This window comes from Methylocystis sp. (genome assembly GCF_051061285.1).
Taxonomy (GTDB): domain Bacteria; phylum Pseudomonadota; class Alphaproteobacteria; order Rhizobiales; family Beijerinckiaceae; genus Methylocystis.
In genome coordinates, this window is sequence record NZ_JBPFEA010000040.1 from 112111 (window position 1) to 166522 (window position 54412).

Here is a 54412-nt window from a genome sequence, read left to right on the forward strand (position 1 = left end):
GCTGCGCGACATGGCGGCGCTGATGCGCGCGCCTGTCGAAGACGCGCCAGCCCGGCTTGCGGCTCTTCTCGACGAGCGCAAGCGGCTTGAACGCGAACTCGCGGACGCCAAGCGCAAGCTGGCGATGGGCGGCGGCGCTGGCGACGGCGCCGACGAGAGGCCGCGGGACGTCGGCGGCGTCAAGCTCCTGGCGCGCGCGGTCGAAGGCATCGAGGCCAAGGATTTGAAGTCGATGGTCGACGACGCCAAGAAGGCGATCGGCTCGGGTGTCGTCGCGATCGCCAGCGCCTCGCCCGACGGCAAGGCCGGCATCGTCGTCGGCGTCACCGACGATCTCACCGAGAAATACAGCGCCGTGGATTTCGTGCGCGTCGCGAGCGTCAAGCTCGGCGGCAAGGGCGGCGGCGGCCGGCCGGATCTTGCGCAGGCGGGCGGCCCCAACGCCGCCGCCATTGATCAGGCGCTCGCCTCCGTGGAGGACGCGTTGCGCGGAAAAGCGGGCGCGCCATGAACGAGCCGGACCGGCGGCGCGGTCTGGCTTTGTTGCGGCGGCGCGTCCACGTCGTCCTGGACGGCGGCAGCCACGACCGGATCGCGCGCGTCGTCCATCGCGGGCTGATTGGGCTCGTTCTGCTGTCGGTGGTTTCGGTGATTTTCGAATCGGTGCCGGAATATAGCGACCGCTATGAGGACATCTTCAACGTCATTGAATATGTCGCCGTCGCCGCCTTCACGCTCGAATATGTCTTGCGCGTCTGGTGCGCGCCCGAACATGCGCTCTATGCGCGCCGCTCGGCGACGGCGGCGCGGCTCGCCTTCATCGCATCAGGCTGGGCGCTGATCGACCTCGCCGCCTTTCTGCCCTTCTATCTTTCGTTCTACTTCTCGGCGGATCTGCGCGTCTTTTTGATGCTGCGCCTACTGCGATTCTTCAAATTCGCGCGCTATTCTCCCGGCATCCGCACCTTGCTCGCGGTGATCGAAGCCGAGCGCAAGGCGCTGCTCGCCTGGCTGATCATTCTTTTTGGCGCGGTGCTGTTCTTTTCGACCGCGATGCATATCGCCGAACATGAGGCGCAGCCCGAAAAATTCGGCACGATTCCCGACGCCATGTGGTGGGCGATCGAAACGGTGACGACCGTCGGCTATGGCGAAGTCATTCCGCTCACGCTGGCGGGCAAGCTCATCGCCTCCTTCGCCATGGTGACGGGCTTTCTGCTGCTGGGCCTGCCGGTCGGCATTCTCGCCACCGCCTTCGCCGAAGAGATCCACCGCCGCGAATTCGTCGTCACCTGGACGATGGTCGCCAGCGTGCCGCTGTTTCGCGGCCTCGACGCGGCCGGAATCGCCGAAATCATGCGCTATCTTCGGGCGCAGTCCCTTCCTCGTGGCGCATTGATCGTGCGCAAGGGCGATCCCGCCCATTCGATGTATTTCATCGCCGAGGGCGAGGTTGAAGTCGAGCTGGCGCATGCAAACGTCGCGCTCGGCGAAGGGCAGTTCTTCGGCGAGATCGCCGTGCTGCGCAAAACGTTACGCACCGCCGACGTGCGGGCGACCGCGCCGACGAAACTCCTCATTCTCGACGCCTATGATCTGCAGACGCTGACCAAGCGCAATCCCGAAATCGGAGACGCGATACGCGAGGTCGCCCAGTCGCGATCGGGATTGGCGCCCGTCGAGCGGCACGGCGACATCATCGAAGCCGAGCTCGAAGAACCGGCGGAGTCGGAAGATGCGGACGAGGCATAGATCACGCTGCGTTTGAGCGGTTCCGCGTGAGAGCGCCGCGTGGATGCCCGCGACGAGCGCGGGCATGACGTGGAAAGGCTCGGCAAATGCTGCAGCGAGGATGTGTGGCTTTCCCTGCGCGGTCTGATCAGCCGCCGATCGCCGCGCGCAGCTCCTGCAATTGCGCGAGCTTGTCGGACGCGGCGAGACGCGCTTCGTCAGACTTGGCGTCGGAGATGTCTTCACGCGCGTTCCGGATGTCGGCGTCGACCTTGGCGGCGTCGATTTCGGAAAGAGGAATCGCCTGTTCGGCGAGAATGGTGAAGCCGGACGCGTTGACGTCGGCGAATCCCCCACGCACGAAAAGCTTCTCAACCTTGCCTTCGCCGCCGGAAACGGTCACCACGCCGGCCTTCAGCGTGGTCATGACCGGCGCATGGTCCTTGAGCACGGTGAACTGGCCGTCGGCGCCAGGGGCGACGACCGACTCGACTTCGCCGGAGAAGAGATGCTTCTCGGGAGAGACGAGTTCGAAGTGGAATGCAGCCATGATGTTCTCCGACGGCGCTTTGCGTCCAGCCCGTCATGGCCAGGGTGACCCCGGCCATCCACGAAAACTGATCAGCGTCATGGCCGGAGCACGTCCGGCCATGACGCTTTGTAAAAGTTACGCCGCTTCCTTGGCGAGCTTCGCGGCCTTTTCGACCGCTTCTTCGATCGAGCCAACCATATAGAAAGCCGCCTCCGGCAGATGGTCGTATTCGCCTTCGACGAGTCCCTTGAAGCCTTTGATCGTGTCGGCGAGCGACACGAGCTTGCCGGGCGAACCGGTAAACACTTCCGCGACATGGAAGGGCTGCGACAGGAAGCGCTCGATCTTACGGGCGCGGGCGACGACGAGCTTGTCCTCCTCGGAAAGTTCGTCCATGCCGAGAATGGCGATGATGTCCTGCAGCGACTTATAGCGCTGCAGCGTCGACTGCACCTTGCGCGCGACATCGTAATGCTCCTCGCCGACGATCGCCGGCGACAGCATGCGCGAGGTCGAGTCGAGCGGATCGACCGCCGGATAAATGCCCTTCTCGGCGATCGAGCGCGACAGCACGGTCGTTGCGTCCAAATGGGCGAAGGAGGTGGCGGGCGCCGGATCGGTCAGATCGTCGGCCGGCACGTAAATCGCCTGCACCGAGGTGATCGAGCCCTTGGTCGTCGTGGTGATGCGCTCCTGCAGCGCGCCCATGTCGGTCGCGAGCGTCGGCTGATAGCCCACCGCGGAGGGGATGCGGCCCAGGAGCGCCGAGACTTCCGAACCCGCCTGGGTGAAGCGGAAGATGTTGTCGACGAAGAACAGCACGTCCATGCCGCGGTCGCGGAAATCTTCGGCGACGGTGAGGCCCGACAGCGCCACGCGCATGCGCGCGCCCGGCGGCTCGTTCATCTGACCGTAGACCAGCGCGCATTTCGAGCCTTCGCCGCCGCCCTTCTTGTTGACGCCGCCCTCGATCATCTCGTGATAGAGGTCGTTGCCTTCGCGGGTGCGCTCGCCGACGCCGGCGAAGACGGAATAGCCGCCATGCGCCTTGGCGATGTTGTTGATGAGCTCCATGATCAGCACGGTCTTGCCGACGCCCGCGCCGCCGAACAGGCCGATCTTGCCGCCCTTGGCGTAAGGCGCGAGCAGATCGACGACCTTAATGCCGGTCTCGAGAATCTGCGCTTCCGTCGCCTGCTCGGCGTAGGAAGGCGCCGGCTGGTGAATGGCGCGGCGCGATTTCGTGAGCATCGGGCCCGCCTCATCGACCGGCTCGCCGATGACGTTGATGATGCGGCCAAGCGTCTCGTCGCCGACCGGAACCGAAATCGGCGCGCCGGTGTCGGTGACTTCCTGACCGCGCACCAGGCCTTCGGACGAATCCATGGCGATGGTGCGAACGGAGTTTTCGCCCAAATGCTGCGCGACTTCGAGAACGAGGCGATTGCCTTGGTTCGTCGTCTCGAGGGCGTTCAGAATCTCAGGCAATTGCCCGTCGAACTGCACGTCGACGACGGCGCCGATGACTTGGGTGATGCGCCCGCTGGGCTTATTGGCGGCCATGTTTCGTCCTCGTCCTAAAATGCCTCAGAGCGCCTCGGCGCCCGAGATGATTTCGATGAGCTCCTTGGTGATCATCGCCTGACGCGACCTGTTGTAGATCGTCGTCTGCTTCTTGATCATGTCGCCGGCGTTACGCGTCGCATTGTCCATCGCGCTCATGCGGGCGCCTTGTTCGGAGGCGGCGTTCTCGAGCAGCGCGCGAAACACCTGCACGGAGATGTTGCGCGGCAGCAGCGTCGAGAGAATTTCGTCCTGTCCCGGCTCATATTCGTAAGACGCCTGCGGACCTTCGACGGGCGGCGCGTTTTCGTTCGAGGGAATTTGCGCCGGGATGAGCTGCTGCGCGGTCGGAATTTGAGCGATCACCGATTTGAAGCGCGAGAAGAACAGCGTCGCGACATCGAAGTCCCCCTCTTCGAACATGCGGATGATCTTCTTGCCGATCTCGTCGGCGTTGTCGAAGCCGATCTGCTTGACGCCGCGCAGCTCGATGACCTCGATGATGTTGCGCTCATACTGGCGGCGAAGCTGCTCGAAACCCTTCTTGCCGACGCAGAGGATCTTGACGGTCTTGCCCTGATCCTGAAGCCGCGCGATGTGCTCCCGGGCGAGACGCACGATGGAGGAATTGAAGGCGCCGCAAAGGCCGCGCTCGGCGGTGGCGACGACGAGGAGATGCGTCTCGTCCTTGCCATTGCCGGCCAAGAGCGGAGGTCCGCCTGCCGTCACGCTGGAAGCGAGGTTGGCCAGCACCGACTCCATGCGCTCGGCATAGGGACGCGCCGCCTCCGCCGCCGACTGGGCGCGGCGCAATTTCGCGGCGGCGACCATCTGCATGGCTTTGGTGATCTTCTGCGTCGCCTTGACGGAGGAGATGCGGTTTCGAAGATCCTTTAGCGAGGGCATATCGTTTTGCCTGTCTCGTTTTTCCAACGCCCGTTATGGCCGGGACAAGCCCGGCCATGGCGATACGCTCGTTACGCGAAGCTCTTCGCGAAGCTCTCGACGACGCTCTTGAGTTTCGCCGCGGTCTCGTCGGTGAGATCCTTCGTCGTGCGGATGCTCTCGAGAATGTCGCTGTGCTGCGAGCGCAGCAGAGCGAGCAAGCCGTCTTCGAACGCGCGCACGCGATTGACCGGCAGCGGATCGAGATAGCCGTTGACGCCGGCGTAGATCACGCAGGTCTGCTCTTCCATCTTCAAGGGCGAGAACTGCGGCTGCTTCAAGAGTTCGGTGAGGCGGGCGCCGCGATTCAAGAGGCGCTGCGTCACCGCGTCGAGGTCCGAGCCGAACTGGGCGAAGGCGGCCATTTCGCGATACTGCGCGAGTTCGCCCTTGATCTTGCCGGCGACCTTCTTGGTCGCCTTGGTCTGCGCCGACGAGCCGACGCGCGACACCGAAAGGCCGACGTTCACCGCGGGACGAATGCCCTGGTAGAAGAGATCGGTCTCCAGGAAGATCTGGCCGTCGGTGATCGAGATGACGTTCGTCGGAATATAGGCCGACACGTCGTTCGCCTGCGTCTCGATGACCGGCAGCGCGGTGAGCGACCCGGCGCCGCGATCGTCGGAAAGCTTGGCGGCGCGCTCGAGCAGGCGCGAATGCAGATAGAAGACGTCGCCCGGATAGGCTTCGCGTCCCGGCGGGCGGCGCAGCAGCAGCGACATCTGGCGGTAGGCGACGGCCTGCTTGGACAGATCGTCATAGATGATGACGGCGTGCATCCCGTTGTCGCGGAAATATTCGCCCATCGCGCAGCCGGAGAAGGGCGCGAGGAACTGCATCGGCGCCGGATCGGAGGCCGTCGCGGCGACGATGATCGAATAGTCGAGCGCGCCGCGCTCTTCGAGCACCTTGACGAATTGCGCCACGGTGGAGCGCTTCTGGCCGATGGCGACATAGACGCAGTAGAGCTTCGCCTTCTCGTCGTCGCCGTCGTTCAGCGATTTCTGATTGAGGATCGTGTCGAGCGCGATGGCGGTCTTGCCGGTCTGGCGGTCGCCGATGATCAGTTCGCGCTGGCCGCGGCCGATCGGGATCAGCGCGTCGACGGCCTTCAGGCCCGTCGCCATCGGCTCATGCACGGATTTGCGCGGAATGATGCCCGGCGCCTTGACGTCGACGCGCGAGCGCTGCGTCGCCTTGATCGGGCCCTTGCCGTCGATCGGATTGCCGAGCGCGTCGACGACGCGGCCCAGGAGCTCCTTGCCGACCGGAACCTCGACGATGGCGCCGGTGCGCTTGACCGTCTGGCCTTCCTTGATGTGGCGGTCGTCGCCGAAAATCACGATGCCGACATTGTCGGTTTCGAGATTGAGCGCCATGCCCTTGGTGCCGTCCTGGAATTCGACGGTCTCGCCGGCCTGCACATTGTCGAGTCCGTAGACGCGCGCGATGCCGTCGCCGACGGACAGAACCTGGCCGACCTCGGTGACCTCGGCCTCGGCGCCAAAGTTGGCGATTTCCTTCTTGAGGATCGCGGAAATTTCTGCGGCGCGGATATCCATCAGCCGACCTCTTTCATGCGTGTGCGGATTGAGTTGAGCTTGGTGCGCACGGAGGCGTCGACCATGCGTGAACCGATTTTGACGATCAGACCGCCGATGATCGACGGATCCGTCGTCACCTTGAGATCGATGATCTTGCCGCCGGTGACGCCGGCGAGCGTCTGGCGCAGCGCGGCTTCATGATCCGGCTTCAGCGGCGCCGCGATCGTCACGTCGGCGCGCACCAGGCCCTTCGCCTTGTCGTGCAGGCGGCGATAGGCGGCGATCATGTCGGAGATGACGAAGAGACGTCGCTTGGCGGCGACGAGACGGATGAAATTGGCGGCGATGCCGGAGATCTGGCCCTTGTTGAGAACGGGCTCGAGGGCGTCGAGCTGCTCCTTGGCGGAGAACACCGGGCTTTTGACCATGCGCTTGAGATCGGCGCTGCCATCCAGCAGAGTCTTGAATCGATCGAGCGCCGCGGCGACGTCATTGGCGGCGTGGTTTTCCGTCGCCAAATCATAGAGTGCGGAGGCGTAGCGACCCGCAACGCCTGATAAGGAATCCCCGTCTTGAGCCACTTGGTTCGCTCGTCAATCTACGCCGTTTGGAGACGCCGCTCGCAGTGCAAGTTGCACGGTCGCGACGATTAAGCGGTTAGCCTCAAACGACGGATGCTGTAGGAAAAGGAACGAGGGCCGCTGCGCCCCAGCTCCAAGGCGAGCGTCCCCTAACACAGGCATTTTGGGGGCGCAACCCTGTCACATTGCCGCGATTTTTGGCGCCGGCCCAAAACCCGGCCAAGCAACAGCTACGAGGGAGACATAATTCATGACCAGAGCGGTCGTCGGAATAATCGGCGGGTCAGGCGTTTATGATCTACCGGGGCTCGCCAACCTCCGCCGCGAGCGGGTCACGACGCCCTGGGGCGAGCCTTCCGACGAACTCTGCTTCGGCGAGCTGGGCGCGACCCAGGCGGTCTTTTTGCCGCGGCACGGGCGCGGCCATCGGCTCTCGCCCTCGACGATCAACTACCGCGCCAATATCGACGCGATGAAGCGCGCCGGCGTCACCGATCTGATTTCGGTCTCCGCCTGTGGCTCATTCAAATCCGAGCTTTTTCCGGGTCTCTTCGTGCTGATCGATCAATTCGTCGATCGCACCTTCACGCGGCAATCCTCTTTTTTTGGCGACGGCTGCGTCGCGCATGTGTCGATGGCGCATCCGATCGCGCCGCTGCTGTCGGCGCGCATCGGCGCGGCGGCGAAGGCCGAGGGCGTCGATCATGTCGCCGGCGGAACTTACGTCTGCATGGAAGGCCCGCAGTTTTCGTCCTACGCCGAATCGCTCACCTACAAAGCCGCCGGCTATGACGTGATCGGCATGACGGCGATGCCCGAAGCCAAGCTCGCGCGCGAAGCCGAAATCTCCTACGCCACCGTCGCCATGGTGACCGATTTCGATTGCTGGCACCCCGAGCACGACAATGTCGACATCGCTTCGGTGATCGCGGTCGTTCAGAAGAATTCGGCGACGGTCGCGCGATTACTGGCGCGCGTTTTGACCGAATTCCCGAGCGAACACGAGACCTGCCCGATCGGCTCCGACCGCGCGCTCGACAGCGCCATTGTCACCGCCCCCGACGCACGCGATCCGGAACTGTTGAAGAAGCTCGATGCGGTGATGGGAAGGGTGAATGGGGGCTGAGGGACGACGCACGGTCGGCCACGAGGCTCGCCCACGAACGGGGCGAGAGGCTGCGCAGCGCTGGCCAAAGCCAACGCGGCAAGCTGATCTTGCGACCAGCTTTCGCCAGCCTGCCCAGTCAGTTGTAGGTTAGGAGCGATGCCCTGTGCACCCACCTCCTCAAACCCCTCGCTCCCTCCCTTCCGTGAGCGGGCGCCTTGGCTCGGCGGCGATCTGCAGACGTTGCGCAACATTATCGTCGGCGGACCGCCAGAGCTTCCCGGCGGCGAGCGGCTGCTGCTCGCCATGCCGGACGGCGACCGTCTTGCGGCGCGGCTCGATCGACCGGCGATGGATAGCGGCGCGCCGCTCATCGTTCTGACGCATGGGCTCGCCGGCTCCGAATCCAGCCGGCATGGAATCGCCACGGCGCGCTATCTCGTGAGCCAAGGCTGGCCGGTGCTGCGCCTCAATCTGCGCGGCGCCGCGCCGTCGCGCGCCACTTCCGGCGGACGCTACCACGCCGGCAAGACCGAGGATTTGGTCGCGGCGCTGCGTGGCCTTCCGGCGGAACTCGTGAGTCGCGGCATTGTGCTCATCGGCAATTCGCTCGGCGGCAATCTCGTGCTGAAATTCATGGGCGAGGGCGGCCATGGGCTGCCGGTTCTCGCCGCCGTCGCCGTGTCGACGCCGATCGACCTCGCAGCGTCCTGCGCCCTGCTGATGGCGCCGCGCAATTTCGTCTATCATCGCTACATGCTCAATGAGATGAAACGCGAGGCGCTGGCGCCGAGCGCCGCGCTCACCGCCGCGGAGCGCGCCGCGATCGCCGGCGCCCGCAATCTTTACGAATTCGATGATCGCTTCGTCGCGCCGCATTTCGGCTATCGGGGGGCGCAGGACTATTACGAATCCAACGCCGCGAAGAATTTCCTCGTCGGCGCGAGGCTGCCGACGCTGATCCTGCACGCGCTCGACGACCCCTGGGTTCCGGCGGAGAGTTATGCGGCGATCGACTGGTCGAAACTGCCGATGATCGAGACGGCGCTGACGCAGGGCGGGGGACACATGGGTTTCCATGGCGTCGGCAGCCTGACGCCCTGGCATGATCGCGCCACGGCGCAGTGGCTGACGCAAAAGGGTCTGGGCCCGCAACGCATGTTCGGGACGAAGTGAGGCCGCAGTGATGAATGCACGCCAGACGATGGTGTTCGGCGACAATGCCGACGACTATCGCGCCTTCCGCCCGCATTATCCCGACGCGCTATTCGCGTGGCTCGCGAGCGTTGCGACGCAGGATCGGCTCGCCTGGGATTGCGGCGCGGGGAGCGGGCAGGCGGCGCTCGGACTTTCGCGCCATTTCACACGCGTGCTCGCGACCGATCCGGATCCCCGGCAGCTGGCGCTCGCGCCAAAAGAGGCCAATATCGACTATCGTCTGGCGCGCGCGGAAGACGATCTCGGCCTGCGCGCGGAGGTCGATCTCATCGCCTGCGCCTGTTCGATCCACTGGTTCGACCTGCCGAATTTTTACGCAAACGCGCGGCGCGCCTTGCGCCCCGAGGGGATCATCGCGGCATGGACCTATGACTGGCCGCGAACGCATGTCGAGCCGCTCGACGCGATCCTGCGCAGGCTCAAAGACGATATTCTCGGCCCCTTCTGGGCGGAGAACTCGGCGCTCTATTTCGAGCGCTACAAGACCTTGCCGTTTCCGTTCAAGGAGATCGACTGCCCGCCGTTTCAGACGCCGGTTGCGCGATCGAAAAGCGATCTCGTGAGCTTTCTCAAGACCTGGTCCGCGGTCGAGAAATACAGACTGCGTTATGGCAGCGATCCGCTGGCGCTCGTCGATCGGGAGTTGGAGGAGGCCTGGAGCGCGCATCCGCCGGATCTGCCGCTGTGCGTCCCGCTCTACATGCGCTGCGGCGTCAACACGGCGTGAACTTAAGAATTGGCGGGGAACGACGCGCGCCTATTCTATGTGTCGCCGGCGGCGTTCCCTAATTTTGCCTGCTTTATGGTGACGATAACGAAGAGTCGTCGCGTTGAGCCCATGCCGTATTTTCCCAAGGGAATCGTTCAGCACAGGACAGCAACATGCTTGAGGCTGGCAAAATCTATAAAGTCACGACGCTTGTGAATTGCGAAGGCGCCTGGGACGAAGAGATCGATCTGTGGACCGTCACAGCGGTCGACGGCACCTGCGCCAAGCTCAGCAATGAGAGTCGCGAAAGCCGGATCGTCGACACGGCGTCCTGGAATTTCGTCAAAGCCGAAGCGGTCGAATAGGTTTCTGAGCGGCTGTCGGGGGACGGTGTCGTCCCCGCGACGAGGCATCGCGCGCTGCGCGAGCGCCGGAGCGCCGCTATTTGCACTTCATCAGCCGGACGTCCTTCGTTAAGCCGGAATCGCTGCACAAGCCGAAATGCCTGTCGGCGTCGTCGTTGTTCGGACAGCCGCCGCCGGATTGTTTGTCGTAAGCGGCGAAATAATAACTGTCGAAGTTCTGCTGGCGCGTTTTCCACGTGCTGAAATAATCAATTTCCGACTCGATGTTCATGTCCTTCATGCCGGCGTTGTTTCCGCAGCTCGGCCAGCCTTCCTCGGTGACGATGATCGGCTTCGCGGTTTTGCTCGCCAAGTTGGTGACGGTGGCCTGAATGTCGTTTGCGACGCTCCTGCCGTTGACCTTCTCGGGCGAGCCGCCCCAGAACGGATAGATATTCGCGCCGATGACGGGAACGTTCTGCAACACTTTTTGAGGATCGCTGGCGACGAGGCGAATCCAATCCGGCGCGCGTTGCGCCGTCGTCACCACCACCTTGTTGTTGGTCCGATTCCTGAGCGTGGTCATGTCGGTCACGATTCGCTGCTGCATCGCCGGTTGCGGATTGCCTTGCCAATCGAACATGTCTTCATTGCCGACGACGAAAGCGACGATCGTGCCGGGAAAACGGAAATTAGCGTCGACGGCGGCGCTAATCTGCGCCTGCGTCCAGTCCGGGTGATCGGGAAATTCGAAAACACCGAGCATCAGGCGCATGTTTCTCGCCGTCGCCAGCTCAGCGATGCTCACGCAGTTTTGCCCGTTGATCGTGCAATAGGTCGAGTAGAATGTCTTGACGCGCGAAAAGCCCAGCGTCCTGATCTGGGTGAGATCATCGCCGACGACCCTCTTCATCGTCGCGACGTCATTTGCCTTCTGCGCCGCCACGTAAGCGCCGCTGTGCGCAGGATCGTAATTGACGCCGTTCTCGGCGGCGTAGGCGTTGGACGACGCGAAGATAGACGCCACGAGGGCGCCGTGAATCCAAGACTTCATAAATTCCCTCCCAAGATCACTTTGAAAAGAAGAGCGAACTTAACTTCATTCGAGGTTTTTGAAACGTAAGAGTCGTGACAATCCAACTTTTCAACTAGAATTTTGTAGCGCTTCTGCGGATTGAACTCGCCCGATGCGGGTCAGTGGCTCGGCGGCGTCAGCCGCGCTATGAAGGAGCGAGTCGGCGTCGACGCCGCGCGCATCGGGAGGCGGGGATGTATAAGAAAATTCTGGTGGCGGTGGAGATCGGCGAGGACGAGGTCACGCAGCTCGCGCTCGACGCGGCGGTGGCGCTCGCAAAAGTGGAGCATGAGGCTGAGCTTCGGCTCGTCAATGTTCAGCCGCTCGTTCCGGTGGCCTTCATCGACTACATTCCGCCCAATTTCGACGAGGAGATGCGCGAGGCGACCGAAAAGGACCTCGCAGTGTTGCGTGGCAAGGTCGCCTATCCGGCGGAGCGCGTGTCTTCGATCGTGCGCTTCGGCGCCGTCTACCCGGAAGTGCTCGCCGAGGCCGAGGAATGGGGCGCCGACCTTGTCGTGGTCGGTTCGCATCGCCCGACGATGGCGACCTATCTGCTCGGCTCCAACGCCAAGACCATCGTGCGCCACGCCAAATGTTCGGTGCTTGTCGTGCGCAAATAGGCCACGGTGACAGGCGCCGGGCGCGCGGCTAGACTTCGATGATGCTCCGATTCGCGGCTGTAGCGATTACGATTTGCCTCTTGCTCGCCGCCGGCGCCGCCGCCGCGAAAGCGCCTGTCGACGCCCAACTGCTGAAGCGCGGGCGGGCGATCGCGCAAGCAAATTGCGGCCGCTGCCATGCGGTCGGCCCGCGCGGCCAGAGCGCCAATCCCAAGTCGCCGCCGTTTCGCGATCTCGCGCGAAAATATCCGCTGCACAATCTCGAAGAGGCGCTCGCCGAGGGCATCGTCGTCGGCCATGAGGGCGTCGAGATGCCGCAGTTTCGGCTCAGCGCCATGCAAATCGAAGCGCTGCTCGCCTATCTCGAATCCATCCAGAGATAGCGCCTGCGCGACCGCTGGCGCGGAACGAATCACGATGGTTGATCTCCCGATCGACAGGCTCTACGCGGGGCGCCCGCGCGAGATCGCCCCAGGCCGCAAAAGCGCGATCCGCAAGGCGCCGCTGGCGCCGCCCTGGCGCATCGAGGCGGAAGGGCTTGTTGGCGATCGTCAGGCGGATCGGCGCCATCACGGCGGCGCCGAGAAAGCGCTGCACCACTATCCGCGCGAGCATTACGACGCTTGGCGCGCGGATTTGCCGGAACTTGCGAGCGAATTCGTTGCGCCCGCCTTTGGCGAGAACATTTCGACGAGCGGGCTCACCGAAGTTGAGGTCTGCGTCGGCGACGTCTTCGCGCTTGGCGGCGCGCGCCTGCAGGTGAGCCAGGGACGACAGCCCTGCCTGACCCTCAATTTTCGCTTCGGCCGGCGCGACATGGCGCGGCGCACGCAGGAGACGATGCGCTGCGGCTGGTACTACCGCGTTCTCGAAACGGGCGCGGCGCAGCCCGGTGACGATCTGCGGCTTATCGAGCGGCCGCGCACCGATTGGCCGCTCGCCCGGCTTTTCGCCTTGCTCTACGTGCGGCCGCGCGCTTTCGATGAACTCACTGAGATGGCTGCGCTGCCGGAGCTGGCGGAAAGCTGGCGGGCGCTCGCGCGCAGGCGACTCGAAAGCCGCAAGGTGGAAGACTGGGGCCGGCGGCTAGGAGAATAAGCGCGCAGGAGCTTTGGTGACAAAGTCATTTGCGCCCGGCGGCGCCATACGCGACGTTGACGCTGCGGCCTACGACCATGCTGGGCGCTGCACAACCTTGTAGGCAAGCGATGAAAGACTTGGACAGGAAGCAACACCCCGCGGTGCGTCGAATACTGGATCGGATGGATCCGATCGGCTACCTGCTCACCGAACTCTTCCACCTTCTGGGACTGTTCGCGATTGGCGGCGCAACGGTCTGGGCGGCGGCGAAAGCATTTCTCGAAATGGCGACGAAGGGCCACGCTTCGATCGAAGATTTGTTGCTGCTCTTTATCTATCTCGAAATCGGCTCGATGGTCGGCATCTATTTCCGCACCAACCACATGCCGGTGCGCTTCCTCCTCTATGTCGGCATCACGGCGCTCACCCGCCACATGATCGGCTATGTGCAGACGGAATCGCTCCCGGACATCGGCATACTGATCCTCGCGGGCGCGACGCTCATTCTCTCGCTCGCCGTCCTAACGATTCGCTACGCCTCGGCGCGATTTTCCTCCAAAACGTCGGACGGCGTGGACGGCTGAACGCGCCGGCGGGCGCGCTCCCGCCGTAGCGGCGGAAGCGCGGGAGACGGCGCGTCAGTTCTTCATCTTGGAGAGCGCATCGGCGCAATCCGGCGAGACTTCCGCCTTATGCGCCTGAAAACAGGCGAGGACCCGCCCGCCGCCGGGCATGACGCCGCTGCACAACCTCGAATAATCGGCCTTGCATCTTACCTTCACGTCGTCGGGAATATCGTTTCCCGCCATGGCCTGCACGGGCGCCACGCTGGCGAAGAGGGCGATCAGCAACAGGCTTAGGGAATGGCGCATATTGATTTCCTGGGTTGGGGTTTTTGGGCGAAGGCGAACGGCCGGGAGTGGGATTGTGACCCGCCTGCCGCGATCAGGGCAAGAGGGCGGCGAGGAGGGAGGGCGGTGCGCCGAGCGGGGGCTGATCCGCAGCGCTTCAAATCGCCGCGCTCTGCCCTTTGCTGCCACGGCTTTGCGAGACAGGCCGCTCTGGTCTAAGAGAAAATGGCAAAATAGCCGAGGAAAGAATGTCCGCGATACCGAACTTTGCATCGATCCCCTTTGCGCCGGTCGCGCCTAAGCAGGAGGCGAAGCCCCGCCGCTGGCTGACGCCGGAAGGAATCGAGGTGAAGAACGCCTATGGCCCGCAGGATATCGAGGGCCTCGCCTTCGTCGACGGCTATCCGGGCGTCGCGCCTTACGTGCGTGGACCCTATCCGACGATGTATGTCGCCCAGCCCTGGACGATCCGCCAATATGCGGGTTTCTCCACCGCCGAGGACTCGAACGCCTTCTACCGGCGCAACCTCGCCGCCGGACAGAAGGGCCTCTCCGTCGCCTTCGATCTCGCCACCCATCGCGGCTATGATTCCGACCATCCGCGCGTGATGGGCGACGTCGGCATGGCGGGCGTCGCGATCGACTCGATCTATGACATGCGCACGCTGTTCGACGGCATTCCGCTCGATCAGATGTCGGTGTCGATGACCATGAACGGCGCGGTGCTGCCCATTCTCGCGCTCTTCATCGTCGCGGCGGAAGAGCAGGGCGTGCCCGCCGAAAAGCTGACCGGCACGATCCAGAACGACATTCTCAAAGAATTCATGGTGCGCAACACCTACATCTACCCGCCCGACCCTTCGATGCGCATCGTGTCGGATATTTTCGCTTATACCTCCAAGCATATGCCGAAGTTCAACTCGATCTCGATCTCCGGCTATCACATGCAGGAGGCCGGCGCCTCGGCCGATCTCGAATTGGGCTACACGCTCGCCGACGGCGTCGAATATGTGCGCGCCGGCGTCGCGGCGGGACTCGACATCGACGCCTTCGCGCCGCGTCTTTCCTTCTTCTTCGCCATCGGCATGAATTTCTTCATGGAGGTCGCGAAGCTGCGCGCCGCGCGCCTGCTCTGGGCGCGGCTGATGAAGGATCTGGGCGCCAAGTCCGAGAAGAGCATGACCCTGCGCACGCACTGCCAGACCTCCGGCTGGTCGCTGACGGCGCAGGACGTCTACGTCAACGCCATCCGCACCTGCGTCGAGGCGATGGCGGCGACTCAAGGCCATACGCAGTCGCTGCACACCAATGCGCTCGATGAGGCGCTCGCGCTGCCGACCGATTTCTCCGCCCGCATCGCCCGCAACACGCAGATCGTGCTGCAGGAGGAGAGCGGCACGACGCGGATCATCGATCCGTGGGGCGGCTCTTATTATGTCGAGCGCCTGACCGCGGAGCTCGCAAAAGGGGCCTGGAAGCATATCGAGGAGATCGAGACGCTGGGCGGCATGGCCAAGGCGATCGCCGCGGGCGTGCCCAAGCAACGCATCGAGGAGGCGGCGGCGAAGACGCAGGCGCGCATCGACAGCGGAACGCAGGTCGTCGTCGGCGTGAACAAATATCAGCCGGTGAACGACGCCAAGCCCAATGTGCTCAAGGTCGACAACGCCGCGGTGCGCGCCGCGCAGCTCGACAAGCTCAAGCGGCTGCGTGAAGAGCGCGACGAAGCGAAGACGCAAGCAGCGCTCGCCGCGCTGACCGACGGCGCCACATCAGGCGCCAATCTTCTCGATCTCGCGGTCAAGGCGGCGCGGGCGAAGGCCAGCGTCGGCGAAATCTCCTTTGCGCTCGAAAAAGTGTTCTCCCGCCATCAGCCGAAGGCCAATGTGATTTCGGGAGTCTATGCGAAGGAAGCCGGCAAGGAGAGCGTTCATCTTGGCCGCGTGATCGGGATGACGCGCGACTTTGAAGAGAACGTCGGGCGCAAACCGCGCATTCTCGTCGCCAAGATGGGTCAGGACGGCCATGATCGCGGCCAGAAGGTCATCGCCTCGGCCTTCGCCGACATGGGCTTCGACGTCGTCATCGGCGATCTCTTCGCGACGCCCGACGAAGTCGCCAGGAAAGCGGCGGAAGCCGACGTGCATATCGTCGGCGTCTCGACGATGACCGCCGGCCATCTGACTCTGACGCCGGAACTGCGCGACGCGCTCAGACGCGCCGGGCGCGGCGACATCATGATGGTCGTCGGCGGCGTCATCCCGCCGGACGATTTCCAGGCCTTGTATGATTCTGGCGCGGCGGCGATCTTCCCGCCCGGCACCAATATTCCGCAGGCGGCGGAGAAGTTGCTGTACGAGCTGAATATCCGTCTGGGCTTTGCGCAGCGCGAAGTGGCGAAGGCGGGGTGACTTTTTGCTCTCTCGCGCGTCTTGGCCGGGCTTGTCCCGGCCATCCACGAAAGCCGCCGCACGCTCCTGGCGTGGATGCCCGCGACAAGCGCGGGCATGACGCCTTCGGGAATCGCACTATGTATATTGTGTCGGCAAAGGGAGCCGGGCGATGGACGAAGACGCTTTCAACATGGCCGTTCGGAAGTTTCTCAAGGAGGTGGGCGTCACCTCGCAGCGCGAGATCGAGCGCATCGTGCGCGAGCACAAGGTCGATAGCGGCCGCTTGAAGCTGCGCATGGCGTTGACGGCGGAAGGCACGCCGCTCAATCATATCGTCGAAACCGAGATCGACATTCGCTGACGCGGTCAGATCGTCGGCGGCTCGACGAAGCGGGCGGCCTCGTCGATCTGTGCAGCGAGCGCGCGAATCTGCTGCTTTTCCGACTCGAGGGTTAGTTTTGCTTCCGCGCGCGCCAGGGCGTCGGCGGACTGACGCAGGGCGGCCTTGCCGAAGGTCGTCTCATCATCGCGCGCCAGACCGAGCAGTATTTTCTGCAGCCAGATCTGCACTTCGACCAAGGCGGCGCCGTCGCGCGCGATGGGACGAAAGAAATCCTCGAACATGTCGCCGACGTCGAGCGGCGGCAGATAGATATTGGGAAAGTTCACTTCCGCTTCGCTGCGGGTCTCCCACAGCGCGAGCAGGCGCGCGCCGCGCGTGAGCACGTCGATCGCCGTGCCGGGATCATTGATCGCCGGCGAGAGCGCGCGCGAAGCGATTTCGCTAAGGACGATCAGGCCAAACCGGGGATCCTGCTCGAAGGTTCGATTGTCGCCGACGGAAAAAACGCCTCGCAGAGTCTCCGTCAGCTCCTTGAGCCGCTCTTGCTCGATGTTCGGACATGCGACGTAACACAGGGGCTTGGTGCGATGCGCGAAGGAGCCGGGGTTGACCTCTATCCACACAATCGCGCCCGTCTCTTCCGCCGCTTCCTGCGCCGCCGTGAGATCCATGTGCAGGACATAGCCCGGCCGCTCTGCATGGATTGGCGTCGCGTTCTCGGGCGGAGGCTCGATTGAGGGGTAACATCCGAGGTATGGCGATTCGAGCCGCTCTTCGAGCGCTTCGGCGGTCGCCTTCTCCACCCGCGGCAGAAGGTCCGAAAAGCGGCCGAATACGCGCAGCAGATCAATCCAGCGAATGAAATTCCAGAACATCAGCGCGATGACCACAAGCGTGACGAAGAACAGCAGAAGCCGTCCGGCGCCGCCGTACATCCCCATTTTGAGCGTGACGATTCCGACGAGGCTGAAGACGAATGCGCCGAGAAACGTCGCGATGACCTTTTGAGAGGTCTTATCTTCGAGCAGAAGCTGTGTTGCGCGCGGCGTCGCGCTCGATGCGGCGCTCGCAATCGCGGCCGCCATGATGCCCAGTGAGAAGGTCGATACCGCCAGCATCGAGGAGGCCAGTATCGTCAGCACGCTTTCGACGGCGTCGGCGCCGAGGTCCTGGTCGATCCACTCCGGCACATAGGTGCGCAACAGGAAGGCGGCGAAGGCCGTGACGCAGGCGACGATCGCATAAAGCGTGACCCGCACCCATAACTGCTGGAAGAAATGGGACAGCCGCCAGGCCCACTTGCTTTGCATGTCCCATTCCCTCTGAAGCGCCGCGTCGAAGCCCAAGAGGGGCAAATAGCGCGCGCCGGGAGCCAAGCCACAGCGGTTTAATTCGGGCGAAGGCGGGGCGGTTAGGGAGCGTAGCGCCTGGCCGGCGAAGATAAGCCGGGGTCCCTATATGTTGAGAATGCTTTCTCTGGAAGCCGAATTGGAAGGGGGCTGGGACCGAATGGGTGCGGCTGGCGCCTCGCAGTCGCGTCGTCGGGCGGAAGAATTCGCCAGCCCCGGTGGCGCTGGAATGCAACCGCGCATTGCGCGGCTGCACTGTCTTACTATGCTGGAATGCAACCGCGCATTGCGCGGCTGCACTGTCTTACTATTAAGACATCATCTTAACCGGGTCTGGAGTAGAAGCCGCTTACCAGCATGTGCAGCGGCCGTAGCCGTAGGCGGGGACAGCGGCGCCGTAGTAGCCCGGGGTGGCCGCGCCGTAGTAGCCAGGGTAGCCATAGCCGTACGGGGCGCTGGCCGCCGCTCCGAGCGCGAGGCCGGTGGCGAGGCCTGCGACGCCCAACCCCAGTCCGGCGCCAGAGCCCCAGTAGCCTGGGCGCGCCCAACCACCACCGTAACCCCAATGACGGCCCCATCCGCCGCCACCCCAACGGCTCCACGCCGAGGCCGGGGTGGCGGCCGACACCGCGCCGACGAGCATGGTTGCGGCGAGCGCTGTCGTGAGCAGCTTGCGTGAGTTTTTCATTCCAAATCTCCAGGTCCTCAGGTGAGGAGCCCCCCGAGCACGCCTAACGCGACACCAGTACTCTTGTTCCGGGCGCGAGGGTGGGCCGGAAGGCCTTTATCCTGCGGAGGCCGAGGCTTTCGGCTTTCTCGTTCAGCGATCGAGCAAGGAAGAAGCACGTGAATTCCGTCGCACTAAGTCAGAAGCTTCCTGATTGCGCGTAAAGCTCGGCGCCCGGCACAAGTGAATATAGAATCGCGCGGACTCGATCGGCCCGTGAGGCGTCCGATTGCGTGAGCGATCAGTCAGAACAAAGCGCGCTGATTTGAAACGATCGCAAAAAGCGCCGCGCCGGCGATATGCGAGATTTCTCTATGCTATGGAAGTTTTGGCGAGAGAGACGGGACTTGAACCCGCGACCTCCGGCGTGACAGGCCGGCGCTCTAACCAACTGAGCTACTCCCCCGCGAGCGCGCGCACGCGAGAGGCGCCAGATAGCGCAGCCGCATCTTGAGGTCAAGGAACTTCGCCAACGCGGAGTCTCAGACGAAGCGCCGCAGGGCCGGGCAAGCCGTGCGCGCGCCCCGCTGCTCGGCGTCTTTCCCTGACCTTCCTTTGCCTTTCCTTTGCGCCTGCATTAAGCCTCGCGCCATATAAGGAGACGGACGTTGGACGACGACATGCGCAGGCGGCGCATCCGGGTGCGCGCCTGGCGGCGAGGCATGCGCGAGATGGACATCCTGTTGGGAGGCTTCGTCGACGCGCGCGTCGAGACGCTTCCCGCGCAGGCGCTGGACGAACTCGAAGCTCTGCTCGACCTGCCCGACGCCGCGGTGTTCCGATGGCTGTCGGGGGCTGAACAGCCGCCGGCCGAGCATGACACGCCGGTTCTGCGGCAGATCATCGCCTTTCACCAACACGACGGGCCGATCCATTGAGCGCGGCTGCGACAAAGCTCAAGAAAGCGGCGGCGGGACTTCAAGCGGCGCGGAGCAGTCTCGTCAAAGGCGAAAGGCTGATTTTCGCCCATGCGCCCGACGGCTTCGACGCTTTCGTCAGCGCCGATCTTGCGCGCGCGCTCGCGCGGGAGGCGGAAGGACACGCGGCGGTCTTCGTGCATGTCGCGCGCGACGGCGCGCGGTCGGCGGCCTTTCGCAACGCCCTGCGTTTCGCCAATCCCGACGTCGAAATCCTCGACATTCCAGGATGGGACTGCCAGCCCTACGATCGCGTGTCGCCGCACGCCGGCGTGGTGGCGCGGCGCATGACGGCGCTTTCGCGTCTCACGCGCGCAAAATCCTCATTCGAACGTCCGCGCGTCGTCACGACGACCGTCGACTGCCTGTTGCAGCGCGTTCCGCCACAAAAGATGGTCGCCGCCGAAAGCTTCGCCGCCGCGCCCGGCAATGTCGTGAAGCTCGACGAATTGGCGCTTTGGCTCGAGTCGAATGGCTATCTGCGCGCCAGCACCGTGCGCGAGACCGGCGAATATGCGCAACGCGGCGGCATTGTCGATCTTTATCCGCCGGGGCTGCCGGCTCCGATCCGTCTCGACTTCTTTGGCGAAACGCTCGAATCCATCCGCTCGTTCGATCCAGATACGCAACGCGCCACCGGGCAGCTCCGTTCGCTCGACCTCACGCCCATGAGCGAATTGCGGCTGACGAGCGAGACGATGCGCCGCTTCCGGCAGTCCTACGCCGCGCGCTTCGGCGGGCAGACGCGCGGCGACGCGCTTTATGAGGCTGTCAGCGAAGGCCGGCGCTTCCACGGCATGGAGCATTGGCTGCCGCTCTTCTACGAGCGGATGGATACGCTCTTCGATTATTTGGGCGAGGCGCCGGTCGTACTCGATCCGCTTGTCGAGGATGCGGCGGCGGAGCGCGTCAAGCAGATCGAGGATTATTACGACGCGCGCAAATATGCGCATGATCTCGATCCTGCCGCCTCAAACTATAAGCCGCTCGAACCGCGCGCGCTCTATCTGTCGCTTGACGAATGGCGCGCCGCCATCGAGGGGCGCGCGGCGGCGCAATTCACGCCTTTCGCCGCGCATGAAGGCCAGAAAGCCATCGACTGCGGCGCGCGGCCCGGCCGCGACTTTGCGCCCGAGCGCAACACGCCCGACGTCAATGTCTTCCAGGCGGCCGCGGATCATGTCGAGGCGCTGCGCGACACAGGCAGAACCGTCATCGTCACCGGCTGGTCCGAGGGCTCCTGCGAGCGGCTGGGCCATGTGCTCGCGGAACACGGCGTGCCCGACTTGCCGCGCGTCGCGTCGCTTCCGCAGGCGTTGTCGAAGGCCGTCTCCGTAGGTGTTCTCGGGATCGAACACGGCTTCGAGACGGATGCCTACGCGGTTCTGGGCGAGCAGGACATTCTTGGCGATCGCTTCGTTCGTCGCCGCCGCAAACGCAAGCCCAACGAAAATCTCCTCGGCGAAGTCGCCGCGCTCGCCGCCGGCGATCTTGTCGTGCATGTCGATCACGGCATCGGCCGTTTTATCGGTCTCGAAACGATCTCCGCCGCCGGCGCGCCGCATGATTGCCTCGAACTCCACTACGCTGGCGGCGACAAGCTCTATCTGCCGGTCGAAAACATCGAACTCTTGACGCGCTATGGCGGCGAGGACGCCGAAGCGCAGCTCGATCGCCTTGGCGGCGCCGGCTGGCAGTCGCGCAAGTCGCGGATGAAGAATCGCATCCGCGAAATGGCGAAAGGGCTCATCGAAATTGCGGCGCAGCGGCAATTGCGCGAGGCGCCGAAGCTCGCCCCGCCGGAAGGACTCTACGACGAATTCTGCGCGCGCTTTCCTTATGATGAAACCGAGGATCAGCTCGCCGCCATCGATGCGACGCTCGATGATCTCGCCGCCGGCCGGCCGATGGATCGACTCGTTTGCGGGGACGTTGGCTTTGGCAAAACCGAGGTCGCGCTGCGCGCCGCCTTCTGCGCCGCCATCAACGGCAAGCAGGTGGCCGTCGTTGCGCCCACCACCTTGCTTGCGCGTCAGCACTACAAGACTTTCAGCGAGCGCTTTGCGGGCCTGCCGGTGCGCATCGGACGATTGTCGCGGATGGTCGGCGCCGCGGAAACGCGCGAGACGAAGAAGGACCTCGCCGACGGCCACATCGAGATTTTAATCGGCACGCATGCCGTGCTCGGCAAGACCGTAAGCTTCAAGGATCTTGGACTCGTCATCATCGACGAGGAGCAGCATTTCGGCGTCGGCCATAAGGAGCGGCTGAAAGAGTTGCGCGCCGAGGTGCATGTTCTGACGCTCTCGGCGACGCCCATACCGCGCACGCTGCAGCTCGCGATGACGGGCGTGCGCGAGCTTTCGATCATCGCCACGCCGCCGATCGACCGGCTGGCCGTGCGCAGCTTCGTCTCGCCCTTCGATTCGCTCATCGTGCGTGAAGCGCTGCTGCGCGAACGCTATCGCGGCGGCCAGGCCTTCTTCGTCTGTCCGCGCATCGAGGACCTCGAGGAGGCCGCGGCGTTTCTGCGCGAAAACGCGCCTGAGTCGAAATTCGTCACGGCGCATGGGCAGATGAGCGCGAGCGAACTCGAGGACAAGATGTCGGCCTTCTGCGACGGCAAATTCGACATTCTGCTGTCGACGACGATCGTCGAGTCGGGCTTGGACATCCCACGCGCCAATACGCTGATCGTCTGGCGCGCCGATATGTTCGGCCTCGCGCAGCTCTATCAGCTGCGTGGCCGCGTCGGGCGCGCCAAATTGCGCGCTTATGCGCTGTTCACGACGCCCGCCAACCGGACGATCACGCCTCAGGCGCAAAAGCGGCTGGACGTGCTGCAGTCGCTGGATACGCTTGGCGCGGGCTTCCAACTCGCCAGTCACGATCTCGACATTCGCGGCGCCGGCAATCTGCTTGGCGAGGAGCAGTCGGGACATATCAGGGAGGTGGGCTACGAGCTGTATCAGCAGATGCTCGCCGACGCGATCACGCTGCTGAAGGCTGGAGTCGAGGAGCCGCAGGAGGAAGTCTGGTCGCCGACGATCGCCATCGGCGCGCCGGTGACGATACCGGAAGACTATGTCGCCGACCTCACCCTGCGCCTGCAGCTCTATCGCCGTCTGTCGACGCTCGAAACGGATCAGGACATCGAAGCTTTCGCCGCCGAGATGATCGACCGTTTCGGCCCGATCCCGGCGGAAGTGGAACAGTTGCTCGAGATCGTCGCGATCAAGGCGCTCTGCCGGCGGGCGCATGTCGAGAAGATTGACGCCGGCCCGAAGGGCGTCATCGTCGCGTTCCGCGAAGACAAATTCGCCAATCCCGCCGGACTCGTGCGTTATGTCGCGGAGCAGCGGACAAGCGCCAAGGTGCGTCCCGACATGCGCGTGGTGTTTATCCGCGAATTCGAGAACACGAAACAGCGCCTCGCCGGCACGCGGCGCATTCTGCGCGCGCTCGTCGAGATCGCGGAGAAGAAGGCGGCATAAGCTTTTGCGCCACATCCCAGCGGCGGTTTTCGCTTGTGCGAAGAAAAGCAAGTTGGCGCGACGAATTTGCGACATCGAACCTCGCGCGCGCTGCACAATCGACGTGGCCGAGTGAAAGACGGGCGTTGGGCTTGCGCCTATCGGTTTTTGCGTCGCGGGATCTGTTCAAAAAAAGGCAAAGATCGCTTTCAAAATTCATGCGTCTGCGTGACGATTCGCCCATCGCCTCACGGCTTGATCTGTGACAAAGTTGCAGACGTTCAACGGCGCCTGATGCTCGGTTAGGCGCTCATGCGCGAAACTCCACCAATGATTCGTCGCGCCAGCGACGACAGGAGCGATCGCGACAAACATCGCAAGGGAGGGCGCCATGACGACGCGAAAACTAACATCGCGCGGAAAATTGCTTGCGGCGAGCGCCGCCGCTTTGCTCCTCGCAGCTGGACTCTCGGCGGCGCAGGCGCAGCAGGGCGGCGCAGGACAGGGCGGCATGGACCATGGCAAGATGGACCATAACAAGATGGACCATGGCGCCATGGAGCACGGCGGCGCCAACGCCCCGGCGCAATGGGCGGACCCTGGCCAGGCGCAATCAGGCGGCGCTGAATCCGGCAAGGCCGATGAGCAGAAGAGCGAAGCGGGCAAGGCCGACGAAGGTCATGCAGGCCATCACGGCGGCATGTCGGGCATGGGCCAAGGCGGCGGCAAGGACGGCGGAATGGGCGGCGGCATGGGCGGGATGATGGGCGGGATGATGGGCGGCATGTCGGGCATGAGCCACGGCGGCGGGAAGGACGGCGGCAAGGGCGGCGACGGCATGAGCGGCATGTCGCATTCCGGCGGCGGGATGATGAACAAAATGGTCTGCGGCTTCGCCGATCATCTCGAGGGACGCCTCGCCTATCTGAAGGCCGAGTTGAAACTGACCGACGGGCAAACCGGCGCCTGGAACGCCTTCGCAGAGGCGTGGCGCGCCGCGGCGCAAAAGGCGAAGCAAAAATGCGACGCCGCCGATATGCGCGCGGACCATTCCAAGCCGGAAGTGTTGAATAAGCTCACGATGATGGAGAACCATATGGTCGACCATCTCGAGGTGGTGCGCGCACAGAAGGCGGCGATCGAGTCGCTTTTCACCAGTTTGAGCGATGAGCAGAAGAAGATCGCAAATGAGACGCTGAGCGGCATCATGAAGGTCGGCATGTCCATGGGCGACATGATGGGCGGCATGATGGGCGGCATGGGCGGCGGCATGGGCGGCATGTCGCATTCAGGCGGCGGCATGGGCGGAATGGGCGGCATGCAGCATTAGTCCGCGCAATATCGCTCCCGGCGGGCCGCAGGCCCGACCGGGAGTGCGCTTGAATAGACAGCTTTTAAGATTGAGTTAGATAACGACGTTTGAGAAGAGAATGCGCTTCACGGACGCCGCGCGTCTTGAGCCGCTCTACTCCACCGAGAACTCGCGCATCATGCCTGCGTCCTCATGTTCGAGGTTATGGCAGTGATACATGAATCGCCCCTTGAAATCGCCGAACGGCTTGATGATTCGCAGGCGCTCGCCCGGCGTGACGAGCACGGTGTCTTTTAGGCCGCTGTCGATGAGACCGTCGCGGATCGAGGCGTAGGCGTCCTCGTCGCCCTCGAAGCTGCGCTCGATAATCTCGAAGGGCTGGCCGTGCAGATGGATGGGATGCGCCATCGACATCATTCCCATCATGCCCATGCCGCCCATCATGCCCATGCCCATGCCGCCCATTCGGCCGCGCATCATGCCGCCACCCATCATGCCGCCTCGACCCATGCCGCCCATTCCGCCCATTCCGCCACGCTCATGGAAAATTTCAATAAGCTGCGTCGTGTCGACGGGAATGCGTTCGCGCGGCTGGATGTCGTCATGGCCATAGGGCCGACCGTTGAGGGACATCGCCATGCGCGCCATGGTGATGGCGATCGGAATGGGATCGCCCAGATTGGCGATCTCGTCCTTGCGGAAGCGTCTGATGGTCGAAAGCTTCTCCGGAAGCTTCCATGACTCGGTTGAAGCTTTCGTCACCCTGGCCGCAAACAAAGGGAATTCCTCGCCCATCGCGAGATCGCTTCCCATCATGCGCTGCGCCATCGGCGGAATCAGACCGTAGAATTCTCCGCTCAGCATCGTCAGCTTCGCGCCTTGCGGGCGGCCGCTGAAATCGACGATGAGATCGACGCGCTCGGCGGGCGCCAGCATCACATAGGGCCGCGTCTCCGCCTTCTCCAATAGACCGCCGTCGACGCCGATCACGGTCAGCGGAGTCCGGTCGTCCCAGCACAATTTGTAGATGCGCGCATTCGAGCCGTTGAGGATCCGCAGACGGTAGGCGCGGCTCGCGACGTCGAGCGTAAAATTGCATCGTCCATTGACGAGCACGCGGTCGCCATAAAAACCGAACATGCTCGTATGCATGTCGCCGCCATAGGCGAGCTGATTGTCGCCGTCGAACGCGCGATCCTGGATGACGAGCGGAATTTCGAATTCGCCGGACGGCAGTCCGAGCGCGCGCTCTTCCTCGTCCTCAACGATGATGGGGCCCGCCAGGCCGCGATAGACCTGCGTCGCTGTCTTCTCGTGCGTATGCGGATGATAGAAATACATCCCGGCGCGATTGTGGATCTCGAATTCGTAGACGTAAGTTTCGCCCGGATCGATCGCCGCCGTCGGATGGCCGTCCATCAGCATCGGCACATGCAGGCCATGCCAATGCGTGATGGTTTCCTCCGGCAATTCGTTGCGAAGCCAAATGCGAACCTTTTGTCCCTTGGTGAAACGCAGCAGGGGGCCGAGGTAAGCGTCGGGCAGCGCCGTCAGCGCGTTGGGCGGACCTTTGATCAGATTGCCGACGTAGCGCCACACCCGCGTGGCCTTGCCCGTCAGGATGGACGTTTGGTCGCGCTTGCAGATTAATTCGAGTTCGACGTCCGGCGTGAAGGCGTCGGACGCCCGGTTCGGCGCGATCCGGCGCATCGCATGGCCCTGGCCCAAGGCCGGGGCGCCGATCGTCGCCGCTGCGCCCGCGCCGATGAGAAATCCTCGGCGCGACAAAGGCCTAAAGCGTTTCATGCATCCCCCCGAGCGGCGTTCGAGCGCCACTTAAATTAGATAGTTCTTATGTATGCGGTCTCAGGGCGTTGATAACTGCGGCAAAAGGCGTCATGTTTTTCCGGGGGCGCGTTTTTGCCCAAAGGCGGCTATAATTGGAGAGTGGCGCCCCCCGGTCACCGACCCAGATCGATAATGCAAGCAGCGGCGGCGCTGGAGCGCGGCTTTCCATCGCAATGAACGACAGCAGCGGACAACGCGCCTTTAGCGCGACCTTGGGCGTGGACGCCCTTCGGCGGCGGCGCGCGCTCGTCGTGCGCCCGCGCTTCCTGATGTTTCTCCTGCTGTGCCTGCTGGCGCATCTGTGCGTCCTCGCGTTCCTGCTCTTGGAGGATTGGCGCTCCGCCCGCGAAGCGCCGCGCATCGTCGAGGAAACGCCCGTCGAGGTGATCACCGAACCGCCCGCACCGAAGCAGGAAGAGCCTCCGCCGCCCGAGCCAGAGAAGCCGCCGGAGCAGCAAAAACAGCAGCAGAAGCCGCCGCCTCCGCCGCCGCTGGAAGACGAAAAGCCTGCTTTCGACGCCCCCGAGGCCGAGAGCAAGACCAAGTCCGACGTCGATGCGCCGGAGCAGAAGGAGCTCAAGACCCCGAAGAACGCGCCTGAAAAGGAAAATGTCACGCCCAAGGACGAGAAGCCTCAGGGCATGAAGGACGCTGAAGACGAAGCCGGAAAGGCGAAGGCGCCGGAAGAGACCAAAGATACGCCGATCGAGGACAAGAGCGACGCCGAGATCATCGAGCAGGCCGCGCCCGAAAAGAAGCCGCAGGAAAAGCCCGACCCGAACGAAAAGGGGCCCGTCAAGAAGGGCGAGGCCAACTCGATCGCCGATCAGCTCGCGGCGCTCGCGCCGATACCCGACTATAAGCTTGCTGCGCCGCGCAAGTTCTCGCCGGTTGGCGGCGGCCACGCGAAGACGACCTATCTGACGATCCTCTACGGCCTGATCATGCCGCACATGCGTATTCCGCCACGCGTGCGCGGGAGCGGCGCGATAGGCAGGGGCGCGGTTGTCTTCTACATCGATGAGTTGGGCAATCTCACCCATCAGGCGGTCCACCAGCCGAGTGGCGCGCCCGATCTCGACGCCGCCGCTCTTGCGGCCGTGCGCCGCGCTGCGCCGTTCCCGGCGCCGCCGCGCGGCCTGCCGCACTCGATGATCTTCAGCTACGCGACCAAATAGTCCTGTCGTCAGGGCGAATTTTGGATGTCATCCCGACGCGCGCTTTATGCGCGATCGGGAAACCAGAACAAATCCGGGATATGCGTGCCGTAATTCTGGATTCCCGGTCAGGCCTTCGCCTGTTCACGCGAACCGCTCAATTCAATCATGCATCAGATCAGCGCGATCGCCGAGACGAGCCGCCCATAGTCCGGCTCGCGGCGATGGACGCTGCGGCGGTAGCTGAAACAGCGCGCTTCGTCGGCATAAGTGTCCACGCCGAGGTCTTCGAAGGAGGCCACCTCCAGCGCCTCGACGCGTGAGGCGATGAAGCCCGGCAGATCGAAGGTGGCATGGCCTTCGCGCGCCGGCGGCGTAAAGAAGCGCGAAAAGGAAGCGTCGGCTTCGCGAAACTGATCGATGAATTCCGGCCCGACTTCATAGCTCGTCGCGCCGATCGCCGGGCCGAGCGCGACGTGGATGTCGGCGCGGCGCGCGCCATGCGCCTCCATCTCTCGGACGGTCGCTTCGATGACGCCGCCGAGCGCGCCCTTCCAGCCGGCGTGACAGGCGCCGATGACGGCCGCCGTCGCGTCGGCGAAAAGCAACATGCCGCAGTCGGCGCCGGTGACGCCGAGCGCGAGCGAGACTTCCGCCGTGACGACGCCATCGCATCGCGGCCGCGCGTCAGCGCTCCACGGTTCGCGCACGGCGCGCGCCTCCGCGGAATGGATCTGGAACGGCACCAGCAGGCGCTCGGCCGCCACTCCGAGACGCGCCGCCATGCGGGCGCGATTCTCCTCGACATGCGGCGGCGCGTCGCGCGAGCCGACGCCGCCATTGAGTGACGCGTAGACGCCTTCGGACACGCCGCCGTCGCGGGTGAAAAAGGCGTGGCGCAGTCCGGGCAGGCTGAGATTTCGCGCGGTCAGCGCAGGCGTTTCGAACGTCATCGCGCCGATGTTACACGAAAAATCCCGGCAGGTCGGGCATGTCGGGATGGGTCACCGCCATCACTTTGAACAGTTGGCCCATCTGACGGCGCGCGTCGTCGACGCCGGTGAGACGTTCGAAGGCGTCGATGATCGACTGCGCCTGCTCGGGCGTCGCCTTTTTCGACAAGGTCTCGGCGCGGCGTTCGATGCCAAGCTGCAGCAGAAATTGCGCTTGCGTCACCGGGCCCATCACCTTGGCGCCGCGCGCGCGTGCGGCGCGCGCCAGAGCCGCGAAATCGACGTGAGCGGTCAGGTCCGCTTCGCCGGGGGTAGCGAGCGGATCGACATAGGCGTGGCGCGACACCGCCTGCAGACTTTCGCCAAGCGACGTCTGTTCATAGCCATAGTCAATGAGCAGCAGCGCGCCGCCTTGGGCGACGAGCCGCGCGGCGATGTCGCCGATAAGCTTCTGGCTTACGGCGCTGACTTCTATGATCGATCCTTCGCGCGCCGGGACGTTGAGCGTCGGCTCGATCTGATCGGACAGTCCGAAGGCGAGTTCGCCTTGCGCGTCGAGCCCGACAAGTTGTTCGCGCCAGCCGCTGGCGGTCTTGACGAAGTGCCTGACGGGCAGGGCGTCGAAAAACTCATTGGCGAGGATGAAGGCGGGGCCGGGGGGCGTTTCGGAAAAATCCAGATGCCATTGCGCCGGCTTTGCGGCCCTGGCCAGCGTCTGGCGTTGCGCTTCGCGCAGAACCGGACTGGTTTCGACGAGATGCACGCTGACGGCGGAAAAGAAGTTGGGCGCGATCGGCGTCACACGCAGCACGTCCGACATCAGCGTGCCGCGCCCGGGTCCGAGCTCGACGAGCCTAGCCTCATTCGGCGCTCCCGCGGCGCGCCAGGCTTCGGTGACCCAAACGCCGAGCAATTCGCCAAACATCTGGCTGATCTCCGGCGCGGTGACGAAATCGCCGCCCGCGCCGAACGGGTCGCGCGTCATGTAATAGCCGTAGCGCGGATGCGTCAGGCAGAGCGACATGAATCGCTCGAGCGTCATCGGACCGTCATGAGCGATCGTCTCGACGATCTCTCTTTTCAAGGCGCTCATGCCGTCGCGCTCCTCGGGCGCAGCGCGAACATGATCGCCGCCGCGCCAATTAAAACAAGCGGCGCAGAAAGGACCATGCCCATGGTCAATCCATTGGGCAGCGCTTCCTGCACCGGATCGGGTTCGCGAAAAAACTCGCAGAAAATGCGCGCCAGCCCGTAGCCGACGCCAAAAAGGCCGGTGGCGAGACCCGGGTGTTTGAGCGCGCCGTGACGCGCGGCGAGCCACAACAGCAGGCCCAGCGCCACGCCTTCAAGCCCCGCCTCATAAAGCTGGCTGGGATGGCGCGAGACGTCGCCGGCGCCGGGAAAGACCATCGCCCAGGGAACGTCGGTTTCGCGACCCCACATCTCCGGCTTGATGAAATTGGCGAGGCGGCCGAAGAAAATGCCGATCGGCGCCACGGTGGCGCAAATGTCGCTCACCGTGAGCAGCGGCACGCCGCTGCGACGCGCGTAGAGTCCCATGCCGATGATCGCCCCGATGAGGCCGCCGTGGAAGGCCATGCCGCCCTTCCAGGTCTGGAAAATTTCCAGCGGATGCGCGAAATAGAACGCCGGATCATAGATCAGCACATGCCCCAGTCGTCCGCCGATGACGACGCCGAAGGCGACGAAGACGAGAAGATCATCGAGAGACTCTCGGCTTGGCCGCGGTTGGCAGCGCCTCCAGAGCGCGTCGTTTGCGGCGAGCGCGCGCAAGCCGAGCCAGCCGAAGATGAAGCCGCCGATATAAGCGAGCGCATACCACCGCAGCGGCACGGGCCCGATGTTGACGGCGACAGGATCGATCACTGGAAAGGGAAGCACAAAAATCGCCATTAACCAGGTCCGGGCGCGGGCGCGCGTTTCAAACCCACACGCCCAGCCTGTCTTTTACCCGCCGGCATGACGGATGTCATGTCTGGTCTGAAGCGCTTCAAAACGCGCGCGAGACGCAGATCACGCCGCCATTTTCTGCGGCATGAACCGCCCGTAAAAAGTTTCGCCTTTCGCCGCCATGTCACGCAGCAGTTGCGGCGGCTCGAAACGCGGACCGAATTTTGCGGCGAGCGTGTCGCATAGGGCGACGAAGGCCTTTGCGCCCATGCCGTCGATGTAGGAGATGACGCCGCCGGTGAAGGGCGCGAAGCCGAAGCCGAGAATGGAGCCGACGTCCGCCTCGCGCGGATCGGTGACGACGCCCTCCGCCATGGCGCGCGCCGCCTCGACCGCCTGCGTCACGAGAAAGCGCAGCTTCATTTCCGCGACGTCGAGCGTATCGGGATCGAGTTCAGTCTGCGCCAGGGCCGAGAGACCGGGCCAGAGGCTTTTCGTTCCATTGGCGTGATAGTCGTAAAAGCCCTTGCCGTTCTTGCGGCCGAAGCGACCGTTTTCCTCGACCATGAAGCGCAGCACGCGTTCTTGCGCCGGATCGACGGAGCCTTCGCCGAGGTCCTTCTTCGTCGCCTGCAGGATTTTCCATCCGAGATCGAGCGCGACTTCGTCATTGAGCGACAACGGCCCGACCGGCATGCCGGCCATGCGGGCGACATTCTCGATCATCGCCGGCGGCACGCCGTCAACGAGCATGATCTGCCCTTCACGAACATAATTGAGCACGCAGCGATTGGCGAAGAAACCGCGCGAGTCGTTGACGACGATCGGCGTCTTCTTGATGATGCGGACGAAGTCGAGCGCCGTCGCCAGCGCGCGGTCGCCGGTTTTTTTGCTCAGGATCACTTCGACGAGCAGCATCTTCTCGACGGGTGAGAAGAAATGGATGCCGATGAAGTTCTCGGGCTTCTGTGTGGTGTCCGCGAGCGATGTGATCGGCAGCGTCGACGTGTTCGAGGCGAAGATCACGTCGGCGCCCGCAACCTCCTGCGCGCGCTTGGTGACGTCCGCCTTGACCGCGCGGTCCTCGAATACGGCTTCGAGCACAAGATCGCACCCCTTGAGCGCGGCGTAATCAGCGGTCGCGACGACGCGCGCCATCAGCGCGTCCTTGTCGGCGGCGGTGGCGCGGCCCTTGCTGACGGAACTCGACATGAGCTTGTCGATCGTCGCGACGCCCTTGTCGGCGCTTTCCTGATCGCGATCGATGAGAACGACGTCGAGGCCGTTCAGCGCGCTGATATAGCCGACGCCGGCGCCCATGAAGCCCGCGCCGATAATGCCGATCTTCTTGAGATGGGTGGGGCCGACGTCCTTTGGCCGATGCGCGCCCTTGTCCAATTCATTCTTCGAGAGAAACAGCGAGCGGATCATCGCCGCCGCCTCCTTCGAGCGCAGAATATGCGCAAACCAGCGCGACTCGACAGTCAGCGCCTGGTCCATCGGCAATTGCAGCCCTTCATAGACGGCGTGCAGAATGGCCTTGGCGGCGGGATAATTGTCGTAGGTCTCGCGGCGATAGATGGCGTTGGCGGCGGGCCAGATCATCATGCCCGTTGGCGAGAACACCCTGCCGGACGGAGTCTTGAACTCCTTTATGTCCCACGGCGCCTGCGCCTTGCCGCCGTTGACGATAAAGGCGCGGGCGCGATCGACGATCTCTGCTCTCGGCGCGATCTCGTGCACGAGCTTGGCGCCGAGCGCGGCTCTGGGCTTGATCTGATCGCCCCTGAACAGGAATTGCAGCGCGTCGCCGGTCTGCATGATGCGCGAGACGCGCTGCGTGCCGCCGGCGCCCGGAAAGAGCCCGACCTTGATTTCCGGCAGGCCGACTTTGGTTTTCTCGTCATCGGCCATCACGCGATAATGGCAGGCGAGCGCAAGTTCGAAGGCGCCGCCAAGGCAGACGCCGTGAATGGCGACGGCGAAAGGCTTGCCGCAGGTCTCCAGCTTGCGGTAGAGCAGCGACAATCGGCGCGAGAAGTCGAAGAACTGCTTGTTCGCCGCGTCTTCGCCTTGCTCCTTGAGCGCCTTGGCGTATTGCGCGGCGCCATGCTGCAGCATGGAAAGATCGGCGCCGCCGGAAAAGGCGCTCTTGCCCGAGGCGATCACGCAGCCCTTGACGTCGGGGTCGGCGACGACCGTGTCGATGATCGCCTCCAGCTCGTCCATCACGTCGGGCGTGATGACGTTCATCGAGCGCTCGGGCATGTCCCAGGTCGCAAGCGCGACGCCGTCGGCGCCGGTCTCGAAGCGGAAATTGACGAGATTCATCGGACGACTCCCTTAGGCGCCTCGCGGCGCGGCGTTCTTGCTATTGCGCGCCGCCTTGCGGCAGCCATGGATTGAGGAGATCGATGTCGAAATTTCGAAAGTCCTTCATATTGCGAGTCACGAGCGCCAGATCGTGGCTCCGCGCCGTGGCGGCGATAAAGGCGTCGATCGGGTGGAGTGCGAAGCCGCGCATCTTTGCTTCCGCCATCAACTCTCCCCATGTCTCCGCGATCGCCGGCGTCACATCGAGGATATGGCGGTCGAATCGGCTCCGCAGATCATGCCGTATCCATATGTCGAGCTCCGTTTTTCGTCGTCCTTGCGACAGGAGGGCGGCGCCGCGTCTCAACTCCCCGAACGTGACGGCGGAAACGAAAGTTCTGTCTTCGTCCACATTGCGCGCCCATTCGATCACATTCTCATCTGGTTGCGGCCGTTTGAATTCCGACAGAACGTTCGTATCCAGAAGATAGTTCACAGTTCGATATCGCGCGGTTCACACGGAACCCGCTCCAGATCGATTTCGGACCCGCGCAGCGGCGAATTGAGCAGGAAATCGGCGAGCGTGCCCTTCCGCTTGGTCTTTCGCTCCCACTCTTCGATCCCCACGACAACAGCGGTTTCTTTTCCGTTGCGGGTGATGGTTTGCGGGCCTTCCGTGCGCGCCTTTTCCAGCACGGTCGAAAGATGCGCCTTGGCGTCGGCGACGGTCCAGGGTGTCGCCGCCTTCGCCTTGCGGATAGGCGACTTCCGTTTGCCGGCGGCGCCTTTCGTTGTCATGATCTTTGGCATACCCGCTGCCCTCAGATGACTATAATAGTCATAATAGTCATTTCAATTCTCGCATGCAATCACACCCGCTCCACGATCGTCGCCGTGCCCATGCCGGCGCCGATGCAGAGCGTCACGAGCGCGGTGGATTTTCCCGTGCGCTCCAATTCGTCGATCGCGATGCCCATCAGCATGGCGCCCGTCGCGCCGAGCGGATGGCCCATGGCGATGGCGCCTCCATTGACGTTGACCTTCGCCGGGTCGAGGTCGAAGGCTTCGAGGTAGCGCAGCACCACGGCCGCGAAGGCTTCGTTCACTTCGAACAGATCGATGTCGCCGACGGTCATGCCGGCGCGATGCAGCACTTTTTTCGTCACGTCGACAGGGCCGGTCAGCATGAGCGCCGGGTCTGAACCGATATTGGCGTAGGCGCGAATCTTCACGCGAGGTTTCATGCCATGCTTCTCGCCCGCCTCTTTCGAGCCGACGAGCACCGCCGCGGCGCCGTCGACGATGCCCGACGAATTGCCGGCATGGTGCACGTAATTCAATTTCTCGACTTCGGGATGCGCCTGAATCGCCACGGCGTCGAAGCCGCCCTGTTCCGCATAAAAGGCGAATGAGGGCTTCAACGCGGCGAGCGACTGCATGTCGGTTCCCGGCCGCATATGTTCGTCGCGGTCGAGCAGGGTGATGCCGTTGACGTCCTTCACCGGCACGATCGAATGTTTGAAACGACCTTCTTCCCAGGCCTTCGCCGCGCGCTTTTGCGATTCGACGGCATAGGCGTCGACGTCGTCGCGCGAGAAGCCGTATTTGGTGGCGATGAGATCCGCCGACACGCCCTGCGGCATGAAATAGGAGGGAATGGCGATCGTCGGATCGACAGGCCAGGCGCCGCCCGACGCGCCGATGCCGACCCGGCTCATGCTCTCGACGCCGCCGCCGATCGCAAGATCATGCTGGCCTGACATGATTTCGCCGGCGGCGAAATTCACCGAGTCCAATCCGGAGGCGCAGAAGCGGTTGATCTGCACGCCGGGTACTTTGTAGGAGTAGCCCGATGAAATCGCCGCGGCGCGGGCGATGTCGCCGCCGGCCTCGCCCACAGGATCGACGCAGCCGAGGATGACGTCGTCGATCTCGGGCCCTTCGAGCTTGCAGCGTTTCCTGACCGCCTGCAGCGCCGTGACGGCGAGGCCGAGCGAAGAGACCTCATGCAGCGAACCATCCGGCTTGCCGCGGCCGCGCGGCGTGCGAACGGCGTCATAGATAAAAGCGTCGGCCATGAAGAGTTCCTCTTCTCGAATCTTTCCAGCGCGTCCCTCTCCCGCGAGCGGGAGAAGGAGGGCGCCTTAAAACATCTCCTCGGGGAGCGACATCATCGTGTCGGCGCCGGTTGAAATGCGCGTCAGGCGCAGGCGCGTTTCCGGCAGCATGCGCTCCATGTAGAAGCGCGCGGTCAACAGCTTCGCATCCATCAGCTCGGCCCGCTCAGGCTCTTGCGCCTTTATCGCCATCGCCGCCTGCGCGATCTTCACCCACATCACGCCGAGCGCGACGCGGCCGAAGAGATGCATATAGTCGTAAGAAGCCGCGCCGGCGTTGTCGGGCTTCGCCATGGCGTTCTGCATCAGCCACATCGTCGCCTTTTGCAGATCGTCGAGCGCCGCCTTCACCGGCGTCGCGAAAGGCTTGATCGCGTCGTCGGCGGCGAGCGGGTTCAAGAACTCCGCCGTGTCCTTGAAATAGGCCATGATCGCCCGGCCGCCGTCGCGCGGCAGCTTGCGGCCGACGAGGTCGAGCGCCTGGATGCCATTGGCGCCCTCGTAGATCATGCTGATGCGCGCATCGCGAACAAACTGCTCCATGCCCCATTCGCGAATATAGCCGTGTCCGCCGAGCACCTGCTGGGCCTTGACGGTGTTTTCGAACCCTAGGTCGGTGAGCACGCCCTTGAGCACGGGCGTGAGCAGGCCGAGCCGGTCTTCCGCCGCCTGGCGCGAGGCGGCGTCGTCGGAACGATGCGCGATATCGCTGTCGAGCGCCGCCGACAGCGCAAAGCCGCGCGCCGCTTCGTTGAAGGCCTTCATCTCGAGCAGCATCCGCCGCACGTCCGGATGCACAATGATCGGGTCGGCCGGCTTTCCGGGGTCTTTCGGACCGGAGAGCGCGCGGCCTTGCAGACGCTCCTTGGCGTATTGCGCGGCGTTCTGGTAGGCGACCTCGGACTGGGCGAGGCCTTGCATGGCCACGCCGAGCCGCGCCTCGTTCATCATCACGAACATGGCGTTCAGTCCGCGATTGGCTTCGCCGATGAGAAAGCCTTGCGCGCCGTCGTAATTCATCACGCAAGTGGAGTTGCCATGGATGCCCATCTTTTCTTCGATGGAGCCGCAGCTGACGCCGTTGCGCGGTCCAAGCGCGCCGTCGCCGTCAACCAGGAACTTCGGTACGACGAAGAGCGAGATTCCTTTCACGCCAGCGGGCGCGCCCTCGATGCGCGCGAGCACGAGATGCACGATGTTTTCGGTCAGATCGTGCTCGCCGGCGGAGATGAAGATCTTTTGCCCGGTGATCGAATAGGAGCCGTCGCCGCGCGGCGTCGCCTTGGTCGTCAGCAATCCGAGATCGGTGCCGCATTGCGGCTCGGTCAGATTCATCGTGCCCGACCAGCGGCCTTCCGCCATCTTCGGCACATAAAGCTTCTTCTGCGCGTCGTCGCCATGGCGCAGCAGAGCGGCGAGCGCGCCTTGCGTCAGACCTGGATACATGGCGAAGGACATATTCGCCGAGGAGGCGAACTCGTTCATCGCCATCGACAGCGTATAGGGCAGGCCCTGTCCGCCATATTCCTCGGGCACCGCGAGGCTGATCCAGCCGCCTTGAGCGAAAGCGTCATGCGCCTCCTTGAAGCCGGGCGGGGTGGAGACGGAGGCGTCGTCGTGACGCTTGCAGCCCTTTTCGTCGCCAATCTGGTTGAGCGGCGCGAGCGCCTCCTCGCAGATCTTTCCCGCCTCCAGGAGGATTTGCGACATGACGTCCGGCGTGACGTCCGCGAAGCCTGGCAAATTGCCGAAACGCTGAAAATTCAACACTTCATTTAGCAGGAAGAGGGTGTCGTCTACAGGCGCCTTGTAGCTCGGCATCAACGCCTCCTTGCAAGCCGGCGCTTGGCGCCGAGCCGTCGCGCCGCGATTCTCTCGGGCTACGTCATAGGTAGAGAGGCGCCGGCGCGCGCGCAAGCGAGCCGCGGTGCGACAATCGTGAGCGCGACGGCTCTTTGGAGCCGTTTCTTAACGGCTTCTTTACTTCGATCGACGGAAAGTCACGGCGGTCGGCGGCCCGCGCCGACAGTAGCGCGCGATTCGGGCGTTCGCGTCGGTTCCACCGCGTTTTTGTCCCAATTTCCACGGGTCGATCCCGCCGGACAGCCACATGACCAAGGCGCAATTTCCTGATCAGGGTCGTCCGAATTCCGAGTCGCCCGAAGATAAGCGCGAGGCTGGACATCGGGAGGAAAATCTTCCCAACGCGGAAGCGCCGCGCGACGAGAATCATGGCGTCGACCAAGACTCCATCTGGCGGTCGATCGCCGCACTCTCCAAAAGCCGTTTCGAGGGCCAGCTCGGCGAGCAGCCGTCCGCGAATGCGCGGCCGATTCGCAACGCGCTGGTGGAGCTCGAATCGCGGCTCGCGCGGCTGTCGGGCGAACATCGCGGCGCCGACGTCGAGAAGACGCTGCGCGGCCTTGATCAGCATCTCGCCGAAATTGCAGGGCGCCTGGACGAAAATGCGGCGCGCGGGGGCGTAGCGAAGCCGGCCTTGACGTCGGGCGCATCCGGCGGATCGCGCTTTGAGGCGCTGCAGCGCTCGATCGATTCCGTCACGCAGGGTTTAGACAGCTTTCGCGAGGACGCCGCCGAGCGCGGCGACCAGCAGCTCGTGATGATGCGACAAATCGAAAATGTCCGTCGCGAACTCCAGGATGTGGCGCAAGCGATCGGCGAACTCGCGCCGCGCGCATCGGTCGCCGCCATCGAAACGGCGATGGGCGATCTGCGCCAGGGCATCGAGTCGCAACGCGGCCGCGGGGTTCCAGACGAAACGCTCGCGCCTGCCGAGAGAATTATCGGCGAATTGCGCGCCGTGATCGAAGATCTCGATCCAACTCCCATCGTGCGCAACCTGCGCGCCGACGTCGAAACGATCGGCTTCAGGCTGGAGAAGCTGCAGAACGGAGACGTTGCGAACGCTTCGGCTGTCCGCGACCTCGCGCGTGAAACTCATGAGATCAAGGAACAGCTGACGGCGCTCATGGCGCGGCCACTGCCGCTTGAGAGGATCGAAACGCGCATCATCGACGTTACGCAGCGAGTCGACGCGCTGGCGCTTTCACGTGGCGCGTCCGGCGCGGATCTCGGCGAAGTGGTCAAGGCGATCCGCTCCATCGTCGCTGCGGAAACAGGAAAGGGACTGGAGACCTTCAACAAGCGGCTCGAACGGCTTGCGCGCAAGCTTGACGTCGTCGTCGAACAAACGTCGGCGGCGCGGTTCGACGAGATCGGCGAGCGCATCGACGAACTCGGCAAGACGCTGACGCAGCGCATCGATCGCGGCGCCGCCGCCAATATGGCCCCCCTCGAAGCGCTCATCACAACGCTGGCCAAAAAAATTGATACGGCGCTGGACGGCGACAGTCACGCCTCGGCGTTCGAGGAGATCGGCCGCAGGTTCGATCGGTTCGAGTCCCGCGTCGTGGACAGCGCGCCGACGGAATCGCTCGCGCGCATCGAGGCCATGCTTGCCGAACAGAACGCCGAACGTCAGTTCGCCGATCTCGCGGAGCGCATCGATGAGCTTCGACAGACGATCGCCGCGCGGTTGGAAAACCCCTCGGGCGCCGGCGATTCCAAAAATTTCGCAGCTCTCGAGAATTTGGTGCGCGGCCTCGATAGAAAAGTGGATGCCGCGTTCGCCGCCGACGCGCGGGATCTCGATTTGCAGGCTGTCGAGCGTCAGCTCGCGCAGCTCTCGTTCAAGATCGACCGGCTCGACGATCCATTCTCAGCGCCGAGATTTGGTGAACAGAACGCTCGGCTCGATGACATCGTCGAGCGTCTCGACCGTATACACGCCGCATTCGCGCAGCGGGTCGAAGACGGCGGGTTCGTCGATAAACGGGAGGGCGAGTTGGCGGCTCTCGTCGGGTCGCTCGCCGACCGCATGAAGCAGACGGCTGATCCCACGGCCGATGGCGGCGTGCTCAAATCGCTTGAAACTCAGATCGGCGCGCTGGCGCAGCGGCTCGAACGGATGGACGCAGGGAGCGGCGCGCTCATCGGCTTTGAGTCGAAGATCACCGATCTTTTCGCGCGCCTGGAGGACACGCGGTCCGCAACGACGCAGGCGGCCGAGGCGGCGGTTCGCCGGGCCGCCACGGAGGTTTTCCGCGATGCGGCGGGCGTTCAGCCGGCGGCCGTGCGCGTCGCCGTGCAGCGCGAATTGAACGAATTGCTCAGGACGCAAGACGCGAGCGGCCAGCGCACGAATGAGACGCTGACGGCGGTCCATCAAACGCTCGAGCGCATCGTCAATCGTCTAGGCGTGTTTGATGACGAATTGACCGAGAACCGCGGCGTCGCGCGGCGTTCGACCGATGCGGAACTCGGTGTCGAACTTTGTGGCGATGATACGCGCGAGCGGGTCGGCGCGCCGGCCGTCGCTGACGCCCAAGACGCTGTAAGCGAAGCCTTGGCGCCGGTCGATCCGATGGAGTTCCTGCTGCCGGTCAGCGATGGGGGCGCCGAACGGCGCGAGCCTTTCATCGCGCCGCCGGGATCCGAGGCCGATCAGGCCGCACCTCGCAGCTCGATTCAGTCGGACTTCATCGCCGCCGCGCGTCGCGCCGCGCAAACGCCTGCGGCTGAGGCTGACGCTGAGTCGGCCGAAGCGGCGGGCCACGCGGGACAGGCTCAGGAAAAGCCGCAGGGCGCCGCCGTGGTCAAACTCAGCGCCCTCATTCAGGACCGCAAGCGTCCGCTGCTGTTAGGCCTTGCCGCGGTCATGCTGCTGATCGGCGCCTATCAGATCGCGCGCATGGAGGGGCAGGGTGGTTTGACGGTCGGGCCGTCGCTCAGACAGCAGGAGGCGAAGGCGCCAGCCAAGGCGGTTCGGCCGGCTTTGTCGCCGGAAAAGCGGCTAGCCTCGAACCGCGCCTCGTCGCCGGCGGTGGCCGCGCGCCCGGCTACGCTTGGGCCGGTCCTCAAAAAGCCGCCCGCCGAGACGACGGCGTCGGCGCCCGTCGAACGACCCGTCGCCGCGCAGCGGAATATCGATCCGACCCCCACCGGAACGATCGAGGCGCCGCCGCTCTCGTCCGGCGACGCCTTGGCGACGATCGAGCGCCTCGCCGTCGAGGGCAATCCGGCCGCCCAGTATGAAATGGGCGCGCGTCTTGTCGAGGGACGTGGCGCCGCGCGCGACGCCAAGGCGGCCGCGCATTGGTTCGAAAAAGCTGCTGAAATGGGCCTGGCGCTCGCCCAATACCGGCTGGGTTCGATGTACGAAAGGGGCGTCGGGGTGGGGCGCGACTACGCCCGCGCCAGGCAGTGGTACGAGCGCGCGGCCGATTCCGGCAACGCCCGCGCCATGCATAATGTCGCCGTGCTGCTCGCCGAGGGCGGCGACGGCAAGCCGGATTACGCCGCCGCTGCAGAGTGGTTCCGTCGGGCGGCCGAATACGGCATCCGTGACAGCCAGTTCAATCTCGGCATCCTCTACGCCCGCGGCCTCGGCATCAGCCGCGATCTGCAGCAATCCTACGTGTGGTTTTCCGCCGCCGCGGACCAGGGCGATGAGGACGCGGCCAAGAAGCGCGACGAAATCGGCGCCCGGCTAGATTCCAAGGAGCTTGCCGCGGCCAAGGCGCTGGCCGCCGCGTTCCGCGCCAAAAGCCCTACGTCGGAGGCGAATGACGCGCCGGCGCTCAGGACGGGTGGCGGCGAGGGCGCGCGGGAGCAGGCGCCGGTCAAGCCGGCGCCGAAGTCGCCTTCCGGCAAGCCGCGGGTCTCGCAGCTCTGAGGCTTCGCCAGGCGGGCCATTAACGATTCATCTACGGGATCGCTCCTATTGTCCCTTCGAGCGAGCTTGCCGGCGCAGCGCGTGCGGAGATGTGGCTCGCCCCTCTTGGGAGAGTATGATGCGCAAAACTATCGCGACGCTTTCGGCGGCTTTGGCTCTCGGCGCCGCAGCCCTGGCGCCGGTTGCGCCAGCGCGCGCCGATTCAGCCGGCCCGGCCATTGCAGCGGGCATTGGCGGGTTTGCGCTTGGCGCCATTACCGGCGGGGCGCTCGCCGGTTCCGCGCCCCCCGTCGTCTATGCGCCTGCGCCTGTCTATGTCGCGCCGCCGCCGGTCTGCTGGGTCGAGCGCCGTCCGGTCTTCGACGAATATGGCGAGGTGATCGGCTCCCGCCCGCGCCGCGTCTGCGAGTGATGCGGACTTTTCACGACCGATGCGGCTCATGAAAAAGCCGCGTCCTTGCGCTAGAATTCGCAGCATGAAGGCAAATCATCTTCTGGCGGCGCTTGCCGCCTTGTTGTTTGCGGCCGCGCCCGCCCGCGCCGAATGGTCGAGCTGCCTCTCCGGCCTGCGCTCGGCGGCGGCCGGCGCCGGCGTCAGCCAGCAGACCATCGCGTCGGCGACGAATGGGCTCGCCCCTAACGACGCCGTCAGCTTCATGGACAAGCAGCCGGAGTTTACGACGCCTGTCTGGGACTATGTCGCCGGGCTCGTCGACGAGGAGCGCGTCGACGAAGGGCGTGTGATGCTGCATCAGCATTCCCGCGCGCTGCACGCCGCGGAAAGCCGCTACGGCGTCGATGCCCCGACCATCGTCGCCGTGTGGGGCGTCGAATCCGACTTCGGCAAGAGTTTCGGCAAGCGCCCCGTGGTCCAGAGTCTCGCGACGCTCGCCTGCGAAGCGCCGCGCCGCAATGACTATTGGCGCAAGGAATTCATCGCCGCGCTCAAAATCCTCGACCACGGCGATATCGCGCCGGAGGAGTTCTACGGCTCCTGGGCGGGCGCCTTCGGCCACACGCAATTCATGCCGTCGACCTTTCTCGGCATGGCGGTCGATCTCGACGGCGACGGCAGGCGCAATATCGCCAGCTCGGCGGCCGACTCGCTCGGCTCGACGGCGAATTATCTGCGCAGGAGCGGCTGGCGCGCCGGCATGCCCTGGGGCTTCGAGGTGCGCTTGCCAAACGGCTATTCCGGACCTTCCGGACGCAAGGGCCGCCAATCGATGGGATTCTGGCAGGCGCGCGGCGTGACGCGCCTCGACGGCGGCGGCCTTGGCGGGGGAACTGCGGCGCTGCTGCTGCCGGCCGGGCGGAACGGACCCGCGTTCCTGGTGACGAAAAATTTCGACGCGGTCTACGCCTATAACGCCTCCGAATCATACGCGCTGGCGATCTGCGTCCTGTCCGACAGGCTGCGCGGCCGGCCGGGCATTCAGACGCCATGGCCGACCGACGATCCGGGCCTCTCGCGCGCCGAGCGCCGCGAATTGCAAGCGCTTCTGACCCGCAGCGGCTATGAGGTCGGCGAGCCCGACGGGGTGATCGGCACGAAGACCAAAGAGGCGATCGCCGATTTCCAGTCGCGCGCCGGCTTGCAGCGCAATGGCCGCGCCGGCCTAAAGGTTCTTAACGCCTTGCGCGGACGGTAGGACCGGCGACGTCTCCACGTTAAAATCAGGTTCGGCGGCCGTGTCGTTGACCAATTTGAGATCGTCGGCGATCCAGGCCTTCGTCAGCTCCCACACGACGGCGAGCACGACCGGTCCTACAAACAGGCCGGCGATGCCATGCGCGAGAACGCCGCCGATCACGCCCACGAAAATCACCGGTATCGGCGTCGACAGCCCATGCGCGAAAATGAAGGGCTTCAGCACATTGTCCACGTAATTGACGCTGAGCATGCAGACCGTCAGCGCCAGCGCCGGCCCGGTCGCCAGGGTCGTCCACGCCCAGAAGATGACAGGCGCCACGACGAGCAACGGCCCGATCTGAATAATGCCGAGAACGAGAATGGCGATCGTCAGCAGGCTCGCGCCCGGCACGTCGGCGAGATACATGCCGGCGCCACCGACGACGGCCTGCAATAGCGACAGTCCCATGACGCCGCGCGAAACCGCGTTGATCGTCGCGCCGGCGAGATCGACGAATTTCTCGCCGCTCGAAGGATCGATGCGGCGCGACAGCGCGCGCGCCCCCGCGAGCATTTGCGGCGCGGCGGCGAGAATGAAGCCCATGAGCAGGACGGAGACGAGAAATTTGAGCGTGCCGGCGCCGGCGCTCTTCGCCATGTCGAGCAAGAATTCTCCGGCGGGCTTCAGCTGCGGCAAAACTTGGGTGAAGGCGCTGCGCAGATTGGTCGAGGCCAGCAGCCAGAAGGAATAGAGCTGCTCGCCGACGAACGGCCAGTCCTTGATCGAGGCGGGCGGCGGCGGGACGGCGATATTGCCCGTCTCGATCCCCGCCATCAACGTCTTGATGGGGTCGATGGCGCCGACGGCCATCCAGGTGACGGGCCCGATGATCAGTACGAGGCCGGCGATCGTCATCAAAACGGCGGCTGTTATTGGCCGGCCGCCCAATATTTCGGCCACCACGCGAAAGATCGGATAGAGCGCCACGGCGAGCACGACGCTCCACAGAATGATCGCCGCGAAAGGCAGGACGATGATGAAGGTCCAGTAGATCAGCGCGCCGATCGCGAACAGGCGGATCGCCAGTTCGATGACCAGCGCGTTGAAGCGGCGGTCGGAGCCGTTGGGGCCATTGGTCGGATCATTCACCGGCGTTCTCTTGTCATCCCGCGACTTTTGCATCGCAATAGAGTGAAGACTTGGCGGGCGTCTGACAAGAGGAGCAGTTTGCGGGTTGTCGGGCGAGTCGGTTCCGGGCGAACCGCAGCTCGCCGAACGCCAGCCGAAGCCCTGCGGCGTCACAGCGCCCTAATAATCGCCGCTTCCAACCAAAGGATGGATGCCGCCGGCGCCGCCGCGATCGGCGTTCTGCCGATTGCGCTTGCCGGTTTTTGTCGCCTGGTCCGATTTTGAGGCCGAAACGGATTTGGCGGTGGATTTCGAGGACGCCGCGGAGGCAGGCGGCGCAGCAATTGCGCAAGCGACAATCAAAGCAAGAATGTAACGCATGGGGTTACTCCCTGGGCCAGGAGGTCCATCGACCAGGGCCCAGCCATTAGGTAGCACAATTCGCCGCGCAGGCGAGCGAGTCGGGCGCGAACCCGCAACGCTTCGACAAGCCTTGCGCATTCTGCGATAGACTGTCCGCTCCACATCGAACGATTCGAGCCGCATGACCATCCGCCTCCACCAGGGCGATCTCCCCGAGGGGATCGGCGCTGGCGCCATTGTCGCGATCGACACCGAGACTCTGGGCCTCAATCCGCATCGTGACCGTCTGTGCCTCGCGCAGCTCTCCTTTGGCGACGGGGACGCCGAGCTTGTCCAGTTCGCGCGCGGTCAGACGCGCGCGCCCAATCTCGAGCGCCTGCTCGCCGATCCGGCCGTTCTGAAGCTCTTCCACTTCGCCCGCTTCGACATCGGCATATTGGCCAAGACCTTTGGCTTCGTTCCGGCGCCGGTCTACTGCACCAAGATCGCCTCCAAGCTCGCCCGCACCTATACGGACCGGCATGGCCTTAAGGATCTCGTGCGCGAGCTTCTTGGCGTCGAGATTTCAAAGCAGCAGCAGTCGTCCGACTGGGGCGCGCCGGTTCTTTCCGACGCGCAGCAGGCTTATGCCGCGTCGGACGTCCTCTATCTGCATCAGCTCAAGGACAAGCTCGACGCCATGCTTGCCCGCGAGGGCCGCGCCGAACTGGCGCAGGCCTGTTTCGATTTTTTGCCAGCCCGCGCCCGGCTCGACCTCGCCGGCTGGCCGGAAACGGATATTTTCGCCCATGAGTAAGGCGTTGGCGAATAAGGCTTTGGCTTTGCCTCGAATTCGCCACCTGCATGCCTCATGATCTCGACATGACCGACGTCTTGACGGCGCCCAGCGCCCGCGATCGCCTGGGCGGCCTTGCCGCTCCGCGCCAGAGCGCCTTTCCGGAGGCGCTGCGCCACACGACGCGAGTCGCGCGCTTGCGCCGCTGGATCCTTTGGGGGGCGGGCGGCGTCGTTGGGATCGTCGGCCTCGGCCTGCTGATCAGCTCGCTGCGCTTTCTGCCCGCCGATCTGAGCCTGGCGCGCGTCGCGCTCAAGGGCTCCCGCATCGTCATCGAGAGCCCCAAGCTCGTCGGCTATCGCAAGGACGGGCGTCCCTATGAAGTGCGCGCGCTTGTCGGCACGCAAGATCTGGCGAAGCCTGATGTGTTCGAACTCGATCAGCTCGAGGTCCGAGTTGAAAACTCCAAGGACAATTCCATAGTCCTGTCGGCGGCGAAGGGCATCTACAACAGGAAAGCCGATCGGGCCGATATGAGCGGCGGCGTCGACATCCACGAAGACAACAACTTCGACATGCGGCTCGAGTCGGCGGTCATGGATTTCAAGGACAGTGTTATGACGTCCGACAAGCCCGTGCTGTTGAAGATCGACGGCGGCGAGGTCACCGCGCAGTCTGTCGAATTTTCCCAAAAGGACCGTCACGCGTCTTTCGCGGGCGGGGTCCATTCGGTGCTATACGGGGAAGGCGATACGCCCCCGCAAACTTCGGGCGCCGCGACCAAGGACTAAATGCGCCGCCACCCTTTCGTTCTTCTCCTTGCTGCGCTCGTCGCCGCGACGCCGGCAGGCGCCGCAGGCCGCTCGGGCGGCATTCTGCCTGGCGCCTCCGCCAAGGATCCGCTCAACATCGACGCGGGCAAGCTCGATTATTTCGAGAAGGAGCAGAAGCTCATCTACTCCGGCAGCGTCATCGTCACGAACGGGCCCTCGACGCTCAAGGCCTCGCGCCTCATCATTTTTCTCGAAGGAAAGGGCAGCGGACAAGCCGCCGCGACGACCAATGACCGCGTCAAACATATCGACGCCGAAGGGCCGGTGACGCTGGTTTCAAAGGATCAGATCGGGACGGGCGATCGGGGCAGCTACGACAAGGCCGAAAACAAGGTTTATCTCGTCGGCAACGTCACGCTCACCCAGGCCGAGAACATCGTGAAAGGCGACAAGCTCGTCTATGACGTGGCGAGCGGCATGGCGACCGTGCAAGGCGGCGCGGCGCAGGGGGGGCGGGTGCGCAGCACCTTCACGCCGAAAAACCAATAAGGCTTCGGGCATTCACTGCGAGGCTGACGTCACCAGCTCGTCGAGCATCCGCTTGCGCTTCGCCTCATAGTAGTAGCCGCCGGCGTAAAGCTTGATCGCCCGGCCTTCGTCGCCGCCGCTGACCTTATAGGCGTTGGCGAGATAAGGCACCGCGAACGCAAGATTGGTGTCGGCGTCGAGAAGGCCGCTCGCCGGGCCGTCGTAGCCCATGTGCCGCGCCGTGTCGTGACGGATCTGCATCAGCCCCCAATAGGGTCCGTGCCGGGCGTGGGGATTGTAATTGCTCTCGCGGCGAATTGAGCGATGAATGAGCGATTCCGGAATGTCGTAGATGCGGGCGTAATGGGAGATTCGCGCATGCAGCGCGTCCTGGCCGGTAAGCTCGGTCGCCTTAGCGGCCTCGTCATAGGCGGCGGGCGCCGAAGCGACGGGCGAATCCTGCGGTGCGCAGCCCGCGAGCGGCAGAGCGCCGATGGCGACGAAGGCGGCGGCCCGGCGGAATAGTCTCATCAAAATTTCCCTCATTGGCCGCCCAGGGCCCAGCAGGGAAATCCGCCACGCGCAAATGGCGAATTCGTGGCGGTCACGCTTCGAGGACGTTGATTTCTGTGGGCGGCCGACTACCTGCCCAAGGGATTCTGACAAGCGCTCCTGAGATGAGGCGGATGATGGCGCAAAGGCAGCCGAAAAGCCGCGCGCCGGCAAAAAGTTCAAAGACGTCGACCAACTACTGGTCAGGCGAGGTCACGCGCCACAGCAACGCGCTCGATCTCGATGCGGGGGTATTCACTTGGGACGACCCCGCGAAGATCGCCCGCTCCCTCAAGCGCTCGGCGGAGGCGAGCCAGCGGCGCAAAGCGGACCCGTTCCGTTCCGCCATGTCGATGCTGACCTTCTACATCAACAGGGCCGGCAAGGATTTGCCCGACGCGCGCCGACAAGTGCTGGAGCAGGCGAAGGACGAGCTGCGGAAGGCGTTTGGGCGGACGCCCCATTGAGCGTGCATGGCGCCGATTTTGGCGCGGGATTTGGGACGGTATCGAAATTACTTTCCGGAGGTCGAACGGGTGGCGCCGTAACGCGTTGTGTCGCCGGAAATTATGTCCTATTTTCCGAAAAATGACCATTTTCGAGGCGGCCATGTCGTCCTACCCCATCGCCAAGGCGAAAGAACAATTATCCCGGCTGATCGACGAGGCGCTGGCGGGGGAGACGGTGACGATCACCCGTCACGGCAAACCCGTCGTCGAACTGCGCCCGAGCACGCCCGCCGAAGCGCCCAAACGAATGACGAAAGCCGACCTCGAATGGCTGCGCAAGCGACGTGACGCGCTGCCGCCGCTGGGCGAGGACGCCGTCGCTCTCATCCGCAGGATGCGCGACGAAGAAAAATGAGCGTTTATCTTGACGCGAGCGCAATCGTTCCACTGATTCTGCGCGACGCGCATACGATGAACATGGAGCAATGGCTTGCCAATGCGCGCGAAGAGCTCGTCGTCAGCGACTTCGCCGCACTTGAAGTTGCGGCAGTCATTTCTCGGCAGGTTCGTTCGGCGCGCATGTCCGAACAGCAGGCGTCGCTCGCGCTGGCGTTGCTCGACGATTGGTTAGCTCGTGCATCCACAAGTATTGAAACGGGCGCATCCGACCTCGCGCTCGCGGATCGTTTCGTTCGCGATTTCGCGACCAAGCTCGCCGCGCCCGACGCGCTGCATCTCGCGCTCGCCTCGAACCGAGGCTATCGACTGGCGACTTTCGATGCGCGGCTGGCGGCTGCGGCGGCGATGAGGGGGGTAAGGGCGGTTGCGCCGGGGTGAGGTGGCGCGCCGTTGCGTCGTGGGGCGGCGCGATCCTATATTGCAGATCAGCTGAACGAGGCGCGCTATGCCGAGCTATCCATTATCCACCGCAAGGGAAGAATTGTCCCGGCTGATCGACCAGGCTCAGAGTGGGCAGGTCGTCACGATCACGCGCGACGGCAAGCCAGTGGCCGAACTGCGCGCCCTCGAGGTCGCGCCGAAGCGGCGGTCCTCGGCGCATCTGATCGACGAAATCGCGGCGCGGGCGAAGCTACGGCCATGGCTTGGCAAAAGCGCCGCGGACCTCCTTCGTGAGATGCGCGACGAAGCTTCGTAAAGCTCTATCTCGACACGTCGTTCATCCTTGCCGTCGTTATCGATGACGCGCATTCGGAAAACGCGAGACGCAACTGGGACGCGGTATCGCCAAGCGCCTTCGTCAGCAATTTGGCGTCGATCGAATTCAGCGCGGTCGTCTCACGCGGCGTTCGAACAAAGGCGCTGACGAATGACGGCGACGAACGGCTCTAGATGATTTCGATCTGATTTGCGCGAGCTGCGGATCGTATGCGCTGGGCGGCGCCGATTTCGAACTCGCTTTGCGGCTCGTGCGCGATTTTTCCACCAAGTTGGCCACGCCGGACGCGCTGCATCTCGCATCGGCGATCAATTTGGAGGCGAGCCTCGTGACATTCGACGCGCGGCTTAAGGAGGCGGCGGCGATGAGAGGCATGCGGGTGGTGGAGTTGGAGTAATGGAGAAGGGCGGATGCGTGCAGGAAAGGACGACCCACGAAGTATCGAATTTAGGCGATTGTATCGCAAACTGAGGGATTGGGCCGAGACGACCCATCGGCCTTAAAAGCAAACGTATCCGACGATGAGGGTCTCAAGAAACTCTGCATCGATCTGCATTTCGCGAAATTTGTTATTCAGACTGACGAGCGCGGGCATCGAAAGCTATTTCGCGAACCGGTGGACGCTAAGTTCATCGCCGATTGGCGAGATTACGAAAAACGCTGGGACGCGATTCTGTCAGACATCGCTTGGGACGAAATCTGCATCGGCGTCGATTTGCCTGCGGTTCCCAACACCCAGGCAAAGGATCCATTTACGCTTCTTTGGCAAGCGGCTGATGAGGACGCGAGAGAAGCAGTGGCAGGATTTGACGCTGCAATGGAGCAAGCTGCTGATAGCGTTGCGGTTGGCGATTTTCCAGAAGGACATCCAGAGTCAATCGAGCGCGCAATTTTTGAGTTTCGGCAGCTGCGTCGTAAGGCGGGTCTGAATTTGAGGGGGATACTACGCCGAAGGGGGCTCGTTCCGGTAGTATTGATTCCCACTCATGTTGCTGGACGGCATGGCAAGCAACATGGGCCGCAGCCAGACAACAAAATTTCTCTTCTACTTCAACTTCAGCAGGCGCAAGAAGCTTTCGTTTTTGGAGTGCCTTTGGCCGCGATTTCGCTGATGCGAGCGCTCACGGAGCTTGTGCTTGTATATCACTATGATTTTTCGGCAGGAGATTTGGCTGACAAAATAAATCGCTTGTGTGATGAAAAGACAAAGAACCCGCTCCATAGGTTACGTAAGCTCGCAAACGACATTCTTCACTATGGAGATTCTCCGGCGAACGGTCGGGAGTCGGAATTCGAGCAGAAACGTCGCCAAGCGCACTTAGGTACGCTTGCGACGTATGCAGCGTCGTTAACTGATGGCGAACCTTCCCGAATTGAAGTCGATTTGATCGAGACAGAAAAAGACTTGATCTCGTATCTGCTTGCGCTGCGATACCTCATCGAAGAGGCGCCAACGCACGCAACCGCTCGCCGATAGGCGCGGAATCGGATGATTCCGCCTGCGGCGCCGAGAAACAATTCCCGTCATTGCGAGGAGCGAAGCGACGAAGCAATCCAGAACCCGCGGCGTTGCTCTGGATTGCTTCGCTTCGCTCGCAATGACGGCGAAAAGGAGCGAATTACGCCGCCGCCCTCACCGCGCGAACTTCTTATATTTCAGCCGGTGTGGAATGACGCTGTCGATTCCCAGGCGCCGCTTCTTGTCTTCCTCGTAATCGGCGAAGTTGCCTTCAAACCATTCGACATGGCTGTCGCCTTCATAAGCGAGAATATGCGTCGCGATGCGGTCGAGGAAAAAGCGGTCATGCGAGATGATGACGGCGCAGCCGGCGAAATCGACGAGCGCCTCTTCGAGCGCGCGGAGCGTGTCGACGTCGAGATCGTTGGTCGGCTCGTCGAGCAGCAGCACATTGGCCCCGCTCTTCAGCATCTTGGCGAGGTGCACGCGGTTGCGTTCGCCGCCTGAAAGCTGCCCGACCTTCTTTTGCTGATCGGCGCCCTTGAAATTGAAGGCCGAACAATAGGCGCGGCTGTTGATCTCGCGCTTGCCGAGATAGATCACCTCATTGCCTTCCGAGATTTCCTCCCAGACGGACTTGTTGGCGTGCAGCGCGTCGCGCGACTGGTCGACATAGCCGAGCTGCACGCTGTCGCCGATCTCGATCGTCCCGTTGTCGGGCTTCTCCTGTCCGGTGATCATGCGAAACAGCGTCGTCTTGCCGGCGCCGTTCGGCCCGATCACCCCGACGATGCCGCCGGGCGGCAATTTGAAGGAGAGATCGTCGATCAGGAGCGTGTCGCCATAGCCTTTCGACAGATGGTCGAAATCGATGACATTGTCGCCGAGACGCTCGGCCACCGGAATGACGATCTGCGCGGTCGTCGGCGCCTTGTCGTTCTGCTTGGCGACGAGTTCCTCATAGCGCTGAATGCGGGCCTTGCTTTTCGCCTGCCGCGCCTTCGGCGAAGCGGCGATCCACTCGCTCTCGGCTTCGAGCGCGCGCTGGCGCGCCTTGTCCTCGGAAGATTCCTGAGCCAGTCGCTTCTGCTTCTGCTTCAGCCAGCTGGTGTAATTGCCCTCGTAGGGGATGCCGCGGCCGCGATCGAGCTCCAATATCCATCCGGTGACATTGTCTAAGAAATAGCGGTCGTGGGTGACGATCAGGATTGCGCCGGGATACTGGCGCAGATGTCCTTCGAGCCAGTTGACGGTTTCAGCGTCGAGATGGTTCGTCGGTTCGTCGAGGAGCAGCATTTCCGGCTGTTCGAGCAGCAGTTTGCACAGCGCGACGCGACGCCGCTCGCCGCCCGAAAGCTTAGTGACGTCAGCGTCGTCCGGCGGGCAGCCGAGCGCGTCCATCGCCTGGTCGACCTGGCTGTCCAAGTCCCAAAGCCCTTTGGCCTCGATTTCGTCCTGGAGCTTCGTCATCTCATCGGCGGTCTCGTCCGAATAATTCATGGCGAGATCGTTGTAGCGATCGAGGACGGCCTTCTTGTCGGCGACGCCGAGCATGACATTGCCGCGCACGTCGAGCGTCGGGTCGAGCTGCGGCTCCTGCGGCAGATAGCCGACCCGCGCGCCCTCGGCGACGAAGCCCTCGCCAGAATATTCCTTATCGGCGCCCGCCATGATGCGCAGCAGCGTCGATTTGCCGGAGCCGTTGACGCCGAGGACGCCGATCTTCGCATCGGGATAAAAGGAGAGATTGATGTTCTCCAAGACCTTCTTGCCGCCCGGATAGGTCTTGCTGAGGCCCTGCATGTGATAGATGAACTGCCGCGCCATATCGCCTCGCAAAGAGAGATTGCGCTGTCTTTAGAGCATTTTCACTCCGGGAGGGAAGCCGTCTGGGACTTCGGCGAGGCAGAAAAATGCCCCCGACGGGCGGTCGGGGGCATTTATTCCACTGGCGTTGCGCTCAGGTTCGCATAAAGCTCAAAACCGTGGCGCTAAGGGTGCTGCCCGTGAGCACGATCGTGGAGCCGAGCGCGAGCAGCGCGACCAGGTTCAGGGTCAAATCGGCGGTGTTGCCGGCAAGCGCAAGAATGCCGAGGACGATTGCCGTCAGTCCTGCGAGCGCCTGAATGCCCGCTGAACCCGACGCCATTTCGCTCGCGAGCATCTCGGCGCCGACATGTTGCGATTGTCCGACCGTGGTCTCCATCTGGGCGGAGGCGCGCCGCAGCACATAGAGGCGCCATACGGCGTTGCTGCTCAGAAGCAGAGCGGTGCCAAAGCCGATCACGGCCACCGGCGACAGAACGGCGGCGCTGATGCCGAGAAGCGACAGGACGCCGAGCACTATACCGCCCGCGCCAACCAGAAAGACGAGCGCGAGGCTATTGCCGCCCATCTGCTCGATGGAAGAGGTTCGAACGCCGCCGGGAAACACGACTTGCGTATATTCCGACAGCATAGCTCCGCCTTGAATTAACAGTGCGACGCCAAACACGATCGTCGCGATCGCGACCATCATGGGGGGCGCAATTCCAACTAAACCGCAAATTACAAGGACGATGGTGGCGACGCCGCCTATGGCGTCAATGAGGCCGCCATAGGCGACCGCATTGTCATGCGATGCGATATCTCGGGTAATGGACATGTGGGACACTCCAGCCGCTAGCCCCCGGTCGGATAGCTAGCGGCGCTTATGCAACGGGCAAGCCTGGCAATTTCGGCAGCGGATTGCTTTTTGGCGTCTGTGCGCTCTAGAAGCGGAAACGAAGCAACCGGGCGAGCGTTGATGAATGTTCTTCTGATCGGATCTGGCGGTCGCGAGCATGCGATCTGCAACGCCCTAAAGAAAAGCCCGCGGCTGACGCGGCTCTATATCGCGCCAGGCAATCCGGGGACGGGTCGTGTGGGAGATAACGTCGAACTCGACATCGCCAACCACCCCGCCGTGATCGATTTTTGTCGCGAGGCGGGAATTGCGCTCGTCGTTGTCGGGCCCGAGCAGCCGCTGATCGGCGGTCTCGTCGACGAACTGGAGAAGCGCGGGATCCTCGTCTTTGGGCCGACGCAGGCAGCGGCTCAGCTGGAAGGCTCCAAAGGTTTTACAAAGGATTTGTGTCGCGACTATGGGATTCCGACCGCGAGCTATGCGCGGTTTGCCGCGCTCGAGCCGGCGCTGCGTTATCTGCGGGAACACGGCGCGCCGATCGTCGTCAAGGCCGACGGACTCGCCGCCGGCAAAGGCGTCGTCGTGGCTGGGACGCTGACGGAAGCGGAGCGCGCCGCGCAGGCGATGTTCGGGGGCGCGTTTGGCCTCTCGGGCGCGGAGGTGGTCATCGAGGAACGTCTCGAAGGCGAAGAGGCGTCGTTCTTTGCAATCTGCGACGGCGTTCGCGCGCTGCCTTTCGCGACAGCGCAGGATCATAAGCGGGTCGGCGAGGGCGACGCCGGGCCGAACACAGGCGGCATGGGCGCCTATTCGCCGGCTTCAGTGGTGACGCCAGAAATAGAAGCGCGCGTGATGGCCGAGATCATCGAGCCGACGATGCGCGCCATGCGCGACAAGGGCGCGCCCTTCAAGGGCGTGCTTTACGCCGGACTCATGCTGACGCAGGAGGGGCCAAAGCTCATCGAATACAATTGCCGTTTCGGCGACCCCGAGGCGCAAGTCATTCTGCCCCGTCTCGAGGGCGATCTTCTCGAGCTGATGCTTGACGCCGCGCGGGGCAAATTGCCTCAGCAGCGACCGCGGTTTTCGCCGTTCGCGGCGCTGACGGTGGTGCTGGCGGCGAAAAACTATCCGGGAACGCCGATGACCGGCTCGGAAATCCGCAATTTGGAAAGCGCCGAAGCCGTCGAGGGCGTCACCATCACCCACGCCGGCACGCGCGAGGAAGGCGGACGCCTGCTCGCCGCCGGCGGGCGCGTGCTGAATGTCACCGCGATGGCCGGAAGCGTCGCCGAGGCTCAAGCGCGCGCCTATGCGGCGGTCGACCTCATCGATTGGCCGGGCGGGTTTTGCCGCCGCGACATTGGCTGGCGGGAAGTCGCGCGCGAACGAAAGGCCTGCTGAGCGCGGGCGACGGATAGGCCGCCCGGCTAAGGGGCGCGGCCCGCTACATCACGTAAATCTTGTCCGGCAGTTCGTCGCCGCTCGCGCCGGGCGGCGCATGTTTCGCCAAGAGTCGCGCGCATTCCTCGATCGCCGCGACAAAGCCGTCCGCTGCTCTCTCGCGCCGTATGTCTTCCAGCAGCAGATCCAGCGCGCCCTGCCATTCGTCATTACTGATCTTTGCGGCGATGGCCTCGTCGGCGACAATGCGCGCATAACGCTCTGCGAAAGAAACGAATATGAGCACGCCCATGCGCGCCTTGGTCGCCGAAACGCCGCGCGAGAAAAATTGCTCGATCGCCTCGCGCGCGGCGCGGGCGCGCTTCACGGCGCGCGGCGTCAAGAAAAAGCGCACCGGTCCCCATGAAACGACGAGCGTCGCAACGATAAAGATGGCGATCTGCGCCGCAAAAATCTCACGAGGCGAAATTTCGGTGAAAAGCAGCATGGGCCAAGGCGACGCTAGCGCGATAAATGCGCCCCAGAGCGGCGGCACGAAGGCGTAATCGGATGAGCGGCGCGCCAGCACGCAGACGATCTCGCCGGAGGTTTTTTCTTCGGCTCGACGAATAGCCTCCGCGATGCGCTCGAAGTCGTCCGCCGTGAGCTGCATCACCAATCCCCCGAAGCGCCGCCGCCGCCGGACGAGCCGCCGCCGCCGGAAAAGCCGCCGCCGTCTCCAAAACCGCCTCCCCCTCTCCACCCGCCGCTGGAATCATCCCCCCAGAAGCCGCCGCTCGGGGGCAGCACGATGATCGGCGGTCCGCCGCGCCTGTAGCGCCGGTCGTACGGTTGCCGGCCGCGCGCGCTACGCGCCATCCAGACCACGATGAACAGAAACAGGGCGAAAAAAATGAGCGGGGAAAGCTCATCGAAGGTCGTGGACTGCGGCCCTCGCGCGCGTTTCGTCCATTCGGCGGAATCGCCAGAGAGCACTTCGATGATCCCCTCGACGCCGCGCTCGATCCCGGCGCCATAGTCTCGCGCTTTGAATCGC

54 protein-coding genes, 1 tRNA gene and 1 pseudogene (2 of these 56 running past the window's edge) are annotated in these 54412 nt (G+C 63.7%); 30 read left to right on the top strand and 26 right to left on the bottom strand.

Annotated elements, in window-relative coordinates:
• Nucleotides 1–511: the 3' end of an alanine--tRNA ligase gene (alaS, locus tag ACR65T_RS14565; protein ID WP_434497164.1), read on the top strand. Its footprint begins 2162 nt before the window's first position; the window shows 511 of its 2673 coding nt (coding positions 2163–2673); its start codon lies off the left edge, out of view; its stop codon occupies nucleotides 509–511.
• Nucleotides 508–1752, top strand: a complete 1245-nt coding sequence (locus ACR65T_RS14570) for a cyclic nucleotide-gated ion channel (RefSeq protein WP_434497165.1) — start codon at nucleotides 508–510, stop codon at nucleotides 1750–1752. Before alaS ends, ACR65T_RS14570 begins: the two co-directional genes overlap by 4 nt.
• A gap of 127 nt (nucleotides 1753–1879) precedes the next feature.
• On the opposite strand, the gene ACR65T_RS14575 is transcribed toward ACR65T_RS14570, so the two are convergent.
• The 5 genes from ACR65T_RS14575 to ACR65T_RS14595 form a co-directional block, all read right to left on the bottom strand.
• Nucleotides 1880–2281: a F0F1 ATP synthase subunit epsilon gene (locus tag ACR65T_RS14575; protein WP_434497166.1), complete on the bottom strand. Its 402-nt coding sequence runs from the start codon at nucleotides 2279–2281 to the stop codon at nucleotides 1880–1882.
• Nucleotides 2282–2398: 117 nt separating this feature from the next.
• Complete coding sequence (atpD, locus tag ACR65T_RS14580; RefSeq protein ID WP_434497167.1) at nucleotides 2399–3826, bottom strand: F0F1 ATP synthase subunit beta; 1428 nt, start codon at nucleotides 3824–3826, stop codon at nucleotides 2399–2401.
• A gap of 24 nt (nucleotides 3827–3850) precedes the next feature.
• Nucleotides 3851–4732 carry a F0F1 ATP synthase subunit gamma gene (locus tag ACR65T_RS14585; RefSeq protein ID WP_196401811.1) on the bottom strand — a complete coding sequence of 294 codons (882 nt, stop codon included), beginning with the start codon at nucleotides 4730–4732 and terminating at the stop codon, nucleotides 3851–3853.
• A gap of 71 nt (nucleotides 4733–4803) precedes the next feature.
• The gene (gene atpA / locus ACR65T_RS14590) at nucleotides 4804–6333 is read right to left on the bottom strand and encodes a F0F1 ATP synthase subunit alpha (RefSeq protein WP_434497168.1); all 1530 of its coding nucleotides are present in this window, start codon (nucleotides 6331–6333) and stop codon (nucleotides 4804–4806) included.
• Complete coding sequence (locus tag ACR65T_RS14595; RefSeq protein ID WP_434497169.1) at nucleotides 6333–6896, bottom strand: F0F1 ATP synthase subunit delta; 564 nt, start codon at nucleotides 6894–6896, stop codon at nucleotides 6333–6335. The genes atpA and ACR65T_RS14595 overlap by 1 nt, the downstream gene beginning before the upstream one ends.
• A 250-nt stretch (nucleotides 6897–7146) precedes the next feature.
• On the opposite strand from ACR65T_RS14595, the gene ACR65T_RS14600 reads away from it, so the two are divergent.
• From ACR65T_RS14600 to ACR65T_RS14615, 4 genes are all read left to right on the top strand, one after another.
• Complete coding sequence (locus ACR65T_RS14600; RefSeq protein ID WP_434497170.1) at nucleotides 7147–8022, top strand: S-methyl-5'-thioadenosine phosphorylase; 876 nt, start codon at nucleotides 7147–7149, stop codon at nucleotides 8020–8022.
• Between the two features lie 138 nt (nucleotides 8023–8160).
• Complete coding sequence (locus tag ACR65T_RS14605; protein WP_434497171.1) at nucleotides 8161–9177, top strand: YheT family hydrolase; 1017 nt, start codon at nucleotides 8161–8163, stop codon at nucleotides 9175–9177.
• Nucleotides 9178–9187: 10 nt separating this feature from the next.
• Nucleotides 9188–9946 (top strand): class I SAM-dependent methyltransferase, encoded by a 759-nt coding sequence (locus ACR65T_RS14610; RefSeq protein ID WP_434497242.1) that lies wholly within the window; start codon nucleotides 9188–9190, stop codon nucleotides 9944–9946.
• A 155-nt stretch (nucleotides 9947–10101) separates the two neighbouring features.
• Nucleotides 10102–10293, top strand: a complete 192-nt coding sequence (locus ACR65T_RS14615; RefSeq protein WP_434497172.1) for a hypothetical protein — start codon at nucleotides 10102–10104, stop codon at nucleotides 10291–10293.
• A 76-nt stretch (nucleotides 10294–10369) separates the two neighbouring features.
• Here ACR65T_RS14615 and ACR65T_RS14620 read toward each other — a convergent pair whose 3' ends face one another.
• On the bottom strand, nucleotides 10370–11326 hold the full coding sequence (locus ACR65T_RS14620; protein ID WP_434497173.1) for a glycoside hydrolase: 957 nt from the start codon (nucleotides 11324–11326) through the stop codon (nucleotides 10370–10372).
• A gap of 215 nt (nucleotides 11327–11541) precedes the next feature.
• Here ACR65T_RS14620 and ACR65T_RS14625 point away from each other — a divergent pair, with 215 nt between their 5' ends.
• From ACR65T_RS14625 to ACR65T_RS14640, 4 genes are all read left to right on the top strand, one after another.
• Entirely contained in the window at nucleotides 11542–11970 is a 429-nt protein-coding gene (locus ACR65T_RS14625; protein ID WP_434497174.1) for a universal stress protein, read from the top strand.
• 38 nt (nucleotides 11971–12008) lie between these two features.
• On the top strand, nucleotides 12009–12353 hold the full coding sequence (locus ACR65T_RS14630; RefSeq protein ID WP_434497175.1) for a c-type cytochrome: 345 nt from the start codon (nucleotides 12009–12011) through the stop codon (nucleotides 12351–12353).
• A gap of 34 nt (nucleotides 12354–12387) precedes the next feature.
• Complete coding sequence (locus ACR65T_RS14635) at nucleotides 12388–13068, top strand: MOSC domain-containing protein (RefSeq protein WP_434497176.1); 681 nt, start codon at nucleotides 12388–12390, stop codon at nucleotides 13066–13068.
• A 110-nt stretch (nucleotides 13069–13178) separates the two neighbouring features.
• Nucleotides 13179–13634 carry a phosphate-starvation-inducible protein PsiE gene (locus ACR65T_RS14640; protein WP_434497177.1) on the top strand — a complete coding sequence of 152 codons (456 nt, stop codon included), beginning with the start codon at nucleotides 13179–13181 and terminating at the stop codon, nucleotides 13632–13634.
• A 54-nt stretch (nucleotides 13635–13688) separates the two neighbouring features.
• On the opposite strand, the gene ACR65T_RS14645 is transcribed toward ACR65T_RS14640, so the two are convergent.
• Nucleotides 13689–13922: a cysteine rich repeat-containing protein gene (locus ACR65T_RS14645; RefSeq protein ID WP_434497178.1), complete on the bottom strand. Its 234-nt coding sequence runs from the start codon at nucleotides 13920–13922 to the stop codon at nucleotides 13689–13691.
• Between the two features lie 227 nt (nucleotides 13923–14149).
• Here ACR65T_RS14645 and scpA point away from each other — a divergent pair, with 227 nt between their 5' ends.
• Nucleotides 14150–16312 (top strand): methylmalonyl-CoA mutase, encoded by a 2163-nt coding sequence (scpA, locus tag ACR65T_RS14650; RefSeq protein ID WP_434497179.1) that lies wholly within the window; start codon nucleotides 14150–14152, stop codon nucleotides 16310–16312.
• Between the two features lie 151 nt (nucleotides 16313–16463).
• Nucleotides 16464–16655, top strand: coding sequence for a DUF6494 family protein (locus tag ACR65T_RS14655; RefSeq protein ID WP_434497180.1), 192 nt, complete (start codon nucleotides 16464–16466; stop codon nucleotides 16653–16655).
• A gap of 5 nt (nucleotides 16656–16660) precedes the next feature.
• Here the strand turns inward: ACR65T_RS14655 and ACR65T_RS14660 are convergent, their stop codons facing one another.
• The 3 genes from ACR65T_RS14660 to ACR65T_RS14670 form a co-directional block, all read right to left on the bottom strand.
• Nucleotides 16661–17947 (bottom strand): DUF2254 domain-containing protein, encoded by a 1287-nt coding sequence (locus ACR65T_RS14660; protein WP_434497181.1) that lies wholly within the window; start codon nucleotides 17945–17947, stop codon nucleotides 16661–16663.
• Between the two features lie 388 nt (nucleotides 17948–18335).
• Nucleotides 18336–18674: a hypothetical protein gene (locus tag ACR65T_RS14665; RefSeq protein WP_434497182.1), complete on the bottom strand. Its 339-nt coding sequence runs from the start codon at nucleotides 18672–18674 to the stop codon at nucleotides 18336–18338.
• A 368-nt stretch (nucleotides 18675–19042) separates the two neighbouring features.
• A tRNA-Asp gene (locus tag ACR65T_RS14670) sits at nucleotides 19043–19119 on the bottom strand.
• 202 nt (nucleotides 19120–19321) lie between these two features.
• Between ACR65T_RS14670 and ACR65T_RS14675 the strand changes: the two genes are divergently transcribed.
• The 3 genes from ACR65T_RS14675 (at nucleotide 19322) to ACR65T_RS14685 (ending at nucleotide 24433) form a co-directional block, all read left to right on the top strand.
• Nucleotides 19322–19591 (top strand): succinate dehydrogenase assembly factor 2, encoded by a 270-nt coding sequence (locus ACR65T_RS14675; protein WP_434497183.1) that lies wholly within the window; start codon nucleotides 19322–19324, stop codon nucleotides 19589–19591.
• Nucleotides 19588–23124: a transcription-repair coupling factor gene (gene mfd, locus ACR65T_RS14680; protein WP_434497184.1), complete on the top strand. Its 3537-nt coding sequence runs from the start codon at nucleotides 19588–19590 to the stop codon at nucleotides 23122–23124. Before ACR65T_RS14675 ends, mfd begins: the two co-directional genes overlap by 4 nt.
• A 370-nt stretch (nucleotides 23125–23494) precedes the next feature.
• Entirely contained in the window at nucleotides 23495–24433 is a 939-nt protein-coding gene (locus ACR65T_RS14685) for a Spy/CpxP family protein refolding chaperone (RefSeq protein WP_434497185.1), read from the top strand.
• Between the two features lie 135 nt (nucleotides 24434–24568).
• Here ACR65T_RS14685 and ACR65T_RS14690 read toward each other — a convergent pair whose 3' ends face one another.
• Nucleotides 24569–26221, bottom strand: coding sequence for a multicopper oxidase family protein (locus tag ACR65T_RS14690; protein WP_434497186.1), 1653 nt, complete (start codon nucleotides 26219–26221; stop codon nucleotides 24569–24571).
• Nucleotides 26222–26436: 215 nt separating this feature from the next.
• Between ACR65T_RS14690 and ACR65T_RS14695 the strand changes: the two genes are divergently transcribed.
• Nucleotides 26437–27441: a TonB family protein gene (locus tag ACR65T_RS14695; protein ID WP_434497187.1), complete on the top strand. Its 1005-nt coding sequence runs from the start codon at nucleotides 26437–26439 to the stop codon at nucleotides 27439–27441.
• A gap of 152 nt (nucleotides 27442–27593) precedes the next feature.
• On the opposite strand, the gene ACR65T_RS14700 is transcribed toward ACR65T_RS14695, so the two are convergent.
• The 8 genes from ACR65T_RS14700 to ACR65T_RS14735 form a co-directional block, all read right to left on the bottom strand.
• Entirely contained in the window at nucleotides 27594–28373 is a 780-nt protein-coding gene (locus ACR65T_RS14700; RefSeq protein ID WP_434497188.1) for a polyphenol oxidase family protein, read from the bottom strand.
• A gap of 10 nt (nucleotides 28374–28383) precedes the next feature.
• Complete coding sequence (locus tag ACR65T_RS14705; protein WP_434497189.1) at nucleotides 28384–29466, bottom strand: class I SAM-dependent methyltransferase; 1083 nt, start codon at nucleotides 29464–29466, stop codon at nucleotides 28384–28386.
• Nucleotides 29463–30287 (bottom strand): prolipoprotein diacylglyceryl transferase, encoded by an 825-nt coding sequence (gene lgt / locus ACR65T_RS14710; protein ID WP_434497190.1) that lies wholly within the window; start codon nucleotides 30285–30287, stop codon nucleotides 29463–29465. The genes ACR65T_RS14705 and lgt overlap by 4 nt, the downstream gene beginning before the upstream one ends.
• Nucleotides 30288–30407: 120 nt before the next feature.
• Nucleotides 30408–32615 (bottom strand): 3-hydroxyacyl-CoA dehydrogenase NAD-binding domain-containing protein, encoded by a 2208-nt coding sequence (locus ACR65T_RS14715; RefSeq protein ID WP_434497191.1) that lies wholly within the window; start codon nucleotides 32613–32615, stop codon nucleotides 30408–30410.
• Between the two features lie 40 nt (nucleotides 32616–32655).
• Nucleotides 32656–33093 (bottom strand): type II toxin-antitoxin system VapC family toxin, encoded by a 438-nt coding sequence (locus ACR65T_RS14720; protein WP_434497192.1) that lies wholly within the window; start codon nucleotides 33091–33093, stop codon nucleotides 32656–32658.
• Nucleotides 33090–33407 carry a type II toxin-antitoxin system Phd/YefM family antitoxin gene (locus tag ACR65T_RS14725; protein ID WP_434497193.1) on the bottom strand — a complete coding sequence of 106 codons (318 nt, stop codon included), beginning with the start codon at nucleotides 33405–33407 and terminating at the stop codon, nucleotides 33090–33092. The genes ACR65T_RS14720 and ACR65T_RS14725 overlap by 4 nt, the downstream gene beginning before the upstream one ends.
• Nucleotides 33408–33466: 59 nt before the next feature.
• On the bottom strand, nucleotides 33467–34675 hold the full coding sequence (locus ACR65T_RS14730; RefSeq protein WP_434497194.1) for an acetyl-CoA C-acetyltransferase: 1209 nt from the start codon (nucleotides 34673–34675) through the stop codon (nucleotides 33467–33469).
• Nucleotides 34676–34741: 66 nt separating this feature from the next.
• Nucleotides 34742–36535, bottom strand: a complete 1794-nt coding sequence (locus ACR65T_RS14735) for an acyl-CoA dehydrogenase C-terminal domain-containing protein (protein WP_434497195.1) — start codon at nucleotides 36533–36535, stop codon at nucleotides 34742–34744.
• Between the two features lie 289 nt (nucleotides 36536–36824).
• On the opposite strand from ACR65T_RS14735, the gene ACR65T_RS14740 reads away from it, so the two are divergent.
• From ACR65T_RS14740 to ACR65T_RS14750, 3 genes are all read left to right on the top strand, one after another.
• Complete coding sequence (locus ACR65T_RS14740; protein WP_434497196.1) at nucleotides 36825–40469, top strand: peptidoglycan-binding protein; 3645 nt, start codon at nucleotides 36825–36827, stop codon at nucleotides 40467–40469.
• A gap of 115 nt (nucleotides 40470–40584) precedes the next feature.
• Nucleotides 40585–40881 (top strand): hypothetical protein, encoded by a 297-nt coding sequence (locus tag ACR65T_RS14745; RefSeq protein WP_434497197.1) that lies wholly within the window; start codon nucleotides 40585–40587, stop codon nucleotides 40879–40881.
• Nucleotides 40882–40945: 64 nt separating this feature from the next.
• Nucleotides 40946–42121: a lytic murein transglycosylase gene (locus ACR65T_RS14750; RefSeq protein ID WP_434497198.1), complete on the top strand. Its 1176-nt coding sequence runs from the start codon at nucleotides 40946–40948 to the stop codon at nucleotides 42119–42121.
• Here the strand turns inward: ACR65T_RS14750 and ACR65T_RS14755 are convergent.
• A complete protein-coding gene (locus ACR65T_RS14755) occupies nucleotides 42089–43252 on the bottom strand; it encodes an AI-2E family transporter (protein WP_434497199.1) in 1164 nt (387 codons plus the stop codon). The two genes, ACR65T_RS14750 and ACR65T_RS14755, sit on opposite strands and share 33 nt — an antisense overlap.
• Before the next feature lie 159 nt (nucleotides 43253–43411).
• Entirely contained in the window at nucleotides 43412–43612 is a 201-nt protein-coding gene (locus ACR65T_RS14760; protein ID WP_434497200.1) for a hypothetical protein, read from the bottom strand.
• A gap of 163 nt (nucleotides 43613–43775) precedes the next feature.
• On the opposite strand from ACR65T_RS14760, the gene ACR65T_RS14765 reads away from it, so the two are divergent.
• The 3 genes from ACR65T_RS14765 (at nucleotide 43776) to lptA (ending at nucleotide 45691) form a co-directional block, all read left to right on the top strand.
• Nucleotides 43776–44390, top strand: coding sequence for a ribonuclease D (locus tag ACR65T_RS14765; protein WP_434497201.1), 615 nt, complete (start codon nucleotides 43776–43778; stop codon nucleotides 44388–44390).
• Between the two features lie 65 nt (nucleotides 44391–44455).
• Complete coding sequence (gene lptC, locus ACR65T_RS14770) at nucleotides 44456–45160, top strand: LPS export ABC transporter periplasmic protein LptC (RefSeq protein WP_434497202.1); 705 nt, start codon at nucleotides 44456–44458, stop codon at nucleotides 45158–45160.
• Nucleotides 45161–45691 carry a lipopolysaccharide transport periplasmic protein LptA gene (gene lptA, locus ACR65T_RS14775; protein WP_434497203.1) on the top strand — a complete coding sequence of 177 codons (531 nt, stop codon included), beginning with the start codon at nucleotides 45161–45163 and terminating at the stop codon, nucleotides 45689–45691.
• Nucleotides 45692–45703: 12 nt separating this feature from the next.
• Here lptA and ACR65T_RS14780 read toward each other — a convergent pair whose 3' ends face one another.
• Nucleotides 45704–46201: a transglycosylase SLT domain-containing protein gene (locus tag ACR65T_RS14780; RefSeq protein WP_434497204.1), complete on the bottom strand. Its 498-nt coding sequence runs from the start codon at nucleotides 46199–46201 to the stop codon at nucleotides 45704–45706.
• Nucleotides 46202–46359: 158 nt separating this feature from the next.
• Between ACR65T_RS14780 and ACR65T_RS14785 the strand changes: the two genes are divergently transcribed.
• The 7 genes and pseudogenes from ACR65T_RS14785 to ACR65T_RS14815 all read left to right on the top strand — a co-directional run bounded on the left by ACR65T_RS14785 (nucleotide 46360) and on the right by ACR65T_RS14815 (nucleotide 49325).
• The gene (locus ACR65T_RS14785) at nucleotides 46360–46689 is read left to right on the top strand and encodes a DUF3175 domain-containing protein (protein WP_434497243.1); all 330 of its coding nucleotides are present in this window, start codon (nucleotides 46360–46362) and stop codon (nucleotides 46687–46689) included.
• Nucleotides 46690–46831: 142 nt separating this feature from the next.
• Nucleotides 46832–47086: a type II toxin-antitoxin system Phd/YefM family antitoxin gene (locus ACR65T_RS14790; protein ID WP_434497205.1), complete on the top strand. Its 255-nt coding sequence runs from the start codon at nucleotides 46832–46834 to the stop codon at nucleotides 47084–47086.
• Nucleotides 47083–47508, top strand: a complete 426-nt coding sequence (locus tag ACR65T_RS14795) for a type II toxin-antitoxin system VapC family toxin (protein WP_434497206.1) — start codon at nucleotides 47083–47085, stop codon at nucleotides 47506–47508. Before ACR65T_RS14790 ends, ACR65T_RS14795 begins: the two co-directional genes overlap by 4 nt.
• Nucleotides 47509–47575: 67 nt before the next feature.
• Complete coding sequence (locus ACR65T_RS14800; protein ID WP_434497207.1) at nucleotides 47576–47827, top strand: type II toxin-antitoxin system Phd/YefM family antitoxin; 252 nt, start codon at nucleotides 47576–47578, stop codon at nucleotides 47825–47827.
• Between the two features lie 17 nt (nucleotides 47828–47844).
• Nucleotides 47845–48021 (top strand): annotated as a pseudogene (locus ACR65T_RS14805) (hypothetical protein); the annotation flags it as partial.
• Nucleotides 48022–48062: 41 nt separating this feature from the next.
• The gene (locus ACR65T_RS14810) at nucleotides 48063–48245 is read left to right on the top strand and encodes a PIN domain-containing protein (RefSeq protein WP_434497244.1); all 183 of its coding nucleotides are present in this window, start codon (nucleotides 48063–48065) and stop codon (nucleotides 48243–48245) included.
• A 78-nt stretch (nucleotides 48246–48323) separates the two neighbouring features.
• Nucleotides 48324–49325: a hypothetical protein gene (locus ACR65T_RS14815; protein WP_434497208.1), complete on the top strand. Its 1002-nt coding sequence runs from the start codon at nucleotides 48324–48326 to the stop codon at nucleotides 49323–49325.
• Between the two features lie 156 nt (nucleotides 49326–49481).
• On the opposite strand, the gene ettA is transcribed toward ACR65T_RS14815, so the two are convergent.
• Both ettA and ACR65T_RS14825 read right to left on the bottom strand, forming a co-directional pair.
• A complete protein-coding gene (ettA, locus tag ACR65T_RS14820; protein WP_434497209.1) occupies nucleotides 49482–51134 on the bottom strand; it encodes an energy-dependent translational throttle protein EttA in 1653 nt (550 codons plus the stop codon).
• Nucleotides 51135–51267: 133 nt separating this feature from the next.
• A complete protein-coding gene (locus tag ACR65T_RS14825; protein WP_434497210.1) occupies nucleotides 51268–51951 on the bottom strand; it encodes a hypothetical protein in 684 nt (227 codons plus the stop codon).
• Nucleotides 51952–52092: 141 nt separating this feature from the next.
• Here ACR65T_RS14825 and purD point away from each other — a divergent pair, with 141 nt between their 5' ends.
• Nucleotides 52093–53376, top strand: coding sequence for a phosphoribosylamine--glycine ligase (gene purD, locus ACR65T_RS14830; RefSeq protein WP_434497211.1), 1284 nt, complete (start codon nucleotides 52093–52095; stop codon nucleotides 53374–53376).
• 43 nt (nucleotides 53377–53419) lie between these two features.
• On the opposite strand, the gene ACR65T_RS14835 is transcribed toward purD, so the two are convergent.
• A complete protein-coding gene (locus tag ACR65T_RS14835; RefSeq protein ID WP_434497212.1) occupies nucleotides 53420–54028 on the bottom strand; it encodes a TPM domain-containing protein in 609 nt (202 codons plus the stop codon).
• Nucleotides 54028–54412, bottom strand: partial view of a TPM domain-containing protein gene (locus tag ACR65T_RS14840; RefSeq protein ID WP_434497213.1) — the final stretch only. Its footprint extends 404 nt past the window's final position; 385 of the gene's 789 nt are visible here — the last part of the coding sequence; its start codon lies off the right edge, out of view; its stop codon occupies nucleotides 54028–54030. Before ACR65T_RS14840 ends, ACR65T_RS14835 begins: the two co-directional genes overlap by 1 nt.

What these genes read in the sequence shown, in the direction of transcription:
- ACR65T_RS14745 (WP_434497197.1), top strand. Translation starts at nt 40,585, where the DNA reads ATGATGCGCAAAACTATCGCGACGCTTTCGGCGGCTTTGGCTCTCGGC.
- ACR65T_RS14730 (WP_434497194.1), bottom strand. Translation starts at nt 34,675, where the DNA reads ATGGCCGACGCTTTTATCTATGACGCCGTTCGCACGCCGCGCGGCCGC.
- ACR65T_RS14585 (WP_196401811.1), bottom strand. Translation starts at nt 4,732, where the DNA reads ATGCCCTCGCTAAAGGATCTTCGAAACCGCATCTCCTCCGTCAAGGCG.
- ACR65T_RS14665 (WP_434497182.1), bottom strand. Translation starts at nt 18,674, where the DNA reads ATGAAAAACTCACGCAAGCTGCTCACGACAGCGCTCGCCGCAACCATG.
- ACR65T_RS14750 (WP_434497198.1), top strand. Translation starts at nt 40,946, where the DNA reads ATGAAGGCAAATCATCTTCTGGCGGCGCTTGCCGCCTTGTTGTTTGCG.
- ACR65T_RS14800 (WP_434497207.1), top strand. Translation starts at nt 47,576, where the DNA reads ATGCCGAGCTATCCATTATCCACCGCAAGGGAAGAATTGTCCCGGCTG.
- ACR65T_RS14795 (WP_434497206.1), top strand. Translation starts at nt 47,083, where the DNA reads ATGAGCGTTTATCTTGACGCGAGCGCAATCGTTCCACTGATTCTGCGC.
- ACR65T_RS14700 (WP_434497188.1), bottom strand. Translation starts at nt 28,373, where the DNA reads ATGACGTTCGAAACGCCTGCGCTGACCGCGCGAAATCTCAGCCTGCCC.
- ACR65T_RS14715 (WP_434497191.1), bottom strand. Translation starts at nt 32,615, where the DNA reads ATGAATCTCGTCAATTTCCGCTTCGAGACCGGCGCCGACGGCGTCGCG.
- lptC (WP_434497202.1), top strand. Translation starts at nt 44,456, where the DNA reads ATGACCGACGTCTTGACGGCGCCCAGCGCCCGCGATCGCCTGGGCGGC.
- ACR65T_RS14780 (WP_434497204.1), bottom strand. Translation starts at nt 46,201, where the DNA reads ATGAGACTATTCCGCCGGGCCGCCGCCTTCGTCGCCATCGGCGCTCTG.
- ACR65T_RS14605 (WP_434497171.1), top strand. Translation starts at nt 8,161, where the DNA reads ATGCCCTGTGCACCCACCTCCTCAAACCCCTCGCTCCCTCCCTTCCGT.
- ACR65T_RS14725 (WP_434497193.1), bottom strand. Translation starts at nt 33,407, where the DNA reads ATGCCAAAGATCATGACAACGAAAGGCGCCGCCGGCAAACGGAAGTCG.
- ACR65T_RS14645 (WP_434497178.1), bottom strand. Translation starts at nt 13,922, where the DNA reads ATGCGCCATTCCCTAAGCCTGTTGCTGATCGCCCTCTTCGCCAGCGTG.
- ACR65T_RS14615 (WP_434497172.1), top strand. Translation starts at nt 10,102, where the DNA reads ATGCTTGAGGCTGGCAAAATCTATAAAGTCACGACGCTTGTGAATTGC.
- ACR65T_RS14740 (WP_434497196.1), top strand. Translation starts at nt 36,825, where the DNA reads ATGACCAAGGCGCAATTTCCTGATCAGGGTCGTCCGAATTCCGAGTCG.
- lgt (WP_434497190.1), bottom strand. Translation starts at nt 30,287, where the DNA reads ATGGCGATTTTTGTGCTTCCCTTTCCAGTGATCGATCCTGTCGCCGTC.
- ACR65T_RS14655 (WP_434497180.1), top strand. Translation starts at nt 16,464, where the DNA reads ATGGACGAAGACGCTTTCAACATGGCCGTTCGGAAGTTTCTCAAGGAG.
- ACR65T_RS14660 (WP_434497181.1), bottom strand. Translation starts at nt 17,947, where the DNA reads ATGCAAAGCAAGTGGGCCTGGCGGCTGTCCCATTTCTTCCAGCAGTTA.
- purD (WP_434497211.1), top strand. Translation starts at nt 52,093, where the DNA reads ATGAATGTTCTTCTGATCGGATCTGGCGGTCGCGAGCATGCGATCTGC.
- ACR65T_RS14600 (WP_434497170.1), top strand. Translation starts at nt 7,147, where the DNA reads ATGACCAGAGCGGTCGTCGGAATAATCGGCGGGTCAGGCGTTTATGAT.
- ACR65T_RS14690 (WP_434497186.1), bottom strand. Translation starts at nt 26,221, where the DNA reads ATGAAACGCTTTAGGCCTTTGTCGCGCCGAGGATTTCTCATCGGCGCG.
- ACR65T_RS14785 (WP_434497243.1), top strand. Translation starts at nt 46,360, where the DNA reads ATGGCGCAAAGGCAGCCGAAAAGCCGCGCGCCGGCAAAAAGTTCAAAG.
- ACR65T_RS14630 (WP_434497175.1), top strand. Translation starts at nt 12,009, where the DNA reads ATGATGCTCCGATTCGCGGCTGTAGCGATTACGATTTGCCTCTTGCTC.
- lptA (WP_434497203.1), top strand. Translation starts at nt 45,161, where the DNA reads ATGCGCCGCCACCCTTTCGTTCTTCTCCTTGCTGCGCTCGTCGCCGCG.
- ACR65T_RS14695 (WP_434497187.1), top strand. Translation starts at nt 26,437, where the DNA reads ATGAACGACAGCAGCGGACAACGCGCCTTTAGCGCGACCTTGGGCGTG.
- ACR65T_RS14825 (WP_434497210.1), bottom strand. Translation starts at nt 51,951, where the DNA reads ATGTCCATTACCCGAGATATCGCATCGCATGACAATGCGGTCGCCTAT.
- ACR65T_RS14610 (WP_434497242.1), top strand. Translation starts at nt 9,188, where the DNA reads ATGAATGCACGCCAGACGATGGTGTTCGGCGACAATGCCGACGACTAT.
- ACR65T_RS14635 (WP_434497176.1), top strand. Translation starts at nt 12,388, where the DNA reads ATGGTTGATCTCCCGATCGACAGGCTCTACGCGGGGCGCCCGCGCGAG.
- ACR65T_RS14705 (WP_434497189.1), bottom strand. Translation starts at nt 29,466, where the DNA reads ATGAGCGCCTTGAAAAGAGAGATCGTCGAGACGATCGCTCATGACGGT.
- ACR65T_RS14765 (WP_434497201.1), top strand. Translation starts at nt 43,776, where the DNA reads ATGACCATCCGCCTCCACCAGGGCGATCTCCCCGAGGGGATCGGCGCT.
- ACR65T_RS14790 (WP_434497205.1), top strand. Translation starts at nt 46,832, where the DNA reads ATGTCGTCCTACCCCATCGCCAAGGCGAAAGAACAATTATCCCGGCTG.
- ACR65T_RS14625 (WP_434497174.1), top strand. Translation starts at nt 11,542, where the DNA reads ATGTATAAGAAAATTCTGGTGGCGGTGGAGATCGGCGAGGACGAGGTC.
- ACR65T_RS14575 (WP_434497166.1), bottom strand. Translation starts at nt 2,281, where the DNA reads ATGGCTGCATTCCACTTCGAACTCGTCTCTCCCGAGAAGCATCTCTTC.
- ACR65T_RS14735 (WP_434497195.1), bottom strand. Translation starts at nt 36,535, where the DNA reads ATGCCGAGCTACAAGGCGCCTGTAGACGACACCCTCTTCCTGCTAAAT.
- ACR65T_RS14685 (WP_434497185.1), top strand. Translation starts at nt 23,495, where the DNA reads ATGACGACGCGAAAACTAACATCGCGCGGAAAATTGCTTGCGGCGAGC.
- ACR65T_RS14640 (WP_434497177.1), top strand. Translation starts at nt 13,179, where the DNA reads ATGAAAGACTTGGACAGGAAGCAACACCCCGCGGTGCGTCGAATACTG.
- ettA (WP_434497209.1), bottom strand. Translation starts at nt 51,134, where the DNA reads ATGGCGCGGCAGTTCATCTATCACATGCAGGGCCTCAGCAAGACCTAT.
- ACR65T_RS14760 (WP_434497200.1), bottom strand. Translation starts at nt 43,612, where the DNA reads ATGCGTTACATTCTTGCTTTGATTGTCGCTTGCGCAATTGCTGCGCCG.
- atpD (WP_434497167.1), bottom strand. Translation starts at nt 3,826, where the DNA reads ATGGCCGCCAATAAGCCCAGCGGGCGCATCACCCAAGTCATCGGCGCC.
- ACR65T_RS14620 (WP_434497173.1), bottom strand. Translation starts at nt 11,326, where the DNA reads ATGAAGTCTTGGATTCACGGCGCCCTCGTGGCGTCTATCTTCGCGTCG.
- atpA (WP_434497168.1), bottom strand. Translation starts at nt 6,333, where the DNA reads ATGGATATCCGCGCCGCAGAAATTTCCGCGATCCTCAAGAAGGAAATC.
- ACR65T_RS14570 (WP_434497165.1), top strand. Translation starts at nt 508, where the DNA reads ATGAACGAGCCGGACCGGCGGCGCGGTCTGGCTTTGTTGCGGCGGCGC.
- ACR65T_RS14835 (WP_434497212.1), bottom strand. Translation starts at nt 54,028, where the DNA reads ATGCAGCTCACGGCGGACGACTTCGAGCGCATCGCGGAGGCTATTCGT.
- scpA (WP_434497179.1), top strand. Translation starts at nt 14,150, where the DNA reads ATGTCCGCGATACCGAACTTTGCATCGATCCCCTTTGCGCCGGTCGCG.